General features: G+C 76.4%; 61 protein-coding genes and 1 riboswitch (2 of these 62 cut by a window edge). Of the genes, 20 read left to right on the top strand and 41 right to left on the bottom strand.

The window, feature by feature from the left end; genetic code table 11:
• A protein-coding gene (locus tag BM165_RS09330) for an isochorismate synthase (RefSeq protein WP_075013265.1) crosses the window boundary here: on the top strand, nucleotides 1-974 show its 3' portion. It extends 301 nt beyond the left edge of the window; the window shows 974 of its 1275 coding nt (coding positions 302-1275); its start codon lies off the left edge, out of view; its stop codon occupies nucleotides 972-974.
• A gap of 5 nt (nucleotides 975-979) precedes the next feature.
• Entirely contained in the window at nucleotides 980-1609 is a 630-nt protein-coding gene (locus BM165_RS09325; protein ID WP_208976698.1) for a class I SAM-dependent methyltransferase, read from the top strand.
• Between the two features lie 127 nt (nucleotides 1610-1736).
• Here BM165_RS09325 and BM165_RS09320 read toward each other — a convergent pair whose 3' ends face one another.
• From BM165_RS09320 to BM165_RS09310, 3 genes are all read right to left on the bottom strand, one after another.
• The gene (locus tag BM165_RS09320; protein WP_075013264.1) at nucleotides 1737-2828 is read right to left on the bottom strand and encodes a LysM peptidoglycan-binding domain-containing protein; all 1092 of its coding nucleotides are present in this window, start codon (nucleotides 2826-2828) and stop codon (nucleotides 1737-1739) included.
• Nucleotides 2829-2835: 7 nt separating this feature from the next.
• Nucleotides 2836-3004, bottom strand: a riboswitch (cyclic di-AMP (ydaO/yuaA leader).
• 281 nt (nucleotides 3005-3285) lie between these two features.
• Entirely contained in the window at nucleotides 3286-4965 is a 1680-nt protein-coding gene (menD, locus tag BM165_RS09315) for a 2-succinyl-5-enolpyruvyl-6-hydroxy-3-cyclohexene-1-carboxylic-acid synthase (RefSeq protein ID WP_075013263.1), read from the bottom strand.
• On the bottom strand, nucleotides 4962-5918 hold the full coding sequence (locus tag BM165_RS09310) for an o-succinylbenzoate synthase (RefSeq protein WP_075013262.1): 957 nt from the start codon (nucleotides 5916-5918) through the stop codon (nucleotides 4962-4964). The genes menD and BM165_RS09310 overlap by 4 nt, the downstream gene beginning before the upstream one ends.
• 41 nt (nucleotides 5919-5959) lie before the next feature.
• On the opposite strand from BM165_RS09310, the gene menE reads away from it, so the two are divergent.
• The 3 genes from menE to BM165_RS09295 are packed head-to-tail and all read left to right on the top strand — an operon-like array spanning nucleotide 5960 to nucleotide 8350.
• Nucleotides 5960-7153 carry an o-succinylbenzoate--CoA ligase gene (menE, locus tag BM165_RS09305; protein ID WP_083427206.1) on the top strand — a complete coding sequence of 398 codons (1194 nt, stop codon included), beginning with the start codon at nucleotides 5960-5962 and terminating at the stop codon, nucleotides 7151-7153.
• On the top strand, nucleotides 7153-8025 hold the full coding sequence (locus tag BM165_RS09300) for a 1,4-dihydroxy-2-naphthoate polyprenyltransferase (RefSeq protein ID WP_075013261.1): 873 nt from the start codon (nucleotides 7153-7155) through the stop codon (nucleotides 8023-8025). The genes menE and BM165_RS09300 overlap by 1 nt, the downstream gene beginning before the upstream one ends.
• A gap of 13 nt (nucleotides 8026-8038) precedes the next feature.
• Complete coding sequence (locus tag BM165_RS09295; RefSeq protein WP_075013260.1) at nucleotides 8039-8350, top strand: hypothetical protein; 312 nt, start codon at nucleotides 8039-8041, stop codon at nucleotides 8348-8350.
• A gap of 6 nt (nucleotides 8351-8356) precedes the next feature.
• Here the strand turns inward: BM165_RS09295 and BM165_RS09290 are convergent, their stop codons facing one another.
• Together BM165_RS09290 and BM165_RS09285 are read right to left on the bottom strand one after the other, a co-directional pair.
• Entirely contained in the window at nucleotides 8357-8680 is a 324-nt protein-coding gene (locus BM165_RS09290; RefSeq protein WP_075013259.1) for a DUF4229 domain-containing protein, read from the bottom strand.
• Complete coding sequence (locus BM165_RS09285; RefSeq protein ID WP_177225159.1) at nucleotides 8673-9122, bottom strand: Lrp/AsnC family transcriptional regulator; 450 nt, start codon at nucleotides 9120-9122, stop codon at nucleotides 8673-8675. The genes BM165_RS09290 and BM165_RS09285 overlap by 8 nt, the downstream gene beginning before the upstream one ends.
• Before the next feature lie 94 nt (nucleotides 9123-9216).
• Between BM165_RS09285 and BM165_RS09280 the strand changes: the two genes are divergently transcribed.
• Entirely contained in the window at nucleotides 9217-9429 is a 213-nt protein-coding gene (locus BM165_RS09280) for a hypothetical protein (RefSeq protein ID WP_075013491.1), read from the top strand.
• Between the two features lie 27 nt (nucleotides 9430-9456).
• Here the strand turns inward: BM165_RS09280 and BM165_RS09275 are convergent, their stop codons facing one another.
• Nucleotides 9457-10368 carry an AraC family transcriptional regulator gene (locus BM165_RS09275; RefSeq protein WP_075013490.1) on the bottom strand — a complete coding sequence of 304 codons (912 nt, stop codon included), beginning with the start codon at nucleotides 10366-10368 and terminating at the stop codon, nucleotides 9457-9459.
• Between the two features lie 81 nt (nucleotides 10369-10449).
• Between BM165_RS09275 and BM165_RS09270 the strand changes: the two genes are divergently transcribed.
• Nucleotides 10450-11304, top strand: coding sequence for an NAD(P)H-binding protein (locus BM165_RS09270; protein ID WP_075013258.1), 855 nt, complete (start codon nucleotides 10450-10452; stop codon nucleotides 11302-11304).
• A 19-nt stretch (nucleotides 11305-11323) separates the two neighbouring features.
• Here the strand turns inward: BM165_RS09270 and BM165_RS09265 are convergent, their stop codons facing one another.
• The 15 genes from BM165_RS09265 to BM165_RS09195 all read right to left on the bottom strand — a co-directional run bounded on the left by BM165_RS09265 (nucleotide 11324) and on the right by BM165_RS09195 (nucleotide 26193).
• Entirely contained in the window at nucleotides 11324-11740 is a 417-nt protein-coding gene (locus BM165_RS09265; RefSeq protein ID WP_075013257.1) for a hypothetical protein, read from the bottom strand.
• 132 nt (nucleotides 11741-11872) lie between these two features.
• Entirely contained in the window at nucleotides 11873-12835 is a 963-nt protein-coding gene (gene ccsB, locus BM165_RS09260; protein WP_075013256.1) for a c-type cytochrome biogenesis protein CcsB, read from the bottom strand.
• Complete coding sequence (gene resB / locus BM165_RS09255; protein WP_075013255.1) at nucleotides 12832-14475, bottom strand: cytochrome c biogenesis protein ResB; 1644 nt, start codon at nucleotides 14473-14475, stop codon at nucleotides 12832-12834. Before resB ends, ccsB begins: the two co-directional genes overlap by 4 nt.
• Nucleotides 14472-15290, bottom strand: a complete 819-nt coding sequence (locus tag BM165_RS09250) for a cytochrome c biogenesis CcdA family protein (RefSeq protein ID WP_075013254.1) — start codon at nucleotides 15288-15290, stop codon at nucleotides 14472-14474. Before BM165_RS09250 ends, resB begins: the two co-directional genes overlap by 4 nt.
• 1 nt (nucleotide 15291) lies before the next feature.
• Nucleotides 15292-15867 carry a TlpA family protein disulfide reductase gene (locus tag BM165_RS09245; protein ID WP_075013253.1) on the bottom strand — a complete coding sequence of 192 codons (576 nt, stop codon included), beginning with the start codon at nucleotides 15865-15867 and terminating at the stop codon, nucleotides 15292-15294.
• Entirely contained in the window at nucleotides 15864-16496 is a 633-nt protein-coding gene (locus BM165_RS09240; protein ID WP_075013252.1) for a histidine phosphatase family protein, read from the bottom strand. Before BM165_RS09240 ends, BM165_RS09245 begins: the two co-directional genes overlap by 4 nt.
• Nucleotides 16496-17878, bottom strand: a complete 1383-nt coding sequence (gene hemL / locus BM165_RS09235) for a glutamate-1-semialdehyde 2,1-aminomutase (RefSeq protein WP_075013251.1) — start codon at nucleotides 17876-17878, stop codon at nucleotides 16496-16498. Before hemL ends, BM165_RS09240 begins: the two co-directional genes overlap by 1 nt.
• The gene (locus BM165_RS09230) at nucleotides 17875-18411 is read right to left on the bottom strand and encodes a DUF3093 family protein (protein WP_075013250.1); all 537 of its coding nucleotides are present in this window, start codon (nucleotides 18409-18411) and stop codon (nucleotides 17875-17877) included. Before BM165_RS09230 ends, hemL begins: the two co-directional genes overlap by 4 nt.
• Nucleotides 18408-19406: a porphobilinogen synthase gene (hemB, locus tag BM165_RS09225; RefSeq protein WP_075013249.1), complete on the bottom strand. Its 999-nt coding sequence runs from the start codon at nucleotides 19404-19406 to the stop codon at nucleotides 18408-18410. The genes BM165_RS09230 and hemB overlap by 4 nt, the downstream gene beginning before the upstream one ends.
• Complete coding sequence (locus BM165_RS09220) at nucleotides 19403-20935, bottom strand: uroporphyrinogen-III synthase (protein WP_075013248.1); 1533 nt, start codon at nucleotides 20933-20935, stop codon at nucleotides 19403-19405. Before BM165_RS09220 ends, hemB begins: the two co-directional genes overlap by 4 nt.
• Nucleotides 20936-21038: 103 nt before the next feature.
• Nucleotides 21039-21989 carry a hydroxymethylbilane synthase gene (gene hemC / locus BM165_RS09215; protein WP_208976697.1) on the bottom strand — a complete coding sequence of 317 codons (951 nt, stop codon included), beginning with the start codon at nucleotides 21987-21989 and terminating at the stop codon, nucleotides 21039-21041.
• Entirely contained in the window at nucleotides 21986-23422 is a 1437-nt protein-coding gene (hemA, locus tag BM165_RS09210; protein ID WP_075013247.1) for a glutamyl-tRNA reductase, read from the bottom strand. The genes hemC and hemA overlap by 4 nt, the downstream gene beginning before the upstream one ends.
• Nucleotides 23419-24105, bottom strand: coding sequence for a redox-sensing transcriptional repressor Rex (locus BM165_RS09205; RefSeq protein ID WP_075013488.1), 687 nt, complete (start codon nucleotides 24103-24105; stop codon nucleotides 23419-23421). Before BM165_RS09205 ends, hemA begins: the two co-directional genes overlap by 4 nt.
• A gap of 287 nt (nucleotides 24106-24392) precedes the next feature.
• Nucleotides 24393-24644 (bottom strand): glutaredoxin family protein, encoded by a 252-nt coding sequence (locus tag BM165_RS09200; RefSeq protein WP_075013246.1) that lies wholly within the window; start codon nucleotides 24642-24644, stop codon nucleotides 24393-24395.
• Entirely contained in the window at nucleotides 24637-26193 is a 1557-nt protein-coding gene (locus BM165_RS09195; RefSeq protein ID WP_075013245.1) for an AMP-binding protein, read from the bottom strand. Before BM165_RS09195 ends, BM165_RS09200 begins: the two co-directional genes overlap by 8 nt.
• A 148-nt stretch (nucleotides 26194-26341) precedes the next feature.
• On the opposite strand from BM165_RS09195, the gene BM165_RS09190 reads away from it, so the two are divergent.
• Together BM165_RS09190 and BM165_RS09185 are read left to right on the top strand one after the other, a co-directional pair.
• Nucleotides 26342-27058 (top strand): sigma-70 family RNA polymerase sigma factor, encoded by a 717-nt coding sequence (locus BM165_RS09190; RefSeq protein WP_075013244.1) that lies wholly within the window; start codon nucleotides 26342-26344, stop codon nucleotides 27056-27058.
• Nucleotides 27059-27259: 201 nt separating this feature from the next.
• Entirely contained in the window at nucleotides 27260-28165 is a 906-nt protein-coding gene (locus BM165_RS09185; protein WP_075013487.1) for an HAD family hydrolase, read from the top strand.
• A 79-nt stretch (nucleotides 28166-28244) separates the two neighbouring features.
• On the opposite strand, the gene BM165_RS09180 is transcribed toward BM165_RS09185, so the two are convergent.
• The 5 genes from BM165_RS09180 to proC form a co-directional block, all read right to left on the bottom strand.
• The gene (locus BM165_RS09180; RefSeq protein WP_075013243.1) at nucleotides 28245-29153 is read right to left on the bottom strand and encodes a lysophospholipid acyltransferase family protein; all 909 of its coding nucleotides are present in this window, start codon (nucleotides 29151-29153) and stop codon (nucleotides 28245-28247) included.
• Nucleotides 29146-30264 carry an NAD-dependent epimerase/dehydratase family protein gene (locus BM165_RS09175; RefSeq protein ID WP_075013242.1) on the bottom strand — a complete coding sequence of 373 codons (1119 nt, stop codon included), beginning with the start codon at nucleotides 30262-30264 and terminating at the stop codon, nucleotides 29146-29148. Before BM165_RS09175 ends, BM165_RS09180 begins: the two co-directional genes overlap by 8 nt.
• Nucleotides 30265-30274: 10 nt before the next feature.
• Nucleotides 30275-30373: a 30S ribosomal protein bS22 gene (locus BM165_RS09170; protein ID WP_012854759.1), complete on the bottom strand. Its 99-nt coding sequence runs from the start codon at nucleotides 30371-30373 to the stop codon at nucleotides 30275-30277.
• Between the two features lie 325 nt (nucleotides 30374-30698).
• Nucleotides 30699-31040: a helix-turn-helix domain-containing protein gene (locus tag BM165_RS09165; RefSeq protein WP_244274152.1), complete on the bottom strand. Its 342-nt coding sequence runs from the start codon at nucleotides 31038-31040 to the stop codon at nucleotides 30699-30701.
• A gap of 251 nt (nucleotides 31041-31291) precedes the next feature.
• On the bottom strand, nucleotides 31292-32110 hold the full coding sequence (proC, locus tag BM165_RS09160) for a pyrroline-5-carboxylate reductase (RefSeq protein WP_075013241.1): 819 nt from the start codon (nucleotides 32108-32110) through the stop codon (nucleotides 31292-31294).
• A 97-nt stretch (nucleotides 32111-32207) separates the two neighbouring features.
• Between proC and BM165_RS09155 the strand changes: the two genes are divergently transcribed.
• Nucleotides 32208-32777, top strand: coding sequence for a type 1 glutamine amidotransferase domain-containing protein (locus BM165_RS09155; RefSeq protein ID WP_075013240.1), 570 nt, complete (start codon nucleotides 32208-32210; stop codon nucleotides 32775-32777).
• Between the two features lie 24 nt (nucleotides 32778-32801).
• Here the strand turns inward: BM165_RS09155 and BM165_RS09150 are convergent, their stop codons facing one another.
• Both BM165_RS09150 and BM165_RS09145 read right to left on the bottom strand, forming a co-directional pair.
• Nucleotides 32802-33527, bottom strand: coding sequence for a hypothetical protein (locus BM165_RS09150; RefSeq protein ID WP_075013239.1), 726 nt, complete (start codon nucleotides 33525-33527; stop codon nucleotides 32802-32804).
• Nucleotides 33527-34471, bottom strand: coding sequence for a Ppx/GppA family phosphatase (locus BM165_RS09145; RefSeq protein WP_075013238.1), 945 nt, complete (start codon nucleotides 34469-34471; stop codon nucleotides 33527-33529). Before BM165_RS09145 ends, BM165_RS09150 begins: the two co-directional genes overlap by 1 nt.
• 84 nt (nucleotides 34472-34555) lie before the next feature.
• On the opposite strand from BM165_RS09145, the gene BM165_RS09140 reads away from it, so the two are divergent.
• From BM165_RS09140 to BM165_RS09130, 3 genes are all read left to right on the top strand, one after another.
• Nucleotides 34556-35362, top strand: a complete 807-nt coding sequence (locus BM165_RS09140) for a DUF3109 family protein (RefSeq protein ID WP_075013237.1) — start codon at nucleotides 34556-34558, stop codon at nucleotides 35360-35362.
• A gap of 94 nt (nucleotides 35363-35456) precedes the next feature.
• Nucleotides 35457-37640 carry a bifunctional MFS transporter/dTMP kinase gene (locus BM165_RS09135; protein WP_075013236.1) on the top strand — a complete coding sequence of 728 codons (2184 nt, stop codon included), beginning with the start codon at nucleotides 35457-35459 and terminating at the stop codon, nucleotides 37638-37640.
• Nucleotides 37641-37650: 10 nt separating this feature from the next.
• Nucleotides 37651-38502 (top strand): class I SAM-dependent methyltransferase, encoded by an 852-nt coding sequence (locus BM165_RS09130; protein WP_244274151.1) that lies wholly within the window; start codon nucleotides 37651-37653, stop codon nucleotides 38500-38502.
• On the opposite strand, the gene BM165_RS09125 is transcribed toward BM165_RS09130, so the two are convergent.
• Entirely contained in the window at nucleotides 38499-39500 is a 1002-nt protein-coding gene (locus tag BM165_RS09125) for a helix-turn-helix domain-containing protein (RefSeq protein ID WP_075013235.1), read from the bottom strand. The two genes, BM165_RS09130 and BM165_RS09125, sit on opposite strands and share 4 nt — an antisense overlap.
• Nucleotides 39501-39581: 81 nt before the next feature.
• Between BM165_RS09125 and BM165_RS09120 the strand changes: the two genes are divergently transcribed.
• Both BM165_RS09120 and BM165_RS09115 read left to right on the top strand, forming a co-directional pair.
• Nucleotides 39582-39791 carry a hypothetical protein gene (locus tag BM165_RS09120; RefSeq protein ID WP_075013234.1) on the top strand — a complete coding sequence of 70 codons (210 nt, stop codon included), beginning with the start codon at nucleotides 39582-39584 and terminating at the stop codon, nucleotides 39789-39791.
• A gap of 10 nt (nucleotides 39792-39801) precedes the next feature.
• Nucleotides 39802-40023, top strand: a complete 222-nt coding sequence (locus BM165_RS09115) for a DUF3072 domain-containing protein (RefSeq protein ID WP_075013233.1) — start codon at nucleotides 39802-39804, stop codon at nucleotides 40021-40023.
• 319 nt (nucleotides 40024-40342) lie between these two features.
• On the opposite strand, the gene BM165_RS09110 is transcribed toward BM165_RS09115, so the two are convergent.
• Nucleotides 40343-41023, bottom strand: coding sequence for a response regulator transcription factor (locus BM165_RS09110; RefSeq protein ID WP_075013232.1), 681 nt, complete (start codon nucleotides 41021-41023; stop codon nucleotides 40343-40345).
• Complete coding sequence (locus BM165_RS09105; RefSeq protein ID WP_244274150.1) at nucleotides 41020-42237, bottom strand: sensor histidine kinase; 1218 nt, start codon at nucleotides 42235-42237, stop codon at nucleotides 41020-41022. Before BM165_RS09105 ends, BM165_RS09110 begins: the two co-directional genes overlap by 4 nt.
• 218 nt (nucleotides 42238-42455) lie before the next feature.
• On the opposite strand from BM165_RS09105, the gene phoU reads away from it, so the two are divergent.
• Nucleotides 42456-43115 (top strand): phosphate signaling complex protein PhoU, encoded by a 660-nt coding sequence (gene phoU / locus BM165_RS09100; RefSeq protein WP_075013231.1) that lies wholly within the window; start codon nucleotides 42456-42458, stop codon nucleotides 43113-43115.
• A gap of 64 nt (nucleotides 43116-43179) precedes the next feature.
• Here the strand turns inward: phoU and BM165_RS09095 are convergent, their stop codons facing one another.
• The 5 genes from BM165_RS09095 to mshA are packed head-to-tail and all read right to left on the bottom strand — an operon-like array spanning nucleotide 43180 to nucleotide 47842.
• Nucleotides 43180-43950: a phosphoglyceromutase gene (locus BM165_RS09095; RefSeq protein ID WP_244274149.1), complete on the bottom strand. Its 771-nt coding sequence runs from the start codon at nucleotides 43948-43950 to the stop codon at nucleotides 43180-43182.
• A gap of 50 nt (nucleotides 43951-44000) precedes the next feature.
• Nucleotides 44001-44303 (bottom strand): hypothetical protein, encoded by a 303-nt coding sequence (locus tag BM165_RS09090; RefSeq protein ID WP_143108097.1) that lies wholly within the window; start codon nucleotides 44301-44303, stop codon nucleotides 44001-44003.
• Between the two features lie 10 nt (nucleotides 44304-44313).
• A complete protein-coding gene (locus tag BM165_RS09085; RefSeq protein WP_075013228.1) occupies nucleotides 44314-45912 on the bottom strand; it encodes an MFS transporter in 1599 nt (532 codons plus the stop codon).
• Complete coding sequence (locus BM165_RS09080; protein ID WP_244274148.1) at nucleotides 45909-46520, bottom strand: type III secretion system chaperone family protein; 612 nt, start codon at nucleotides 46518-46520, stop codon at nucleotides 45909-45911. The genes BM165_RS09085 and BM165_RS09080 overlap by 4 nt, the downstream gene beginning before the upstream one ends.
• Nucleotides 46517-47842: a D-inositol-3-phosphate glycosyltransferase gene (mshA, locus tag BM165_RS09075; protein ID WP_075013227.1), complete on the bottom strand. Its 1326-nt coding sequence runs from the start codon at nucleotides 47840-47842 to the stop codon at nucleotides 46517-46519. Before mshA ends, BM165_RS09080 begins: the two co-directional genes overlap by 4 nt.
• An 87-nt stretch (nucleotides 47843-47929) precedes the next feature.
• Here mshA and BM165_RS09070 point away from each other — a divergent pair, with 87 nt between their 5' ends.
• Nucleotides 47930-48715 carry an SDR family oxidoreductase gene (locus BM165_RS09070; protein ID WP_075013226.1) on the top strand — a complete coding sequence of 262 codons (786 nt, stop codon included), beginning with the start codon at nucleotides 47930-47932 and terminating at the stop codon, nucleotides 48713-48715.
• A gap of 116 nt (nucleotides 48716-48831) precedes the next feature.
• On the opposite strand, the gene BM165_RS09065 is transcribed toward BM165_RS09070, so the two are convergent.
• Nucleotides 48832-49833, bottom strand: coding sequence for a UDP-N-acetylmuramate dehydrogenase (locus BM165_RS09065; RefSeq protein WP_075013225.1), 1002 nt, complete (start codon nucleotides 49831-49833; stop codon nucleotides 48832-48834).
• Between the two features lie 74 nt (nucleotides 49834-49907).
• On the opposite strand from BM165_RS09065, the gene BM165_RS09060 reads away from it, so the two are divergent.
• From BM165_RS09060 to BM165_RS09050, 3 genes are read left to right on the top strand one after another with little or no spacing between them, the layout of a single operon-like run.
• Complete coding sequence (locus tag BM165_RS09060; protein WP_075013224.1) at nucleotides 49908-50765, top strand: class I SAM-dependent methyltransferase; 858 nt, start codon at nucleotides 49908-49910, stop codon at nucleotides 50763-50765.
• A gap of 17 nt (nucleotides 50766-50782) precedes the next feature.
• Nucleotides 50783-51619, top strand: coding sequence for a spermidine synthase (locus BM165_RS09055; protein ID WP_244274147.1), 837 nt, complete (start codon nucleotides 50783-50785; stop codon nucleotides 51617-51619).
• Nucleotides 51620-51670: 51 nt separating this feature from the next.
• Complete coding sequence (locus BM165_RS09050; RefSeq protein WP_075013222.1) at nucleotides 51671-51880, top strand: PspC domain-containing protein; 210 nt, start codon at nucleotides 51671-51673, stop codon at nucleotides 51878-51880.
• A gap of 12 nt (nucleotides 51881-51892) precedes the next feature.
• Here the strand turns inward: BM165_RS09050 and BM165_RS09045 are convergent, their stop codons facing one another.
• The 4 genes from BM165_RS09045 to BM165_RS09030 all read right to left on the bottom strand — a co-directional run.
• The gene (locus BM165_RS09045) at nucleotides 51893-52177 is read right to left on the bottom strand and encodes a DUF2516 family protein (protein WP_075013221.1); all 285 of its coding nucleotides are present in this window, start codon (nucleotides 52175-52177) and stop codon (nucleotides 51893-51895) included.
• Between the two features lie 184 nt (nucleotides 52178-52361).
• Nucleotides 52362-53084: a hypothetical protein gene (locus BM165_RS09040; protein ID WP_075013220.1), complete on the bottom strand. Its 723-nt coding sequence runs from the start codon at nucleotides 53082-53084 to the stop codon at nucleotides 52362-52364.
• Complete coding sequence (locus BM165_RS09035) at nucleotides 53081-53620, bottom strand: helix-turn-helix domain-containing protein (RefSeq protein ID WP_075013219.1); 540 nt, start codon at nucleotides 53618-53620, stop codon at nucleotides 53081-53083. The genes BM165_RS09040 and BM165_RS09035 overlap by 4 nt, the downstream gene beginning before the upstream one ends.
• A gap of 111 nt (nucleotides 53621-53731) precedes the next feature.
• A protein-coding gene (locus tag BM165_RS09030) for an asparaginase (RefSeq protein ID WP_083427204.1) crosses the window boundary here: on the bottom strand, nucleotides 53732-54311 show its 3' portion. The gene runs 434 nt beyond the window's last position; only the last 580 of its 1014 coding nucleotides appear in the window; its start codon lies off the right edge, out of view; the stop codon is at nucleotides 53732-53734.

The raw sequence follows: 54311 nt of genomic DNA, 5'->3' as shown, positions 1-54311 counted from the left end.
CCGCGGGGACGTCGGTGTTCGTCGTCCCGGAGGTCGTCGTCGGCCGCCGGGACGGGGTCACCTGGCTGACCGCCGCCGGCGACGCCGACCCGCGCGACCTGCTCGCCGGCGACCCCACCCCGCTGCCGCCGGCGCCCACCCGGCTGCGCTACGCCGACGGCGCCCTCGACCCCGCGTCCTGGTGCGGCGCGGTCGCGGGGGCGGTCCGCCGGATCGGCGACGGCGACCTCGCCAAGGTCGTGCTGGCCCGCGACCTGCTGGTCACCGCCGACGTGCCGCTGGACACCCGGCGGCTGCTGGCCCGACTGGCCGCGCGCTTCCCCGACTGCTGGACCTTCGCCGTCGACGGGCTCCTCGGCGCCACCCCCGAGCTGCTGCTGCGCCGCACCGGCCGGCAGCTGTCCGCGCGGGTGCTCGCCGGCACCGCTCCCCGCGGCGCGGGCGCCGACGACGAGCGGCTGGCCGCCGGGCTGCTGGCGTCGGCCAAGGACCTCTCCGAGCACCGGCTCGCGGTCGACTCGCTGGTCCGGGCACTCGACCCGTTCTGCACCGCGCTCTCGGTGCCCGACGGGCCCTCGCTGCTCACCCTGCCCAACGTGCGCCACCTCGCCTCCGACGTCACCGGCACGCAGCGTCGCTCGGGTCCGGGCGGCCGGGCCGGGCTGCTCGACCTCGTCGACGCCGTCCACCCGACCGCGGCGGTGTGCGGCACGCCGCCGGAGCTCGCCAACGCGCTGATCAGCGAGCTCGAGGACATGGACCGCGGCCGCTACGCCGGCCCGGTCGGCTGGCTCGACGCCCGGGGCGACGGCGAGTTCGGGCTGGCCCTGCGCTGCGCGCAGCTCGACGAGCAGGACCCGCGCACCGCCCGGCTGTTCGCCGGGTGCGGCATCGTCGCCGGATCCGTCCCGGCGGCCGAGCTGGCCGAGACGCAGTCGAAGTTCGCCGCCTTCCAGGCCGCCCTGGAGAGCTGACCGGCGTGGGCCCCGACCTGTCGTGGGACCACAACGCGTACTACTGGCCGCTGCTGCTGCGCGAACTGCCGCGCCCGTGCGACCGGGTGCTCGAGGTCGGCTGCGGCGCCGGTGGGCTGGCCACCGTGCTCGCCGGCCGCGCCTCCCGGGTCGACGCCGTCGACCGGTCCCCGGAGATGGTCGCGCTGGCCCGCGCCCGCGTGCCCGCGAACGTCGCCGTGACCGGGGCCGACGTCCTCGGCCTGGCGCTGCCACCCGGCGGGTACGACGCCGTCGTCAGCGTCTCCGTCCTGCACCACCTGCCGCTGGAGGAGGCGCTGCGCACCCTGTCGGCCGCGGTCCGACCGGGCGGGGTGCTCGCCGCGGTGGCGCTGCCGCGCACCGACCTGCCCCGCGAACTGCCGGTCGAGGCGGCCGCCGGGGTGCTGCACCGCGTGGTCGGGCTGGCCCGGTGGGTGCGGAGGGGGGGGCGACGTCCCGGCACCGGGCATGCCGGTGCGCCGGCCGGAGCTGACCGTGCAGGAGGTCCGCCGCCGGGCGGCGGAGGTCCTGCCCGGTGTGCGGGTCCGCCGCCTGCCGTTCTGGCGGTACCTGCTCGTCTGGCGGCGCCCGGCCGGGTGATCACGCGACGGTGACCCCCGTCCCGACCGTCCACGGCCGGCTGCACCGCTCCCACCTCGCCCACTGGGGGTCGCTCGGCCGACCGACGACGAGGGCCCCGGCCGCCGGTGGCGGCCGGGGCCCTCGGAGGGTCGGTCGGGGTCAGCCGACGTAGTTCACGTGCACGTGGTCGAAGTGGTTCGCCGTGACGCCACCGCGGTCGGCCATCGCCTTCCAGGCACCGTCGGGCGAGGTCAGGATCCGCTGCTCCCAGATGACGTACTCCACGCCGAGCTCGTCCCAGTGGTCGACGTGGTACTGGGCGATCGCGTCGCCGAGCGCGTTGTCGGACATGACCATGTAGTCCAGGGCCTTGCCCGACGGGTGGCCGTCCGGGTCGACGGCGCTGGCCCGGGTGCCGCCGAGGGTGATGTCACCGGCGCCGGGGACGTTCGAGACGACGGTGTTCGCCGCCGCCTGCACCGCGGCGTGGATCGGGCCGGCGGTGTTGGTGATGACCGCGGTCGCCGAGGCGACCTGCGGGGCGGCCGCGGCGATCGGCGCGACCGCGGCGGCGGGCGCGGAGTCGCCGGCCGCCGCGGTGCTCTCGGCGGGGGCAGCGGCCGGAGCGGACCCGTTGACGACCAGGAGCTGGCCCGGGCGGATCAGGTGCGGGTTGCTGCCGATGACGCCGGTGTTGCGCTCGTACAGCTCGCGCCAGCTCTGCTCGTGCGCGGCGGCGATCTTCTTCACGGTGTCGCCCCAGCGCACCGTGTACTCCTCGGCCGAGCCCTGCTCGGCCGGGGCCGCCGCGGGGGCGGCCTGCTCGGCGGCGGGGGCCGGGGCCGGCGTGGCGGCGGCCGACCCGGCGGCGGCCGGGGTGGTGCCCTCGGTCAGGTGGCGGCCGCAGCCGACCCAGGCGCCGGCGCCCTGGCCCTCCAGGACGCGCTCGGCGACCTCGACCTGCTGGGCCGGGGTGGCGAGGTCGGCCCGCGGCGCGAACTCGGTGCCGCCGTAGCCGGACCAGGTGGACTGCTTGAACTGGAGGCCGCCGTACTGGCCGTTGCCGGTGTTGATGTCCCAGTCGCCGCTGGACATGCACTCGGCGACGCCGGTCCAGTCGTGACCGGTCGAGGCGGAGGCGGCGGGCGTGCTCAGGACGCCGAGGCCGACGACGGTGGCGCCGGCGGCCACGGGGGCCTTGGCGATGACCTTCTTGGTGCGGACGTAGCGGGGTGCGCGGTGCTTGGGCATGAGTGAGTGATCTCCCGATCACCGCCGGCGAGGTGAGCTGTCGGGTTCGGGCGATCGGTGCCCGGCCGCGTGTCGCGGCTTCACCCCGAGGCGCGCTCAGGTCAGGCCCCCCGTGGGCCGTCGCGCGCCGGAAGTGGGTCCCCCACCCCTGCCCTGGGAGTTGACGTGGGCGACCGGTGGGCAGGGTTTGGCGGGACCGGCGCCGCGCTCTTCTGCTGAGCGCAGCCAAAACGTTACACATCGTCATGTCAGGAGTCGCCGTGACGCCGGTCACTATGCGTTTGAGATGGGACACGTGGGGTGACGCGCGATCTCCCCGTGACCCTCGTGGGACGGCGCGGGACGGCCCCGGACCCGCTGGTCACCGCACCACCGGCGACCGTGACCGGGGCTGCCGCGACCGCCCGTCCGGCGGCTCCCGGACCCCTGCACTGTGGCGCAGTGCACAGCCGGCCGGTCAGGCGAGGACGCGGGCCGCGGCGTCCCGCAGGGCGACGGCGAGGTCGGCCTCGGCGCGCTGGTCGGTGCGGACCACGACCACCCGGGGTCCGCCCCCGGCCAGCGCGGCCGGCAGCTCGTCGGCGGCGGTCACCCGCGTCGCCGCCCAGCCCAGCCCCTCGGCGACGGCGACCAGGTCGCGCCCGTGCGGGGTGCCGAAGACGCGCCGGTAGTCGCGGGCGTACGCCGGCCGCCCCGGCTCGAGCTGGGCGAAGATCCCGCCGCCGTCGTTGTCGGGGACGACGACCGTGAGGTCCGGCCGCGGCTCGCCGTCGCCGGTGAGCAGCCCCTGCAGGTCGTGCAGGAACGTCAGGTCGCCCATCAGCGCCACCGCCGGGCCGCCGTGCACGAGCGCGGCCCCGATCGCGGTCGAGACGGTGCCGTCGATGCCCGCCACGCCGCGGTTGGCCAGCACGGTGAGGTCACCGCGCGGCACCGCGAGCCGGTCGACGTCGCGCACGGGCGTCGAGGAGCCGAGCACCAGCAGCGCCCCGGCCGGGAGCGCCGCGACGACGTCGCGGGCCAGCCGCGCGGCGGTGAGGCCGGGAGCGCCCTCGAGGAGCGCGTCGACGGCGTCCCCGACGCGGCCGGCGGCGCCGGACCACGCCGCCCCCCAGGCGGCGTCCGAGGGCGGGCCCACCGGGGGCGCGGCGCGGGTGACGAGGGCGCTCGCGCGGCCGGCGTCGGGCCAGCGCGGGGTCGCCGTCACCGTCTCCACCCGCACCCGCGGGTCGGCGAGCAGCGCCGACACCGGTCGCGACAGGGTGGGCCGGCCGACCACCACGACGCGTTCGGGCCGGTGGGCGTCCACCCAGTCCGGCACGCCGAGCAGCAGTGCCCCACCGCGGACGGCGTCGGCGCTCCACGCGCCGCCGCTGGGCTCGGCGACCACCGGCCAGCCCGCGGCGGCGGCCCCGGCCGCCCAGGCGCGGCCGGTCGCGGTGGCACCGTCCCCGGCGACGACGAGCGTGCGTGGGCCCTCGGGCAGCGGGTCGACCGGGGTGCCGGGCGCCGAGGCCGCCGTCCACGGACCGCCGTCGTCCCGGCCGGTCCACGGCCCGGCCAGGGGCGCGACCTCACCGTCGGGGAGCAGGGGGTCGCGGAAGGGGAGGTTCAGCTGCACCGGGCCGGGGTCACCGGACAGCGCGCCGGTGGCGGCGAGCAGCGCACGGGACACCACCGAGCGCCAGTAGCGGTTCTGCGCGGCCTCCCGCCCGGCCTCGGGCACGCCGACGTCGGCCGCCCAGCGCACCGCGCCGCCGTAGAGGCCGGGCTGCTCGATCGTCTGGTTGGCCCCGGTGGACCGCAGCTCCGGCGGCCGGTCGGCGGTGAGCGCGAGCAGCGGCACACCGCTGACGTCGGCCTCGAGGACGGCCGCGTGCAGGTGGGCGGTCGCCGTCCCGGAGGTGGTGAGCACGGGCACCGGGCGGCCGGAGGCCCGCGCCAGGCCGAGGGCGAGGAAGGACGCCGTCCGCTCGTCGATGCGCACGTGCAGCCGCAGCACGCCGGCCCGCTCGGCGGCGGCGAACGCGAGGGCCACCGGCGCCGACCGCGACCCGGGCGCCACGACGGCGTCGCGGACCCCGCCGCGGACCAGCTCGTCGACCAGCACGCGGGCCAGCGCGGTGGAGGGGTTCACGCGGCCAGCACCGCCGTCAGGCGCTCGCCCCACCGGGCGCCCACGTCGCCGGGCGCGGCGGCGTCGGCCAGCCGGTCGGGGACCACCGTCCGCACCGGCAGCGCGCCGTCGACCGGCAGCAGCGGCTCGCCGGTCACGTCCCCGGCCAGCAGCGCGACCGTGGCCAGCCCGCAGGCGAAGGGCAGCTCCGGCAGGGCGGCGGCCAGCGCGACGCCCGCCGCGATCCCCACCGAGGACTCCAGCGCCGAGGACACGACGCACGGCAGCCCGTGCGCCTCGGCCACCCCCAGCGCCGCCCGCACCCCGCCCAGCGGCTGCACCTTCAGGACGACGACGTCGCAGGCCTCCCGCAGGTCGACGGTGAGCGGGTCGCCGGCGCGGCGCACGACCTCGTCGGCAGCCACGCGGACGTCGACGCGCCGGCGCAGGGCGCGCAGCTCGTCGAGCGTCGGGCAGGGCTGCTCGACGTACTCCAGCCCGACCCGGTCGAGCTGCCGGATCCGGGCGACGGCGGTGTCGACGTCCCAGGCGGCGTTGGCGTCGACGCGGACGGCACCGGAGGGGCCGAGCGCGTCGCGGACGGCCTCCACGCGGGCGAGGTCGTCGGCCGCGCTCTGCCCCGGCTCGGCCACCTTCACCTTCGCCGTCCGGCAGCCAGAGGCCGCCACGACCGCGTGCGCCCGGTCCGCGTCGACCGCGGGCACCGTGACGTTGACCGGCACCGAGTCCCGCACCGGCGCGGGCCAGCCGTCGAGAGCGGCCTCGGCGGCGGCGGCCCACCAGCGGCGGCTCTCGGCGACGCCGTAGTCCCAGAACGGGGAGAACTCGCCCCAGCCGGCCGGGCCGCGGACCAGGACGCCGTCGCGGACGTCGATCCCGCGGAAGCGGGTGCGCATCGGGACCGACCACACCGCCGCCTCCGCGATGCCGGGCGGGAGCGCGGCGGTGATCACGTCCGCCAGCGTAGGACGGCCGCGCCGTAGTCTCGTTCGACGTGCCCCGGCAGCTGCGCGTCCTCCCCGCGCCGGAGACCCCCGACGCGGTCCTCGGCACCGTGCTGCCCGCCGTCGCCGCCGCGCTCGACGGGGCCGCGCCGCTCGCCGTCCTGCCGGCCGGCCCCGCCGCCGTCGCCGCGCGGGAGGTGCTCGCGCCCGACGAGCCGCTGGAGGACGGCGCCGACCTCGTCGTCGTCACCTCCGGGTCCACCGGCGGCGGCCGCGGCGTGCTCCTGCCCGCACCGGCCCTGCGGGCCTCCGCAGCGGCGACCCTCGACCGGCTCGGCGGGCCCGGCACCTGGCTGCTCGCGCTGCCGGTCCCGGCGGTCGCCGGGCTGCAGGTCCTGGTGCGCTCGGTGCTGGCCGGCACGCGGCCCACGGTGCTCGTCCCCGGCGAGCCGCTGTCGGCCGCCGTCGCGCGCACCACCGGGGAGCGCCGCTACACCGCCCTCGTGCCCACCCAGCTGCGCCGGTACCTCGACGCCGAGCCGGACGCGCTGCGCGCGTTCGACGCCGTCCTCGTCGGCGGCGCGGCCACCGACCCCGCCCTGCTGTCCCGGGCGCGCGGGGCGGGCGTCGCCGTGGTGACCACCTACGGATCGACCGAGACCTCCGGCGGCTGCGTGTACGACGGCGTCCCGCTCGACGGCGTGCGCGTCCGGGCCGACGACGAGGGGGTCGCGGTCGCCGGCCCGGTGCTGGCGCTCGGCTACCGCCGCGCCCCCGCCGCGACGGCGGAGGCCTTCGCGGAGGGCTGGTTCCGCACCCGCGACGCGGGGTCGATCGGCCCCGACGGGCGGCTCACGGTCACCGGCCGGCTCGACGACGTCGTGGTGACCGGCGGTGTGAACGTCGCGCCGCAGGCGGTCGAGGGCGCGCTGCGCGAGCACCCCGACGTCGCCGACGCCGTGGTGTTCGGCCGCCCCGACGACGAGTGGGGCCAGCGCGTGGTCGCCGCCGTCGTGCCGCGGGACGGCGCCGTCCCCGACCTGGCCGCGCTGCGGGCGTGGGTGGCCGGGCGGCTCGGCGCGCCGAGCGCCCCGCGGGAGCTGCACCTGGTCGACGCGGTGCCCGTGCTGCACACCGGCAAGCCCGACCGCCGCGGGCTCGCGGAGGTGACGTGCTGGAACGGCCCCCCTGCAGGGTCCCGCCGCGAGCCTGCGAGTGGTGGGGGGCAGGGGGGTCCTCCGTGATGGCCACGCCCGCGCAGTGGGTGGCCGGGGCCCGGCCGCGCACCCTGCCCGCCGCCCTGGCGCCGGTGCTCGTGGGCACCGGCGCGGCCGCCGCGCTCGACGGCTTCCGGCCGGTGCCGGCGCTGCTGGCGCTGCTGGTCGCCCTCGCGCTGCAGGTGGCGGTCAACTACGCCAACGACTACTCCGACGGCAGGCGCGGCACCGACGCCGACCGGGTCGGGCCGATGCGGCTGGTCGGCTCGGGCGCCGCTCCTGCGCGGCAGGTGCTGGTCGCGGCCCTGCTGGCCTTCGGCGTCGCCGGGGTCGCGGGGCTAGTGCTGGCGGCGCTGTCGAGCTGGTGGCTGCTCGCCGTCGGGGCGGTGTGCATCGCGGCGGCCTGGACCTACACCGGCGGCCCGCTCCCCTACGGCTACCGGGCGCTGGGCGAGGTGTTCGTCTTCGTGTTCTTCGGCCTGGTGGCGGTCGCCGGGACGACGTTCGCGCAGACCGGCCGGGTGGAGGGGCTGGCGCTGGCGGCGGCGGTGCCGGTGGGGCTGCTGTCGGTGGCGCTGCTGGTGGTCAACAACCTGCGCGACATCGCCGGGGACGCCGTCGTCGGCAAGCGCACCCTCGCCGTCCTGCTGGGCGACCGCGCGACGCGGCTGACCTACGTCGGCCTGTTCGCGGTCGCGTTCGGCGTCGTCGTGGCCATCGGCGTCGTGCGGCCGGAGGCGCTGCTCGCGCTGCTCGCCGTGCCGCTGGCGGTACGGCCGTCGTGGATCGTGCTCGCCGGTGGGCGCGGGCCCGCGCTGATCGCGGCGCTGCAGGCCACCGGCCTGCTGACGCTGGTCACCGGCGTGCTGCTGGCGGCCGGGCTGGCGCTGTCGGGCTGACACACTGCCCGTCGTGCCCGGTCAGCGGTCCCGCTCCCCCCTCCGGCGGGTCGCCGTCCACGCCGCCGTCGTCGCGGGCCTCCTCGTGCTCTTCGCGGTCGCGAGGCTGAGCAGCGGCGCCGCGGACGGCGCCGACATCGGGGCGGGGCTGGTGGGCCTGCCGCTGCTCGCGCTGGGGTTCCCGTGGACCCTGCTGCTGTTCGTCGACCCCGCCCGGCTCTACGACCTGCCGACGGCGCTCTGGTACCTGGTGACGCTCGGGCCGGCGGTGCTCAACGTCGCCCTGCACGCGCTCCTCGTGCGCCGCCGCCCAGCGCGGGGCTGACCCGGGTCAGGCGGCGGCCTCGCCCGACAGGCGGGCGCGGAGCTGCTCCTTGGCGCGCCGCTTCTCCTCGGCGCGCAACACCAGCGCGACGCTGAGCTGCTCGCGGGAGCGGCGGAGCGCGAAGTAGGCCACCGGCATCGACAGCAGCAGGCCGAACAGCAGGCCCGACCACAGGTCCAGGCCGGCCATCCACAGCACCACGGTGAGCAGCGCGAAGATGCCCAGCCGCCCCACGGTGTGGATCACCAGCCAGGGCAGCACCCTCGGCCGCACCGCGGGCTGCCCGTCGGGGCCCACCGGGGTGACGTGCGTCCGCTCCTGCTCAGCCATGACGGCCCTCCCACTTCGTCGACAGCACCACGGTGGTGCGGGTCCGGGCGACGCCCTCGATCCTGTTCAACGCGTTGATCGCCGCCTCCAGTGCCGGGATGTCGGTCACCCGCACCTTGAGCACGTAGCCCTCGCTGCCGGCCACCCGCCAGCAGTCCTCGACCTCCGGCATCTCGCGCAGCGCCGCCTCGACGCCGGTGTCGTCGACGGAGTCGCTCTCGATCACACCGACCAGCGCGGTGACGTCCAGGCCGACGGCGGTGGGGTCGATGTCGGCGCGGTAGCCGGTGATGACGCCCGCGGACTCCAGCTTGCCGACCCGCTCGTGGACGGCGGGTGCCGACAGCCCGACCTGGCGGGCGAGCTCGGCGTAGCTGGCGCGGCCGTTGGCGCGCAGCAGGTCGATCAGCTGGCGGTCGACGGCGTCGATGTCGCGCTCCATCCCGAGGGGTCCGCAGGGGCGCGTCCGGCGCCACCCCCGAGTATCCCAGCGGTCGTACAGTGACGGTGAGGCCCGAGACGAGGGGGTGCGCCAGATGGCGTTCGTGGTGCTTCTGGTGGTCGCCGTGGCCGTGGTCGTCCTGGTCGTGCGGGCGACCGCTGCTGCCGGTGGTGCGCTGCGCCCGCCCCGGCCGGCGCAGCGTCCCCGCCCCCCGCGCGACTCCCGCCCGATGGCCCCCGACGACGACCCGGAGTTCCTGCGCGAGCTCGGACGGCGCGTGCGCCGCGACGACGGCTCCCCCGCCTGACCCTCCCGGCCGGCGTCGCCGGCCGGTTCAGCCCGACGCCGCCACCGGCTGCTGGGCGCGCCGCCACCGCCCGGGCGCGGTGCCGACCTCCCGCGTGAACGCCGCGGCGAAGGCGTACTCGGTCGCGTAGCCGACCTGCCGGGCGACCTGTGCCAGCGTGGCGCCCTCCAGCAGCGCCTCGCGGGCCAGCCGCATCCGCCACCAGGTCAGGTACGTGAGCGGCGGGCTCCCCACCTCGGCGGCGAACCGGCGGGCCAGCGCCGCGCGGCTGACGTTCGCCACCCGGGCCAGCCCGGCGACCGTCCACGGGTGCGCCGGGTCGCCGTGCACCGCACGCAGCGCCGCGGCCACGGCCCGGTCCTGCGGGGCGCCGGCCCACACCGGCGGGCGCAGCTGGTCGGCCCACAGCACCCGCAGCAGTGCGACGAGCAGCACGTCGAGCACCCGGTCGAGCACCGTCTGCTGGCCCGCGTGCTCGGCCCCCACCTCGGCGGTCAGCAGCGTCAGCGCCGCGGCGACCGTCGGGTCGCCGGCCGGCACGACGGAGGTGGGCGGCAGGGCGGCCAGGAGGTCCTCGCACAGCACCCCGCGGAAGCTGTAGCTGCCGCACAGCAGCTCGGTGGCCGGGCCCTCGCCCGGCAGCTCGAGCGGGGAGGGCCCGTGCGCGGCGAGCACCTGCTCGAGGGGGACGGCGTCCGCGTCGGGCGCGGCGAGCAGATCGTAGGGCCCGGCGGTGCGCAGCAGCAGCACGTGCCCGACGGGTACGTGCACCGGCGGCTGCCCGTCGGGCCGGCACCACAGCTCGCCGGACACGACCGCGTGCACCGACAGCCGGGCCTCCTCCGTGATGCGCAGCCCCCACGACCCGCGCAGCCGCGAGTGGGCGAACAGCGAGCCGTGCGCCGCGGCGCGGCCGAGCAGGTCGGCGAGGGCGTCCACGGACACCAGGCTAGACGATCTCGTAAGGAGGAGCGCCTCTCACGCATCCCGTCGTCGCACGGGAGGCGCTTGGCTGGCGGCATGGCCACCTACCTCGTCCTCGGCGGCACCGGCAAGACCGGCCGCCGCCTCGCCCGACAGCTGTCCTCCGCGGGGCACTCCGTCCGCGCCGGCGCCCGCACGCCCGGCAGCGGCGCACCCGGCGTCGAACCCGTCCGCTTCGACTGGGACGACGACGCCACCTGGGGCCCGGCTCTCACGGGGGCCGACGGCGCCTACCTGGTCCCGCCGGCACTGCGCACCGACCACCCACCGCTGCTCGGCCGCCTCGCCGCGCAGGCCGCGGACGCCGGCCTCGGGCGCCTGGTCCTGCTGTCGGCGCGCGGCGTCGACCAGGGCCCGGCCAACCCGCTGATCGAGGTCGAGCGCGCGGTCACCGCCGCGGCCGGCGACCGGCTCGCGGTCACCGTCGTGCGGCCCTCCTGGTTCGCGCAGAACGCGACCGAGTCCTTCTTCCGCCCCGGCATCGAGCAGGGCGCGCTCGTCGCGCCCACCGGCGACGGCGCGGTGCCGTGGATCGACGCCGAGGACATCGCCGCCGTCGCCGCGGCCGCGCTCACCGGCGACGGGCACGCGGGCCGGGTCTACGAGCTGAGCGGACCTCGGGCACTGACCCTGACCGAGACCGCCGCCGTCCTGGCGCCGTACGCCGGGCGCGCGGTGCGCCACGTGGACCTGCCGGTCGAGCAGTGGGTCGAGGACGCGGCCGGCAACGGGCTGCCACGGGAGTACGCGCAGCTGCTCGGCGGGCTGTTCGAGGTCATCCGCGCCGGGCACGAGGCCGCGCTCAGCGACGGCGTGCAGCAGGCGCTGGGCCGCGCGCCCACCTCCTACGAGGAGTGGGCGGCGCGGGAGGCCGGCCGGCTGGCCGCCTGACCCGCGGGTGCCCGGTCCGTCAGGCGGCGGTGCCGCCGAACATCCGTCGCCAGCCGCGGCGGGCCGGCGGACCGGGCAGCTCGCCGTCGGCGGTCCCGTCGTCGGCGAGCCCGTCCTCGGTGCTCTCCCGCGGCCCGGGGACGGCCGGCACGGCGTCCATGCGGGTCGTCTCGTGCCCGGCGTCGCCGGGGACGCCGTCGGGAGCGGCGTCGCCGGCGGTGTCGAGGGAGCCGGGCCAGCCGAGCCCGCCGCCGGTCGTGGTGTCCCCCGGCCAGCCCAGGCCGCTCTCGGTGCCCGCGTCGGCGGTGGCGGTGGCGATGGCGCCCGAGTCGGCCGTGGCGTGGCGCAGCGCGGCCGCGCCGCCGTCCTGCTGCGCGAGTGCGGCGGCGACGATCGGGTCGGTGCCGGCGCCGTCCGCGGCGGCGTGCCTACCCATCACGGCTCTCCCGACGTGCGCCCCCCGTGCGTGCGGTCATGGCCACAAGTGGAGCACGCGGCGGGCGCGCCGGGCGCTCATCCCCCTCGGGCGAGGGACGGGAGGCGTCTGCTGGGACGGGCGGGGCGGGATTCAGTCGACCCCGCCGTAACTGTGCAGCCCGGCGGAGACCATGTTGACGTAGGTCAGGTTGAACACCATGACCGCCAGGCCGACGACGTTGACCCAGGCCGCCGGGCGGCCGCGCCAGCCGGCGGTGGTCCGCGCGTGCAGGTAGGCGGCGTAGACGACCCAGGCGATGAACGCCCACGTCTCCTTGGGGTCCCAGCCCCAGAACCGGCCCCAGGCGCTCTCGGCCCAGATGGCGCCGGCGATGACCGCGAAGGTCCAGATGGGGAAGCCGAAGACGGCGGTGCGGTGGGCGACCCGGTCCAGGGTGGCCGCGGAGGGCATCCGGGCGACGATGCCGGAGCCGGCGTCCGCGCCGCGGGCCTCGTACCGCGAGCGCACGAGGTAGAGCACGCTCGCGATGCCGCTGACGAAGAAGACGCCGAAGCCGAGGATCGCCGTCGACACGTGCACGGCCAGCCAGCTCGACCGCAGCGCCGCCACCAGCGGGCCGCCCTCGACGTAGAGGAAGAGCCCGATCGCCACCATGCTGACGACGACCGGCGCGAGGACGAACAGGCCCAGGTGCCGCAGCCCCGGCGAGCGGAGCGCGAGGACGAGGAACGCCACGACGGCGACCAGCACGACCGCGGTGGCGAACTCGTACATGTTGCCCCAGGGCAGCCGCTCGGTGGCCATCCCGCGGGCGACGAGCACGCCGGTGTGGGTGAGCGCCCCGGCGGCGGTGAGGAGCATCGCGGCCCGGCCCCAGCGGCGCACCGGCGCCGGCTCGCCGGGCAGCGCGCGGGCCCCGGCCGGGGGCAGGGAGGCGCCGGCACCGGCGGAGGCGCCGACGAGGTCGCGCTCCCGCGCCGGCCGGCGGCCGAAGGCCAGCTGGGCGCAGAAGGCGACGACGGCCAGCGAGTAGAGGCCGACGCTGGTGGAGAAGAGGGTGTCCGACAGGGTGGACAGCTGGTCGGCGGTCACGCGGGTGCGCCTCCGGTCTCGGGTGCGGCCCCGGACGGGGCGCGGGTGGTGCGGGAGTCGGCCCGGGTCGCGAGGACCGCCCGCAGGTCGTCGGTGAGGGCCGCGAACCGCGGTGCGCCGTCGCCGCTGCCACGGGTCAGCGCACCGACGTCCAGCACGGTACCGCCGTCGCCGGGGGCCGGTGCGGCCCGGAGGAAGACCCGCTCACGGCGCAGCAGCAGCATCCCGAGCAGGCCGGCCAGGACCGCGACGGCGGCGCCGAGCACCCACAGCTGGCCCGGGTCGTGCGAGAACTGCATCGCGGCGAACTCCGAGACGCCGTTGAAGGTGACGGTCGTGCCGTCGGGCAGCGTCATCGTCTCCCCGGCCGACAGGTTGGCCCGGCCGACCTCGGTCAGCCGGTCGCGCTCGATCTGCGAGGCGTCCAGCGAGTACACCGACTGCGGCAGACCGGAGTCCAGGCCGAGGTAACCCCGGTAGGCCACGAGCGCGACCTGGGGCGCGAGCGGGCGGGGGTCGATCGAGGTGAGGATGCCGCCCTGCACCAGGCCGGTGGGGGCGAGGAAGCCCTGCAGTGCGAGCTGGTCCTCCGCGCCGGCGCCCAGGTCGGGCAGCTTGAGCGCGCCCTCGCTGGCCATCGTCGACTGCTCGGTGGGCAGGAAGGGCGCGGAGACGTCGTCGAACGTGGTGCCGTCGGGCAGCGTCACGGTGAACCGCGGGACGAACCCGTGACCGGTCACGTAGACGCGGTCGCCGTCGACGCGCAGCGGGTCGTTGACGCCGATCGTCGTCGACTCGCCCTCCTCGCCGGGGCCGCCGTGGGTGATGTCGGCGGTGAAGGAGGCGGCGGTGAGGTCCTCCTCGTACGTGGCGCGGAAGTCCTCGAGGCCGACGCACAGCGGCGTGAGGTCACCGCTGTCGACCATCGCCCCGGCGGAGTGGGTGTCGTACTGCTGGAAGGAGTTGCAGAACCGCTGCCCCTCGGGGACGAGGATGCTGCCCTCGTAGCCCCACAGCTTGCCGCCGGCCAGGCCCAGGAGCAGCGCGACCAGGGCCAGGTGGAAGACCAGGTTGCCGGTCTCCTTGAGCACGCCCTTCTCGGCAGACAGCTCGGCGCTGCCCTCCCGGTCGCGGCGCACCACCCGGTAGCGGCGGACCCGCAGCTCCTCCTCGACGGCGTCGAGGGCGGCGGCGGGCGGCAGCGTCGTGGCCAGCCGGGTGGAGTCGGGCAGCTGGGTCAGGCGGCGCGGCGCCGGCGGCGGCGGGGTCCGCAGCGCCCGGGCGTGCTCGAGGGCGCGCGGGAGCACGCAGCCGATCAGCGAGACGAACAGCAGCAGGTACACCGCGGCGAACCACGGCGAGCTGAAGACGTCGAACAGGTAGAGCCGGTCCAGCAGCGGCGCGAGCGTCGGGTTGTCGGCGAAGTACCGGCTGACGGCGCTCTGCGACAGCGAGCGCTGCGGCAGCAGGGAGCCGGGGATGGCGGCGAGCGCGAGGAGGAACAGCAGCACGATCGCCGTGCGCATGGCGGTGAGGCGCCGCCACTGGCGCAGCAGGAGCCCGCCGAGCCGACGGGCGGCCGGCGGGCCGGCGGGCGGCGGCGGGGTCGCGGCCTCCCGCGGCGGGGCGGTGATGGTCACAGCGCCGACTCCCCGAGACCGGTGACGGCCAGCCAGGAGCGCAGCCAGGCCATCATCTCGCCCCACGCGCCGGTGACCAGCAGCAGCCCGACGACGACGAGCACCGCGCCGCCGACGCGGGTCACCGTGCGGGCGTGCCGGCGCAGGAGCGTCGTCGTCCCGACCGCCCAGCGGGCACCCAGCGCCACCAGCACGAACGGGACGCCGAGGCCCAGGCAGTAGGCCACCGACAGCAGCGCGCCGCGGGCGGCGGTCGCCTCGACGTAGGCCAGCGAGAGCACCGCCGACAGCGTCGGGCCCAGGCACGGCGTCCAGCCCAGCCCGAAGACGATCCCGAGCAGGGGCGCGCCGGCCAGCCCGGCGGCCGGGCGCACGGACAGCCGCGCGGTGCGCTGCAGGAACGGCAGCCGGCCGAGGAAGGCGAGCCCGACGACGATGACGACGACGCCCATGACGCGGGTGATGACGTCGTCGTACTGCACGAGCAGCCGGCCCAGGCCGCCGAACGCGGTGCCGGCGGCGACGAAGACGACGGTGAAGCCGAGGACGAACAGCAGCGCGCCGAGCACCATCCGGCCGCGCGGGGTGCGCTCGTCGGTGCGCACGGCGGTGGCCGTGGCGCCTCCGCCGTCGCCGGCGGGCGCGGGTGCCGACCGGGCGCCGCTGCCGACCAGCCCGGTGACGTAGGACAGGTAGCCGGGCACCAGCGGCAGCACGCACGGCGAGGCGAAGCTGACCAGCCCGACGAGCGCGGCGACGGCGACGGCGACCAGCAGCGGGCCGTCGGTCACCAGCGCGGCGAACTCGGCACCCACGTCAGCCCTCCCCGAGCAGCAGGTCGAGCACGGCGCGCAGGTCGTCCTGCGCGACCGCGCCGGTGTAGACGGCGGCGACCCGGCCGTCCCGGTCCAGCACGATCGTGGACGGGATCGCCGTGGCGGGGTAGTCCCGGAACACCAGCGCGACCTCGCCGGCGGGGTCGTAGAGCGAGGGGAACTCGATGCCCTGGCTGTCGACGAAGGCCTGCGCGAACTGCTCGTCGGCCTCCTTGACGTTGAGCCCCAGGAAGGTCACGCCCTCGTCGCGGACCTCGGCGTAGACCTCCTGGAACTCCGGCGTCTCCACCCGGCATGGCGGGCACCACGAGCCCCAGAAGTTGAGGACGGCGATGTCCCCGTCCAGCTCGGCGGAGGTCCAGTCGCCGCCACCGAGCAGCGTGCCGCCGAAGTCGGGTGCCGGCGCGCGCTCGGCCTCGGGGATGACCTCCCCGCTCGGGGTGCCCTCGACGAAGCGGAACTCGCCGCCGTTGGTGACGTCGGCCCGCCCCTCGGCGGCGGTGCAGCCGCTGAGGGTGACCAGTGCCGCGGCGGCGGCGAGGACGGAGCGCCTCATGCGCCGGGTACCGCGTCGGGGTCGGTGGCCCCGGCCGGCTCGGCGTAGGCGATGCCGGCCACCCGGTCGCCCTCGTAGGTCACCGAGGTGACGCTGGCCAGCCCGCACTGCCGGCGGCGCGGGTCGTGCACGTAGCGGCGGCCCTCCAGGTGCAGGCGCAGCACCCAGATCGGCAGCTGGTGGCTGACGCAGACGGCGGCGCTCCCGCGGGCGGCGTCGCGGGCGGCCTCGACGGCGAGCACCATCCGCGTGGCGATCTCCACGTACGGCTCGCCCCACGAGGGCCGCACGGGGTTGCGCAGCTTCCACCAGTTCGCCGGGCGCCGGAACACGCCGGAACCGCCGGCGACCCGCCGTCCCTCGAAGGCGTTGCCGGCCTCGACGAGCCGCTCGTCGACCGTGACCGGCAGGTCCAGGGCGTCGGCGACCGGCCCGGCGGTCTGCCGCGCGCGCTCGAGCGGGCTGGACACCAGGTGGGTGACGCCCCGGCCGGTGAGCCACCCGGCGGCGCGGTGCGCCATGGCCTCCCCCGCCTCCGACAGCCGGAAGCCCGGCAGCCGGCCGTAGAGGATCCCCTCGGGGTTGTGCACCTCCCCGTGCCGGAGCAGGTGCACGACGGTCGTCTCCATCAGGGCTGCAGCTCCTGGGCGTCCTTGGAGTCCGCATCGGAGGGCGCGTCGGCGGGGTCGGCGGCCGCGGCGGCGCGGGCGGCGGCCGGAAGCGCGTCGAGCACCCGCTCCACGGCCTCGTCGTCGAGCGCGGCGCTGACGAACCAGGACTCGAACGCCGACGGCGGCAGGTACACCCCGCGGGCGAGCATCTCGTGGAAGAACGCGCGGTGCGCCGCGGTGTCCTGGGTGCGGGCGTCGTCGTAGTCGCGCACCTGGCGCTCGTCGGGCACGAAGAAGACGGAGAACATCGAGCCGGCCTGCTGCACGCGGTGCGGGACGCCGGCGGAGAACAGCGCCGCGCTGGTGGCCCCGCGCAAGGTGACCGCGACCTGGTCGCAGCGGGCGTAGACCTCGTCGGTGCAGTGCCGCAACGTGGTCAGCCCGGCGGCGACGGCGACCGGGTTCCCCGACAGCGTGCCGGCCTGGTAGACGGGCCCGACCGGGGCGAGCTGCTCCATGAGGTCGGCGCGGCCGCCGAACGCCGCGGCCGGCAGTCCGCCGCCCATGACCTTGCCGAAGGTGAACAGGTCGGCGTCGACGGGGTCGAGGCCGTACCAGCCGGAGCGGGACACCCGGAAGCCGGTCATGACCTCGTCGAGCAGCAGCAGCGCACCGTGCTCGGCGGTGATCCGGCGCAGGTGGGCGTTGAACCCGTCCAGCGGCGGGACGACGCCCATGTTGCCGGGCGCGGCCTCGGAGACGACGACGGCGATGTCGGACCCGCGCTCGGCGAACACGGCCTCGACGGCGGCGACGTCGTTGTAGGGCAGCACGATCGTGTCGGCGGCCGCGCCGGTGGTCACGCCGGGGGTGTCGGGCAGGCCCAGGGTCGCGACGCCGGAGCCGGCCGAGGCCAGCAGCGCGTCGACGTGGCCGTGGTAGCAGCCGGCGAACTTGACCACGAGCGGGCGGCCGGTGGCGCCGCGGGCCAGCCGCAGCGCCGAGAGCACGGCCTCGGTGCCGGAGTTGACCAGGCGCACCCGCTCGACGGGCTCCACCCGGGCGGCGATCTCCTCGGCCAGGTCCAGCTCGCCCTCGGTGGGCGTGCCGAAGGAGAACCCGCGGCGGGCCGCGGCGGTCACCGCCTCGACGACGGCCGGGTGGGCGTGGCCGAGGATCATCGGCCCCCACGAGGCGACGAGGTCCACGTAGCGGCGGCCGTCGGCGTCGGTGAGCCACGCACCCCGTCCCTGCGCCATGAACCGCGGGGTGCCGCCGACGGCGCGGAAGGCGCGGACCGGTGAGTTCACGCCACCGGGCGTCACGCGCTGCGCGCGGTCGAACAGGCCGGCGGAGACGGGCGCCGCGTAGTCGTACCGGGTCGTGTCCAGCGAGGTCACCGCCCCAGTGTCCTCCTCCCGCGCGGCTCCCCGTCGGGGGCGTGGGGGCCGGGCGCCTGTGACGTGCCCCTCCCCGGCAGGGCGGCGAGGAGAGCGGAGCCGAGGGCGGCGGGGTCGCGGGTGGGCACCAGCACGGTGCGGCCGTCGGTCAGCCGCAGCGGCAGGCCGGTGCGGCCGCGCGGCACCGACCACCCGCCGCCGAGCACCGGGGCGCCGGCATCGACGCCCGCCGTCCCGGCGCGGACGGCGCGCAGGTGGGCGGCGTCGACGTCGGTGAGCGGCACCCGCTCCCGGCCCGCCGTCAGCGCGGCGTCGTCCACCCGCACCGTCCGGGTCCGCCGGACCATCACCGTGTGACCGAGGGCGCCCCCGAGGGCCCCCGCGGCCAGCGCCCAGGCCAGGGCCGGGACCCGCGGCCCCGGCAGCGCCAGCTCCCCGGCCACCAGGACGGCGAGGAGGCCGGCGACGAGCCACGGCGGCCGCCGGGAGCCCCCGGGCTCGACGTAGCCCGTGCTGCCCGTGGCGGGGCTCACCGCAGCAGGCGCGCGGCCTCGACCGCCCAGTACGTCAGCACCTGACCGGCGCCGGCCCGCCGGATGGCGGTGAGCGTCTCCAGGATGGCCCGCTCGCGGTCCAGCCAGCCGTTGGCGGCGGCGGCCTCGACCATCGCGTACTCGCCGCTGACCTGGTAAGCGCTGACCGGGACGTCGACGGCGTCGGCGACGCGCCGCACGATGTCGAGGTAGGGCAGCGCCGGCTTGACCATGACGGCGTCGGCGCCCTCGGCGAGGTCCTGGCGCACCTCGCGCAGCGCCTCGTCGGCGTTGGGCGGGTCCATCTGGTAGGTCGAGCGGTCACCGAACCGCGGTGCGCCCTCGGCCGCCTCGCGGAACGGGCCGTAGAAGCCGGAGGCGTACTTCGCGGCGTAGGCCAGGACCGGCGTCTCGGTGTACGCGGCGCTGTCCAGGGCCTTCCGGATGGCCGCGACCTGGCCGTCCATCATCCCGCTGGGGGCGATGACGTGGGCGCCGGCCTGCGCCTGCGCGATCGCCACGGCGGCGTAGCGGTCCAGCGTGGGGTCGTTGTCGACGACGCCCGCCGGGGTGACCAGCCCGCAGTGCCCGTGGTCGGTGTACTCGCACAGGCACAGGTCGGCCATCAGCACGAGCTCGTCGCCGAGGTCGGACCGCAGCGCCCGCAGCGCGGCGTTGACGACCCCGTCCGCGGCGTCGGCCTGGGAGCCGACCGCGTCCTTCTCCGCCGGGATGCCGAACAGGACGAGCCCGCCGACGCCGGCCTCGGCCGCCTCGTGGGCGGCCTTCCGCAGCGAGTCGGTCGTGTGCTGGACGACGCCGGGCATCGATCCGATGGGCACCGGCTCGTCGATGCCCTCCTTGACGAACACGGGCAGCACCAGGTCGGCCGGGGCCACCCGGGTCTGGGCGGTGAGCCGGCGCAGGGCGGGCGTCGACCGCAGCCGGCGCCCCCGCGCGAAGCCCGGGTTCGACCCGCCCTGCGCCGGGCTCACTGCCCGGCCTCGGCGCGCCTGGCCTCGGCGTACTCGGCGAGTGCGTCGACCAGCGGGCCGACGGCGGCGGTCTCGGGCTGCACGTCGACGCGCAGGCCGAACTCCTGCGCCGTGGCGGCGGTGGCCGGGCCGATCACCGCGACGACGGTCTTGGCGTGCGGCTTGCCGGCGATGCCGACCAGGTTGCGCACCGTGCTCGAGGAGGTGAAGCACACCGCGTCGAACCCGCCGCCCTTGATCGCCTCGCGCACCGGCGCCGGCGGCGGGGCGGCCCGCACGGTCCGGTAGGCGGTGACGTCGTCGATCTCCCAGCCGCGCTCCTGCAGGCCCGCGGCGAGGGTCTCGGTGGCGATGTCGGCGCGGGGCAGCAGCACCCGGTTGATCGGGTCGAGCACGTCGTCGTACTCGGGGAAGTCGGCCAGCAGGCCCTCGCTGGACTGCGCGCCGGTGGGCACGAGCTCGGGCACGATGCCGAAGGCGCGCACCGACTCGGCGGTCTGCTCGCCCACGCAGGCGACCTTCACGCCGGCGAAGGCGCGGGCGTCGAGGCCGAGCTCGGTGAACTTCTCCCGGACGGCCTTCACCGCGTTCGCCGAGGTGAACACGATCCAGCCGTAGCGGCCGGTGACCAGGCCCTTGATCGCGCGGTCCATCTGCGCGGCGCTGCGCGGCGGCTCGACGGCGATGGTCGGCACCTCGACCGGCACCGCGCCGTAGGCCCGCAGCCGCTCGCTCATCTCGCCGGCCTGGTCCTTGGTGCGCGGCACCAGCACCCGCCAGCCGAACAGCGGCCGGCTCTCCCACCAGGAGAGCTTGCCGCGCTTGTCGACGACGGCGCCCACGGTGGCCACCACCGGGCCGGTGAGGGCGTCGAGCCCGGCGGTCTTCTCGGCGACCGCGGCCAGCTTGGCGACGACGCTCTTCTGCCCGGTGCCCGACCCGCCCGCGGTCACCACGACCGCGGTGCTGCCGGACAGGCCGCCCTCGACCAGCCGCGCTGCGGCGTCGGGGAGCTGCTCGGCGCCGGCCTGCAGCACCACCGGGGCGCCGAGCGCCGCGGCCGCGCCGGCCAGCGCGGGCAGGTCGACGGCGCCGTCGCGCAGGTCGGCGGTGAGCGAGGTGCCGCCGAGGGCGACGCCGGCGAAGGCCGGCACGGCGGTGGCCGGGGCGACGCCGGGGACGACGTCGAAGGGGACCGAGGTGCGGGCGACGGCGAGCACCTCCTTGACCGCGGTCTCGGAGGTGTAGGGGTCGCCGGCGACCAGCCGGACGACGACGTCGCCGTTCTTCGCCGCGGTGACGGCGGCCTTGGCGACCTCGGCCGGCTCACCGCTGACCGGCGCCGGCTCGAGGCCGGGGCGGACGGCAGCGGCGACGGCCTCGAGGAGCGGGGCCGGCACGTCGGGGTCGACGAGCACGACCGTGGCCTCGGCCAGTGCGGCCGTGGCTCGGGCGGTCAGCATGCCGGGGTCGCCGGGGCCGGCGCCGACGAAGACGACGCGGCCTGGGGTCTTGCGGAAGCGCGTCATCGCGAGCTCCTGGTCCTTGGTGGTGTCGAGGCCCTCGGGAGGGCGTGTGCGGGGTTCGTGGTGGCCGGGCGGCTCTGCCCGGGAGGGAGGTGCGTCCCGGCGGTCACCGGGAGGCCGCCATGAGCGCGGCGGCGCCGCGGTCGAGGAGGTCGGCGGCGAGCTCGCGGCCCAGCCGCTCGGCGTCGCCGACGGCGCCGGTGAGCGAGCCGCGGACGCCGTCGCTGCCGTCGATCGCGGTGACCGACGCGCGCAGGTACAGCTCCAGGCCGTCGTCACCCTCGGCCAGCTCGGCGTGGGCGGCGACGGGGGCGCTGCACCCGGCCTCGAGCGCGGCGAGCGTGGTGCGCTCGGCGAGCACGGCCGCGCGGGTGCCGGGGTCGTCGAGGGCGGCCAGCAGCTGCAGCGTGCGCTCGTCGTCGGCCCGGCACTCCACGGCCAGCGCTCCCTGCGCCGGCGCGGGGAGCACCTGCAGCGGGTCGAGCACCTCGGTGATCGCCCCGAGCCGGCCCAGCCGGGCCAGCCCGGCCCGGGCGAGCACGACGGCGTCGAGGTCACCCGGGACGACGCGGGCCATGCGGGTGTCGACGTTGCCGCGGATCGGCACGACCTCCAGGCCCAGGCCCAGGGCGCGCAGCTGTGCCATCCGGCGCGGCGCCCCGGTGCCGACGCGGGCGCCGGCCGGCAGCTCGCCGAGGGTCAGCCGGTCGCGTGCGACCAGCGCGTCGCGCGGGTCCTCCCGCGGCGGGACCGCGGCGATGACCAGCCCGGGCTCCGGCGCGGTGGGCAGGTCCTTGTAGCTGTGCACGGCGACGTCGACGGTGCCCTCGAGGAGCGCCTGGCGGATCGCGGTCACGAAGACGCCGGTGCCACCGAGCTGGGTGATCGCGGCGGCCGAGCGGTCGCCCTCGGTGCTGATGTGCACCAGCTCGACGGGCACGCCGCTGGCGGCGGTGAGGGCGTCGGCGACGGCCTGGGACTGGGTGCGGGCGAGCTGGCTGGCGCGGGTGCCCAGGCGCAGCGTCGCGGTGGAGGTCGTGCTGGAGGGCCCGGTCACGCGGCACCGCCGGGACGCAGGTCGTCGGGGTCGACGCCGACCGCCTGGGCCAGGCGCGGGCCGTCGGCGGGCACCTCGGCGTCCAGACCGAGACCGAACAGCGCGCGCAGGGCGTCGGCGTAGTCGACCCCACCGGGGGTGCTGGCCAGCTCCTTCACCCGCACGGTCGGCTCGTGCAGCAGCTTGTCGACGACGCGGCGCACGGTGCGGGCGATCTCGCTGCGGGCGCGGGCGTCGAGGTCGGGCAGCCGGGCGGCCAGCCGCAGCAGCTCGGCGTCGACCACCTCGGCGGCCTGGCTGCGCAGCGCGGAGACGGTCGGTGCGACGGCGGCCGCCTGCCGCTCGGCGCGCAGCAGCGCGGTCTCGGCCTCGATGAGCGCGTGTGCGGCGGAGACGTCGTCGGCGGCCACCGGGCCGGGCACGCCGGCCGACGAGCGCCCGCCCTGCAGGAGGGCCGCGTTCCGCCCGCCCTGCAGCAGGGCCGCGCTCCTCTCGCCCTGCAGGAGGGCCGCGCTCCTCTCGCCCTGCAGGAGGGCCAGGTCGACGACGTGCACGCCGGGCAGCGACGCGACGCCGGGGTCGACGTCGCGGGGCAGCGCCAGGTCGACGACGGCCAGCGGCCGGCCGGACCGGGCGGTCATCGCGGCGGCGACGACGTCGGTGCCGATGACCAGGCCGGAGGCGCCGGTGCAGGTGACCACCACGTCGGCGTCGGCGATGGCCGCGCGCAGGTCGGTCAGCTCCGCGGTGCCGCCGTCGACGGCGGCGGCCAGCCGTGCGGCCGACTCCGGCGAACGGCTGGCGACGGTGACCAGCGCGCCGCGGCGCGACAGGGTGGTGGCCGCCAGCGCCCCCATGGACCCCGCGCCGACGACGAGGGCCGGGCGGCCGACCAGCGGGCCGACGCGCTGCTCGGCGTGGTCGAGGGAGACGGTGACCAGGTTGGCCCCGGCACGGTCGATGCCGGTCTCGGAGTGGACGCGCTTGCCCACCCGCAGGGCGTGCTGGGCGACCGGGTGCAGCGACCGGCCGACCGTGCCCTCCTCCTGGGCGAGGGCGTAGGCGGCGCGCAACTGGCCGAGCACCTGGGTCTCGCCGACGACCATCGAGTCCAGCCCCGCGGCCACGGTGAACAGGTGGGCGACGGCCTGGTCCTCGTAGTGGACGGTGACGTAAGGCGAGAGCTCCTCGACGTTCGCGCCGGCCTGGCGGGCCAGCACGCGGCTGACCTCGGCGACGCCGCCGTGGAAGCGGTCGACCTCGGCGAAGACCTCGACCCGGTTGCAGGTGGCCAGGACCAGCGCCTCGCTGACGTGGTCGCTGCCGACCAGCTCGTGCAGCGCCTTGACCTTGTCGTCGGTGGTCATGGCGACCTGCTCGAGCAGGGCGACCGGCGCGGTCCGGTGGCTGATGCCGACGGCGAGGAGGCTCATGCCATCCCCCCGGCCGGCGCGAGGGGGGTGTCCAGCGGTACACCGGGCACGGCGCCGCGCTGCTTGTCGAGGAACGCGAGGACCTGCAGCTCGACGGAGAGGTCGACCTGGCGGACGTCGACGCCCCGGGGCGCGGTGAGCGTGACCGGCGCGAAGTTCAAGATGCTCCTCACCCCGGCCGCGGCGAGCCGGTCGCACACCGGCTGCGCCACCTCGGCCGGTGTCGCGATGACCCCGATCGTCGCGCCCGTGGCGGCCACGACCTCCTCCAGCTCGGCCACGGGCCGCACCGGCAGGCCGCCGACGTGCTGACCCACCCGTGCCGGGGAGGCGTCGAAGAGGCCGACGAACTCGAAGCCGCGGCTGCCGAAGCCGCCGTAGCCGGCCAGCGCGGCGCCGAGGTTGCCGATGCCGACGAGCACGCACGCGTGCGCCGTCTCCATGCCCAGCACGGTGGCGATGCGGTCGCGCAGGGTGGCCACCTCGTAGCCGACGCCGCGCGTGCCGCAGGGCCCGAGGTGGGAGAGGTCTTTGCGCAGGCCCGCGGGGTTCACGCCGGCCGCCGAGGCCAGCTCTCCGGAGGAGACGGTGCCGCGACCGTCGTCGGCGAGGCCGCTGAGCACCCGCAGGTACACGGCCAGCCGGGCGACGGTGGCCTCCGGGATCCGGGGCCGCGACTGCATCACGGGCCAACTCCACAGTGGTCGCGCCCGGGCGACGGCGGGAGCCGAGGAGGGCGGACGGCATCGGGGATCCGGGCGGTCGACCGCCCGGCGACTCCCACGGTAACCGCTTGTGAACGCAGGAACAAAGTCCCGGAGGCCGCGACGGGCCCCGGGCCTGCGCGGATGCGCGGCGCTGTGTCCGACACCATACCCGGCCGGTGGACCGCGGCCCCACTCCCCGCGCGCCGGGCGCGGGCCGCTGGCGCGCGGCCGTTCCCGCGCGTCACCGGATCCGGCCCGTGGGGTCAGCCGATGCCGAGGTCGCGGCGCAGCCGCGGCACGTCGACGGTGAAGTAGGAGTGCTCCCGGCCGTCGAGCAGGACCACCGGCACGCGGTCGCCGTACTCGGCCCGCAGCTCCGGGTCGGTGTCGACGTCGACCTCGCGGCTGCCGACGCCTGCTTCCCCGGCGATCCGCGCCAGCGTCTCGGCCGCCGTCAGGCACAGGTGACAGCCCGCCCGGGTGAGCAGCTGCAGCCGCGGCGCCGGCTCAGTCACCGGGCACCCCCACCGGCTCGGGCGCGCCGCCGCCGGCCGCGTCGTCGCGGTCGAGCCCGAGCTCGCGCAGCCGCGCGCGGCTGATCTTGCCGGTCAGCGAGTGCGGCAGCGCCGGCAGCACCACGACCGCGGTGGGCACTTTGTACCGGGCCAGCGACGCGGCCGCGTGCGCCCGCAGCTCGTCGGCGTCGACCACCGCCCCCGGCGCGGGCGCCACGACGGCGAGGACGGCGGCGCCGGTGCGCGGGTCGGGCACGCCGATCACCGCGCTCTCGGCGACGGTGGGGTGGGCGTCGAGCACGCGCTCGACCTCCGCCGGGTAGACGTTGAAGCCGCTCACCAGGACCAGGTCGCTGCGCCGGTTCAGCAGGTGCAGGTCGCCGTCGGCGTCGCGGTGGGCGAGGTCGCCGGTGGCCAGCCAGCCGTCGTCGTCGGGACCGTCGGCCCCGTCGGGCCAGAACCCGGCGAAGAGGTTGGGGCCGCGCACCCACAGCTCCCCCGGCCCGTCGCCGGCGTCCCCGGCGTCACCGCCACCGGGCTCCCGCAGGGCGACCTCCACGCCGGGCAGCGGACCGCCGATGCAGGCGGGCTTGGCCCGCCCGGTCGCCAGCGTGCTGGCCACGACGGGACAGGCCTCGGTGAGGCCGTAGCCCTCCCACACCTGCACGGCGGTGCGCTCGCGCATGGCCGTCCAGGTCGCCGCGGGCAGCGGTGCGGCGCCGGAGGAGGCCGTGCGCACGGCGGCCAGGGCCCGCCGCAGGCGCGCGTCGGAGCCCTCGGCGTCGGCCACGGCCAGCCACGCCTGGTACAGCGGCGGCGCACCCGGGACGGCGGTGACCTGCTCGCGCTCCATCACCTCGAGCGTGGCGCGGGGGTCGAACGCCGGCACCAGGACGGCGCACGCGCCGGTGGCGGCGACCAGGCCGAAGCCGGCGTTGAGGCCGTAGACGTGGAACAGCGGCAGGACCAGCAGCACCCGGTCGTCGGGCCGCACCGGCGGCGGGTCCATCGCCAGGCACTGCCGCTGGTTGGCGCGCAGCGCGCCGGCGGTGAGCATCGCGCCGCGCGGCCGGCCGGTGGTGCCGCTGGTGTAGGCGAGGAAGGACACCGCGGCGGGGTCGTCGTCGTCGGCGGGTGGCGGCCCGTCGGCCTCGGGCGGCCCGGAGAGGACCGGCACGCCGGCCACCGGCTCCCGCCCGGCCGCCGTGACGAGCAGCGCGGCGCCGGAGTCGCGCAGGACGTGCTCGACCTCCGGGCCGGTGTAGGCGGTGTTCACCGGGACCACGACCAGGCCGGCGCGCAGCGCACCGAGGACGGCCCGAAGCCACGCCAGCCCGTTGGGCAACTGGACGGCGACCCGGTCGCCGCGCGCCAGCCCCCGGGCGGCGAGCCCGGCGGCGGCCCGGTCGACGAGGGCGTCGAGCTCGCCCCAGGTCACCCGGTCGGCGCCGTCGACGACCGCCGGGGCCTCCGGCCGGCGGGCGGCCGCGGCCCGCACCAGGGCGGACAGACCCGTCGGGTCCGCGGACGGCGGGGCGGGCGCGGTCACGGGACACCTCCTGCGCGGGCGCCGGTCCCCCGCGGGAGGTACCGGCGGGTACTCCAGGGCCGCCCGGCGTGGACGGGCCGCAGTGATGTTGTCACCATGGGACAGGACCCGCAGCACCGCGGGACGCCGACGAGGGGGGTCGTCGCGCATGCCGCAGTCGCGCCCGGTGGACGAGCTGTCCGCCGCCGGACCGCGCCCCCGCCCGGCACCGCACCCGCGCAGCAGTGCCGAAGCCGTTCCCGGGTCCCCCTCCGGGGATCCCGGCGACGACGTCCTCGCCGCGGCGGCCGCCGTCCCCGGGGAGGTCCCGCCCGGCGACCGGGCCGACGTCTGGGACCTCGTGCACCGCGCCCAGCACGGGGACGCCGAGGCGTTCGGGCGGCTCTACGACCACTACGTGACGCTGGTCTTCCGCTACGTGCTGCACCGGGTGGGCGACTGGGCCCAGGCCGAGGACTTCACCAGCGAGACCTTCGTCCGCGCGCTGCGCCGGATCGACTCGCTGTCCTTCCAGGGCCGCGACGTCGGCGCGTGGCTGGTGACCATCGCCCGCAACATCGTCCGCGACCACGTGAAGAGCAGCCGGTTCCGGCTGGAGGTCGCCACCGCCGACATGCGCGACGCCGACCGGGCCACCGACGGCCCGGAGGACGCCGTCGTCGCGCGGCTGACCAACGAGCAGCTCCTGTCGTGCATCCGCCGGCTCGGGAGCGAGCAGCGGGAGTGCATCTCGCTGCGCTTCCTGCACGGGCTGTCGGTGGCGGAGACCGCCGCGGTCATGGGCAAGAAGGACGGCGCGGTGAAGGCACTGCAGCACCGGGCCGTGCGGCGGCTGGGCGCGCTGCTGCCGGAGGGTCTGCGCTGACCCTGCGCACACCACCGGGTCGCCCTCCGCCGGCCCGCGTGACCGACCCCGACCGGGCTCGTCGCTCCGGCCGGCCGCGGGGCGGGCTCCCGGCCGCTCGCCCCATGAGGCCCGGCGGCGGCGCCCCGCGCCCCCGATAGGGTCGACCGGGGCCGCCCGGAGGCAGGCGGTCCGCGGAGTCAGGGGGTGCCGGTGCGGGGGATGCCGTTCCGCGACCGCCGCGCCGCCCGCCACCGGCCGGACGGGTCGCCGTCGGAGGAGGAGATCCGCGCGCACGTCGCCGGACTGGCGTCCGCGGCCGCCGCGGAGGTCGAGCCGGTCCCGACCGTGGTCGCCGACCGCACCGCCGCCGCCTTCTTCGACGTCGACAACACGATGATGATGGGCGCCTCGCTGTTCTGGTTCGCCCGCGGCCTGGCCTCCCGCAAGTACCTGAGCTCCCGCGACCTCGCCCGGTTCGCCTGGCAGCAGGCGAAGTTCCGGGTCGCCGGCAACGAGAGCGCCGGCGACATGCTCAACATCCGCGAGAGCGCCCTGGCCTTCGTCGCCGGCCGCGAGGTCTCGGAGATCACTCGGGCCGGCGAGGAGATCTACGACGAGCTCATGGCCGACCGCATCTGGTCGGGCACCCGCAACCTCGCCCAGCAGCACATCGACGCCGGCCAGCGGGTGTGGCTGGTCACCGCGACCCCGGTGGAGTTGGCGAGCATCATCGCCCACCGGCTGGGCCTGACCGGCGCGCTGGGCACCGTGTCCGAGGTGGTCGACGGCCGCTACACCGGGCGGCTGGTCGGTGAGCTCATGCACGGGGAGGCGAAGGCCGAGGCGGTGCGGGCGCTCGCCGACCGGGAGGACCTCGACCTGTCCCGCTGCACCGCCTACAGCGACTCGGCCAACGACCTGCCGATGCTCTCCCTGACCGGGACGTCGGTCGCGGTCAACCCCGACACCGAGCTGCGCGCCGTCGCCCGCTCGCGCGGGTGGACCGTCCGCGACTTCCGCACCGGCCGCAAGGCGGCGCGGATCGGCGTCCCGACGGTCGCCGCGGCGGCGCTCACCGGCGGCGTCGTCGGCGGCGCGGTCGCCCTCCGCCGCAAGCGGGCCTGACCTGGTGACGGGCTGGAACGGCCCTCGTCAGGAGCCCTCCGCCTGAGCGTGCGAGGCGTGGGGGGACGAGGGTCCTCCGTCAGGAGAAGACCGAGCTGCGCTGCAGGAGCAACTGGTAGATGGACTGCTGGATCGTCTCGCGGACCTGGTCGGTCAGGTTGAACACCAGCATCGGGTCCTCCGCGGCCGCGGGGCCGTAGGACGCCGTCTCGATCGGCTCGCCGAACGCGATGAGCCACTTCGACGGCAGCGGCACCAGGCCGAGCGGGCCGAGCGCGGGGAACGTCGGCGTCACCGGGAAGTAGGGCAGGCCCAGGAGGCGGGCCACCGTCCGCGCGTTGCCGATCATCGGGTAGATCTCCTCGGCGCCGACGATGGCGCAGGGGATGATCGGCTTGCCCGTGCGCAGTGCCGCTGTGACGAAACCGCCACGGCCGAACCGCTGCAGGGTGTACCGGTCGCGGAACGGCTTGCCGATCCCCTTGAACCCCTCGGGGAAGACGCCGACCAGCTCACCGCCGCAGAGCAGCCGCTCGGCGTCCTCGCTGCAGGCCAGCGTGGCGCCGAACTTGCGGGCCAGGGACCCGACGGCGGGCAGGTCGAACACCAGGTCGGCGCCGAGCAGCCGGAAGCGGCGCTGCGCGGGGTGGTCGTCGTGCAGGGCCACCGTGGCCATCAGCGCGTCGACCGGGACCGTGCCCGAGTGGTTGGCGACGACCAGCGCCCCGCCGGTGCTCGGCACGTTCTCGACGCCGTGGGTCTCGACCCGGAACCAGCGGGAGAACAGCGGCCGCAGGAGCGGCAGCAGCACGTGGTCGGTGAGGTCGGGGTCGAAGCCGAACTCGTCGGTCTCGTACTCGCCGGTCACCCGGCGGCGCAGGAACTCCAGCCCGCCGGCGACCTGCTCGTCCCAGCTCGGGTCGGACGGGGGCGGGACGTGCGACTGCTCGTCGTCGGGACGCAGCCGGATGACGCGCGCCTCAGGCATCGCGCACCGCCCTCAGCCCGGGCGACGCCGGAGCAGGCCGCAGCCGACCGTGGACGGTGGTGCCCACCGTGGAGGCCACCGAGCCGGCCCGCGCGACCAGCCCCTGCGCGCGGGCGGCCACGTCACCGACGAGGTCGGGCGGCACCACGGGAGGGACGGTGTGCGCGTAGTCGGCCAGCGCCTCGGCGGTGCTGTAGCGCGGCGTGTAGCCGAACTCCGTGCGCAGCACGGTGGTGTCGACGACCCGGCCGAAGTTGAGGAAGCGCATCTGCTCGGGTGAGTAGTCGACGTAGCCGAACCGGCGGGTGAGCCGGCCGAGGGAGCCCAGCGCCGGCGAGGGCACCGGCAGCTGCAGCCGGCCCAGCCTGCGGATGACCTGCGACAACAGCAACGTGCCCTCTCCCCCGGCGTTCACCGTGCCGGTGAACTCGCCCGTGGTGGCCCGGGTCAGCACGCCCAGCGCGTCGTCCTCGTGGAGCAGCTGGACGCGGGCGTCGTAGCCCAGCGCCGTCGGGACGACCGGCATCCGGAGGAACCCGGACAGCACCGAGTCGATCCGCGGGCCGATGAAGTTGGTGAAGCGCAGGACGGCGACCCCGACGTCGGGACGGCGCCGGGAGAAGGCCCGCACGTAGCCCTCGATGTCGAGGCTGTCCTTCGCGAAGCCGCCCGAGGGGACGCGGCGGGCCTGCATCGCCTCGGTGAAGACGGCCGGGTCGCGCGGTGAGGCGCCGTAGACGGCGCTGGTCGACTTGAGCACCAGTCGGCGCACCGACGGCGCGCGCTGGCAGGCAGCGAGGAGCTGCATCGTCCCGATGACGTTGAGCTCCTTCATCGCCCCGCGCCCGCCGGCTCCGGCGGGGGTGGAGCTGATGTTCATGTGCACGACCGTGTCGACGGCCGCGGTGCTGATGACCTTGCCGATCAGCGGGTTGCGGATGTCGGCGCGGACGAACTCGGTGCGGCCGAGACGGCGGAGCAGCTCCGCCGACGGGGGGACGGTGTCGACCCCGATGACCCGGTCGATGGCCGGGTCGCGAGCGAGCTCGGCCGCCAGCGCACCGCCGAGCCACCGGCTCACGCCGGTGACCAGGACGACCGCGGGCGGCACGAGCCTCAGCTCACTTCTTGTTGCGACGCTGCACGCGGGTCTTCTTCAGCAGCTTGCGGTGCTTCTTCTTCGCCATCCGCTTGCGGCGCTTCTTGATGACCGAACCCATGTCCTGCTCCCGACGTCGTGGCCGCGGGCGCCCGCCGGCGACCACGGGGGTCGGGACCGGGCGCCACGCGAGTGGTGATCAGCTCGTGTGCGACGGTTCCGGCCGGACCGGGGTCGTCGCTCGGCGACCGAGCCTACCCGGCGCCCCCGCGGCGACGCTGCCGCGGGAACCGGGCCGGCCCCTCGTGGGGGGAGTGCTGCGTCCGGTGCCGTGCCGAGCAGGCCCCGGAGGGGTCCGCGCAGGCGCGGCGAGCGAGGTGCTGGAACGGCCACCTCGCAGGGGCTCACCCCGAGCTCGCGTGCGGTGGGGGCGAGGTGGTCCTTCCTCAGGCGATGTCGGTGTAGGCGTCGCGCAGGTAGTCCTGGACGGCGCGCTCGGGCACGCGGAAGGAGCGGCCGACGCGGACGGCGGAGAGCTCGCCGCCGTGGACGAGGCGGTACACGGTCATCTTGGAGACGCGCATCATGCTCGCGACCTCGGCGACGGTCAGGAAGGTGACGGCGGCGCGCGGCTGCGGGACGGAGGGGCGGCCGACCGGGACGGCGGCGGGGTGCTGCGGGCCCACGGGGCGCGCCATCGCGGCGGCCGGGATCGGACGGGCCATCGGGCGCGGGCCGGGGACGGCCGGGCGGACGTAGGCGGCGTTGGTGCGCTGGGGCATGGTCATCTCAGTTCTCCGGACCTAGCACGAGTCGGGCGCCGGCTTCCCCACCGGCTACGGGACACGCACGTGCTGATACAGAGAGTAGGGGGACCCGCGTGACAGAAGCGATGGAAGAAACGAACATGCGGAACGGTCCGTCCTGGGCAGAACTACACCTATGCAACTCGCTTCCCACCCGTATCGGCGCGTCCATGTGGAGATGTGTCGACACGGTGACGCAGCGTCCACCCGTCGACGGCTGAGCCGGGCTAGGTTCACCGGTTCCCGTCGGCTCGGCCGAGCTCGACCGAGCGCCGCGCGGCCGCCTCGATGGCGGAGATGAGCGCCGAGCGCACCGAGTGCCGCTCCAGCTCGCGGATGCCGGCGATCGTCGTCCCCCCGGGGCTGCTGACCGCGTCGCGCAGCTGGGCCGGGTGCTCGCCGGACTCGCGGAGCATCACCGCCGACCCCAGCGCCGTCTGCACCACCAGCTCGGTGGTCAGCGCCCGCGGCAGGCCCAGCAGCACGCCGGCGTCGACCATCGCCTCCACGAGGTAGAAGAAGTAGGCCGGCCCGCTGCCCGACAGCGCGGTGACCGCGTCCTGCTGGTGCTCCGGCACCCGCGCGACCCGGCCGACCGCCGACAGCAGCGCCTCGGCCTCGTCGAGGTCGGCCTCGCCGGCCGACGCCCCCGCCGACAGCACGCTCATCCCCTCGTCGACCAGCGCCGGGGTGTTGGGCATGACCCGCACCACCGGCACGCCGGCCGGCAGCGCCGCCTCGATCGTCGCGGTCGAGATGCCGGCGGCGATGCTCACCACCAGGTGCCCGGGCTCGACCTCGGGCGCGAGCAGGTCCAGCAGCCCCGGCAGGTCCTGTGGCTTGACCGCCAGCAGCAGGACGCGCGCCCGGGCGGCGGCCTCGGCCACCCCCACGACCTCGACGCCGTAGCGCGCGGCGAGCTCCACCCCCCGCTCCGGGTGCCGCTCGCTGACGAGGACGTCGCCAGCACCGGACCGCTTCACCAGCCCCGCCAGGAGCGCCTCGCCCATCTTGCCGCCGCCCAGGACGGCCAGACCCCGCCGTTGCCCCATCGCCCGCTCCCGCCTGTCGAGTCGTCCGGTCGGACCTCCGGTCGGACCGTAGTGCGCGCGCGTGTGCTGGCCTGCGGGCCCGGGTAGCCGCGCCCGCATGGCAGGAGAACTGGACGGGATGAAGGTGGCCGTGCTCGCGACCGACGGGGTCGAGCAGGTCGAGCTCGAGCGGCCGTGGCAGGCGCTGGAGGAGGCCGGCGCCGAGCCGGAGCTGGTGTCCCTGGAGAGCAGCTCGATCACCATGTACCAGCACATCGACAAGGGCGACGAGAGGAAGGTCGACACGACCGTCGCCCTCGCCGACCCCGAGGAGTACGCGGCACTGGTCCTGCCCGGCGGCGTCATCAACGGTGACCTCGTGCGGGCCGACGCCGACGCCGTCGCGTTCGTGAAGGCGTTCTTCGAGGCCGACAAGCCGGTCGCGGCCATCTGCCACGCGCCGTGGGTGCTCGCCGAGGCCGGCGTCGTGCGGGGGCGGCGGATGACCTCCTGGCCGTCGCTGCAGACCGACCTGCGCAACGCCGGGGCCACGTGGGTGGACGAGGAGGTCGTCGTCGACGGCAACCTGACCACCAGCCGGAACCCGGACGACCTGGACGCCTTCTCGGCCGCGATCGTCGAGCAGTTCGCGCAGTCGCCCGGCGGGGACGCCGACGACGAGGAGTGAGCGCGGCGGGCTGCCCGCCCCGGCTCAGGTGGCGGCGAGCAGCCCGGCGGCCGGGGCGATGGTGAGCAGCGTCCCGGCGAAGACCAGGACGGCGATCAGCACCGGGCCCACCGGCTCGCGCCCGGTGCGCCGCCGCCAGGCGGCCACGCCGGCGACCAGGCCGGTCACCGCGAGCGGGGCGAGGACCACCGCGACCTGGGGGACCTGCTCCCAGACGACGGTGGACAGGAAGTAGATGCCGACGCCGGCGGCCAGCGCCAGCACGAGCTCGCCGGCGAAGCGCAGCCAGGCCAGCGCGCCCTCGCGGGCACCGAGCGGCTCGTCGAGGACGTCGGTCTCGCGGGCGCGGGTCACCGGGATGGGTCCGGTGGCGGGAGCGGGGTCGGCGCCGGGGACGCCGGGCTTGCGGGTGGGACGGATGCCGGGGATGGCCGCCGTGGTCGGGCCGTCCGGTCCCCGCCCGGTCTTCTCCGCCGTCACCCGGCCGGTGTCCCGGGAGACCTCCCGGGCCGGGCGCACCGCCTCGCGGGCCACCCGGCCGGTGTCGCTGGCCCGGCGCCCGGGGTTGGGGCCGGTGTCGGTGTCGGTGTCGGGTTCGCGCTGCCGCTGCTTGACCGGGATGTCACCGGTGTCGCCGCGACGCCGCCGGGCGCCGCGCGGCGCCTCGATGCCGGCCTCGCGGAGGATGTCGGCCAGCGGCCGCCCGCCGGTCTCCGGCCCCGGTTCGGGTTCCCTGCGGGGCTGTGCCATCACGCGCCTCCCAAGGTGTCGAGCCGCCGGAGGATGACACCCTCGCGCAGGGCCCACGGGCAGATCCGGGCAGAGGGTAGATCCAGGGCCTGCATCGCCGCCTGCGCCACGACGGCGCCGGCCGGGACCTGGTGCGCGCGGTCCGGCGACACGCCGCGCAGCTCGGCCAGCGCGCGGGACTCGATGCGGGACACGAAGCCGAGGAGCTGGTCCAGCCCGTCGCTGCTGAGCTCCCGCGGCACCCGCAGGCCCGCGGAGTAGGGCGCGGCACCGGTCAGCCGGGCGAGCGTCCGGAAGGTCTTGCTGGTGGCCGCCACGAGGTCCGGCGCGCCGGCGGCGTGCAGCTTCTTCACCGCCGGCCGCAGCACGTCGGCGGCGTGCTCCCGCAGGGCGTTGAGCGCGGCGAGGTCCGGCCGGCCCCCGGTCGCGGCGTCCGGCAGGAAGCGGCGGGTCATCCGGCCGGCGCCGAGCGGGAGCGACAGCGCCACCTCCGGGTCCTCGTCGGTGCCGGTGGCCAGCTCCAGCGACCCGCCGCCGATGTCGAGGACCAGCAGGCGGCCCGCACTCCAGCCGTACCACCGGCGCACCGCGAGGAAGGTCAGCCGGGCCTCCTCCTCCCCGCTGGTCACCTGGAGGTCGACGCCGGTCCGCTGGCGGACCCGGGCCAGGACCTCCATGCCGTTGCGCGCCTCGCGGATGGCGGAGGTGACCAGGGCGAGGACCTCGTCGCACTTCTCCTTCTCCGCCTGGTCGCACGCCTTGTGCACGGCCTTGACCAGGGCCTTCTCCCCCTCCTTGGAGAGGACGTCGTCGGCGCCGACGTGCTCGGCCAGCCGCAGCAGCCAGCGGTCGTCGTGCTGGGCGGTGGGCTCGGCGCCGCGGTGGGCGTCGACCACGAGCAGGTGGACCGTGTTCGAGCCGATGTCCAGCACCCCTAGCCGCATGGGCCCAGTCTGCCTGGCCCCGATCCGGAGGCTCGTGCCGAGCGGGACCAGGCGTGGGGCGGGTCCCCTCACTAGCCTGGGCCGGTGCAGGACGCGCCCTCGGAGGTCGACCCGGACTTCGCCCGCGAGTGGGTGGAGTTCTCCGACCCGGCCGATCCGCGGCACCGCGTGCGCGCCGACCTGACCTGGCTGGCCTCGGCCTGGACCTGCGTCTTCGGCCGCGGGTGCGCGGGCGTCGTCCCCGGCCGGGCCGACGACGGCTGCTGCAGCCACGGCGCCTTCTTCAGCGACGAGGACGACCTCGCGCGGGTCACCGCCGCCGTCGCCGACCTCGCCGACGAGGACTGGCAGCTCGCACCCGTCGGGCGTGGCGCCTGGACCGAGGAGGACGCGGCCGACGACGAGGGCGGCGTCCGGTCGCTGCGCACCCGGCTCGTCGACGGCGCCTGTGTCTTCCTCAACCGGCCGGGCTTCCCCGGTGGCACCGGCTGCGCCCTGCACCGGATGGCGGTGCGCGAGGACCTGCACCCGCTGCTGACCAAGCCCGACGTCTGCTGGCAGCTGCCGGTGCGCCGGGAGCAGGAGGAGGTCGAGCGGGCCGACGGCAGCACGGTGCTGGTCAGCACGATCGGCGAGTTCGACCGCCGTGGCTGGGGACCCGGCGGCGCCGACCTGCACTGGTGGTGCACCGGCTCCCCGGCCGCGCACGTCTCCCCCGAGCCGCTCGTGCTCACCTACGCCGCGGAGCTCACCGCCCTGGTGGGCCCCGCCGCCTACGCCGAGCTGCGCCGGCTGACCGAGGCTCGCCTGGACCAGGGGCTCGTCGCGCCGCACCCGGCGAGTCCCGCGCCGGTGCCCCTGACCCTGCAGCGCCGGCGGCCGGACGCCTGAGCACCGCTCGTCCCTCCGGGTACGGCGGCCCCCGATCGTCCGCCCGCGCCACTACCCTTCGCAGGACGACCGCATCGACCGGACGGCGAGGACTGTGATCGACGGACAGGCGGCGGGCTCGGGCGCGCGCGGGTCGGGGTCGTCGCCGAGCGGGCAGCGCAGCGACAACGCGCTGGTCGCACTCGTGCGGATCCCGGTGTTCCGGCGGCTGTGGGCGGCGATCACCGTCTCCAGCCTCGGCGACTGGCTGGGCCTGCTCGCCACCACCGCGATGGCTCAGCAGCTCACCCGCGACGAGTCGACGGCGATCCAGGGCGCGGCCATCTCCGGCGTCATCCTCACCCGCCTGCTGCCCGACCTGCTGCTCGGCCCGCTCGCCGGCGCGCTGGCCGACCGGCTGGACCGGCGCGTCACGGTCGTCGTCGGGGAGCTGCTGGCGTGCGGCCTGTACCTCTCGATCGCGGTCAGCTACGAGCTGACCTGGCTCTACGTCGCGCAGTTCCTCGTCGAGGCGGTCGGGCTGTTCACCAACCCGGCCAAGCAGGCGATCTGGGTCGCCATCGTGCCGAGGGAACGGCTCGCGGTGGCCAACCAGGTCTCGCTGTTCAGCGTCTACGGCGCGGTCCCGGTCGCCGCGCTGCTGTTCGCCCTGCTGTCCACGGCCGCCCGCGTGTTCCCCGGCACCGGCGAGGCCGACCCCGCGCGGACGGCGATCGTCGTCGCGCTGCTGTTCAACTCCGTCAGCTTCGCGCTCTCGGCGACCGTCTTCTTCCTGTCCCGCCGGCTGATCCCGCCGACGGCCACCGACCGGCAGGCGCCGGGCAACGTGTTCTCCCTCGTCGTCGAGGGCGTCTCGTTCCTGCGGGGCCAGCCGCTGATGCGCGCCCTCTACGTCGGCGTCATCGGCGCGTTCGGCGCCGGCGGTCTGATCATCGGCGTCGCGCAGCTCTACATCGCCACCCTCGACGCCGGCGCGGCCGGCTACGGCGTGGTGTTCGGCATCGTCTTCACCGGCCTGGCCCTGGGCATGCTCGCCGGGCCGCGGATCCTGCCGACCGTGCCGCGGCGCACGCTGTTCGCGCGGTCGATCGGCCTGGCCGGCGTCGCGCTGCTGGCGATGTCGGTGCTGCAGAACTTCGTCCTGGCCACGGCCGCGGCCTTCCTCGTCGGCCTGTTCGCCGGGGTCAGCTGGATCATCGGCTACACGCTCATCGGGTTCGAGGTCGAGGACCGCCTGCGCGGGCGCGTCTTCGCCTTCGTCATCTCGTCGGTGCGCATCGTGCTGCTGCTCGCGGTCGCCGTCGGTCCCGGGCTCGCCGGGCTGCTCGGCACGCACGACCTGCGCGTCGGGGAGCTGGTGCTCACCCTCACCGGCCCGGGCCTGACGCTGATGCTGGGCGGGGTCCTCGCGCTCGTCGTCAGCGCCTACGCCGTCCGGCAGGTGGCCCCCCGCGGGCGGTCGGGCACCCGCCCGCGCGACATGCTGCGCCTGCTCTGGGGTAGCTCGGACATCCTGTCGGCGTCGGCCAGCGGCGTCGGGCTGTTCGTCGTCGTGGAGGGCGCCGACCGCGACCTCACCCGCCGCTACACCGCCGACCTCGCCCGCGTCCTGCGCGGGTCCGGCCGCCCCGTCGTGACCACCCACGAGCCCAGCGACACCGCCCTGGGCCGCCAGGTGCGCCAGCTGCTGTACCCGGCGACGCCGGAGGCCACCCCGGGCAAGCCGCTCACCGACGGCGAGGGCCGCCCGGTGGCCGCCTACACCGCGGCGCTGCTGGCCGCCGCCGACCGGGCCGAGCACGTGGCGACGGTCATCCGGCCGGCCCTGCAGCGGCGCGAGATCGTGGTCTGCAACCACTACGTGGACACCTCGCTCGCCTTCCACGGCGCCGGCCAGGGCCTCGACGCCGACCGCATCTTCCGCACGTCGCTGTGGGCCACCCGCGGCCTGCTGCCCGACCTCACCGTCGTCGTCGACTCGCCGGTCACCGCGGGCCCGGCCGACGCCGACGCCGAGGCGGTGCGCGCGGGCTTCCTCGCCCGCGCCGACGCGGCTCCCGACCGCTACGTCGTCGTCCCCGGTGAGCTGCTCGACCTCGCCGCCCCGGCCGACGGCGACGGACTGGTGTCCGCCGCCGTCAGGACGCGGCTGACCACCCTGCTGGCCCAGCGCTACCCCGAGGCCGACGGCGAGCGGTCCGACGGCGCCGCCGGCGCGGCCGACCCGCCGGTCGGCGCGGCGCGGACCGGTACCGGGGGGACCGCGAGCGCTCCGTAGTCTGGCGCACGTGACTGCCCCGGTGACCCCCTCCCCGGTGCCCCGCTCCCCGGGGGCATGGACCGCCGAGGACACCGAGGAGGTCGTCTGCTGCCTCTGCGGCGTGCGCGGGCGGCCCGTCCACGACCTCCCGCCGTTCGGCGTCGTCCGCTGCCCGTCGTGCTCCCTGGTGTTCATCAGCCCCCGGCTGCGGCCGGAGGCCCTCCAGCGCCTCTACGACGACGTCGGCTACTTCGAGGGCGGCGTGTACGGGGACGCCGCACAGGAGCCGCGCCGGTTCGACCCGGCGATGCTGCTGCAGCGCACCTGGACCGCCGGCCGGCTGGCCCTGCTCGACCGGGTCCGCGGTCGCGTGCCCGGCGGCCGGCTGCTCGAGGTCGGCGCCGGCTACGGCCTGTTCCTCGACGCCGCCCGGACGGCGGGCTGGGACACCGCCGGCGTGGAGCTCTCCCGCACCGGCGCCCGGCACGCCGTCGAGACCCTCGGCCTGGACGTCTCCTGCGGCCAGCTCGCCGACGCGCCGCTGACCCCCGGCTTCGACGTCGTGTGCGCGTGGGACACCGTCGAGCACGTGCCCGACCCGCTCGACTTCTGGCGGACGGCGCGGTCGCTGGTGGCCGACGACGGCGTGGTGCTGTTCTCGACGCCCTACGTCTCGTCGCTGCCGGCCCGGCTGCTCGGCACCCGGTGGTGGACCCTCAAGCCCGCCGAGCACATCTGGCACTTCAGCCCGCGCACGCACGCGATGGTGCTGGCGCGGGCCGGGTTCGCCCTCACGCGCGTGGTGCGCAGCCCGCTGGCGCCGGGCAACGCCGGGCGCCTGGACTCCCTGGTCGGCGTCGCCCGGCCGATCCCCCTCTAGGCCGCCGAGCCCTCCGCGGCCGGCACCGCCGTGGCCGTGCGGAACGTCTGCCGGTAGGCCCGCGGGGAGACGCCCCGGCGGCGGGCGAACTGCTCGCGGAACCCGGCGGCCGTGCCGAACCCCACCAAGCGCGCGATCTCCTCGACCGGGGCGTCGCTCTCCTCGAGCAGGGTCTCGGCGGCGGCCAGCCGCTGCGCCAGCAGCCAGGCGTGCGGCGTCGTGCCGGTGGTGGCCTTGAAGCGGCGGGCGAAGCTGCGCGGGCTCATGAGCGCGCGCCGGGCGAGCACCTCGACGCTGATCTCCTCCGCCAGGTGCGCCCGGGCCCAGTCGAGGACGAGACCCAGCAGGTCGTCCTCGCAGCGGGCCACCGGGGTGTCGATGAACTGCGCCTGCCCGCCGTCGCGGTGCGGGGGGACGACCATCTCGCGGGCCAGCGCGTTCGCGGCGGCGGAGCCCCACTCGCGGCGGACGAGGTGCAGCAGGGCGTCGACGCCGCTCGCCGTCCCGGCGCCGGTGATGATCGTGCCCTCGTCGACGTAGAGCACGCGGGGGTCGACGTCGACCTGCGGGTAGCGGGCGGCCAGCTCACCGGCGTAGCGCCAGTGGGTGGTGGCCCGCCGCCCGTCGAGCAGGCCGGCCGCCGCGACGACGAAGGCACCGGTGCAGTGGCTGACGATCTGGGCGCCGCGGGCGTGCACGGCGCGCAGCGCGTCGAGGACCACCGCCGGGACGGGCGCCGAGAGCTTCTCCCAGGCGGTGACCAGGACGATGTCGGACACCGCCAGGCGCTCGAGACCGTGCTCGACGTAGAGGGCCAGGCCGGTGTCGGTGCGCACGACCCCCGGCCGTTGGGAGACGACCGCGAAGTCGAAGCGCGGCATGCCCACGCGGGTGTAGTCGTAGCCGAAGACCTCGGCGGCGACGCCGAGGCCGAAGGCGCCGAAGACGCCGTCCCCGGCGAGCAGGCTGACGACGAGCGGGCGGTCGGATCCGGTCACCGCGTCATCATGGCAGGAATGACGCGGTCCATGTCACCCCTGCCACTCGTCGGGTCCCGGGAGCCGGAGCAGGCTCATCGCATGTTGCTGATCACCTGCCCCGTGACCCGGACCGACGAGCTGGTCGCCGACCGGCGGATCCGGTCGGTCGCCAACCACCCGACCCACCTCGCACTGTCGGTGGAGTGCCCCGCCTGCGGCAGCGTGCACGTCTACCGGACCGGCCGTCGCTGGGAGTCCCGCCCGGCCGCGGCGCCCGCTCGGCCTGCGGCGGAGCTCGCGCGCGCCTAGCATCGAACACATGAGCGAATCGAACGTGAACACCGGACAGGCCGGCGACCCGAGCGCCGAGAAGGACCCGTCGGACTGGGTGACCGGTGACGAGCCCGCCACCGGCGCGCAGAAGAGCTACCTGCACACGCTGGCCCGCCAGGCCGGCGAGGACGTGCCGGACGACATCACGAAGGCCGACGCGTCCATCAAGATCGACGAGCTGCAGGAGGAGACCGGGCGGGGTCAGTGACCCCGCCCGGCCCCCGGGCCCGGTGACGAGTCGGAACGGGCCTCCTGCAGTTCCCACCGCGGGCAGGTGACGTGCTGGAACGGCCCCTTCGCAGGCAGAAGGACCGTCCTCCTCACCGCTCGCGAGCTCGCGGCGAGCCTCGGGACGGGGCCCGGCCCGAGCGTGCGAGCGGTGGGGGCAGGTGACGTGCTGGAACGGCCCCTTCGCAGGGCCCCGCCCCGAGCGTGCGAGCGGTGGGGGCAGGTGACGTGTTGGAACGGCCCCTTCGCAGGGCCCCGCCGCGAGCGTGCGAGCGGTGGGGGGCGAAGGGGTCCTTCGACTACTGCTCGAACTTGTAGCCCAGGCCGCGCACCGTCACCAGGTGCTTGGGGTTGGCGGGGTCGGGCTCGATCTTGGCCCGCAGCCGCTTGACGTGGACGTCGAGCGTCTTGGTGTCCCCGACGTAGTCCGAGCCCCACACCCGGTCGATGAGTTGCCCGCGGGTGAGCACGCGGCCGGCGTTGCGCAGCAGCAGCTCGAGCAGGTCGAACTCCTTGAGCGGCAGGGACACCGGCTCGCCGTCGACGGCGACCACGTGCCGCTCGACGTCCATCCGCACCGGGCCGGCCTCCAGCGCGCCGTCGGCGGGCGCCTCGACGTCGCCGCGGCGGCGCAGCACCGCGCGGATGCGGGCGACCAGCTCGCGGGCGGAGTAGGGCTTGGTGACGTAGTCGTCGGCGCCGAGCTCGAGGCCGACGACCTTGTCGACCTCGGAGTCCTTGGCCGTGAGCATGATGATCGGCACGTTGCTCCGTGAGCGCAGCGCCCGGCAGACCTCGGTGCCCGGCAGGCCGGGGAGCATGAGGTCGAGCAGGACGATGTCGGCCCCCGCGCGGTCGAACTCGGCGAGCGCGTCGGGTCCGGTGGCGGCGACGACCGCCTCGAACCCCTCGCGGCCGAGCATGTAGGACAGCGCGTCGGAGAAGGACTCCTCGTCCTCCACCACGAGCACTCGGGTCATGACCGTCCTTCCTGGAGGACCCCGGCAGCGGCGTCGGGCGCCGCACCGGTGGGATCGGGGCGGTCGGAGGGGTCCTCGACCGCCAGGGGGATGCGGAGGGTGAACGTGGAGCCGAGCCCCTCCTCACTCCACACGCTCACCGAGCCACCGTGGTTGCTGGCCACGTGCTTGACGATGGCCAGGCCCAGCCCGGTTCCCCCGGTGCTGCTCGCCCGGGACTGGTCGACGCGGTAGAAGCGCTCGAAGACCCGCTCGCGGTCGGCACGCGGGATGCCGATCCCGCTGTCGGTCACCGCGATCTCGGCCGCCCCGCCGCGCGCCCGCGCCCCGACGGCGATCCTCGTGTTCTCGGGGCTGTAGGCGACGGCGTTGGCCAGCAGGTTGGTCACCGCGGTGGTGAGCTGGGACTCGACACCGCGCACCACCAGCCCGCGCCGGCCGCCGACGGCGATGCTGATCCCCTTCGCGGCGGCGGCGAGGCCGGTGCGGTCCACGGCCTCGGCGAGCACCGTGTCGACGTCGACGGGCACGAGCTCCGGCAGCGGCTCGGCGCCCTGCAGCCGCGAGAGGTCGATCAGCTCGCGCACCAGCTTGGCCAGCCGGTCGGCCTCGTGTGCCATCCGGGCGGCGAAGCGCTGGACGGTCTCGGGGTCGTCGGCGGCACCCTGCATGGCCTCGGCGAGCAGGCCCAGCGCACCGACGGGCGTCTTGAGCTCGTGTCCCACGTTGGCGACGAAGTCGCGGCGGACGGCCTCGACCCGGCGGGCCTCGGTGACGTCCTGCAGCACGAGCGCGACCGGGCCCGGGACGACGGTGGGGACGGCGTCGAGCGGGATGCCGTGCACGCCGACCAGCCGCGACCCGCCCCCGACGACCTCGCCGGGCAGCGACACGTCGGCCCGCCGACTCCCCGAGGCGTGCACCTCGCGGACCAGGCCCTGCAGCGCCGGGACCAGCAGCCGCCGCTCGCGGACGATGCCGAGCGCGCGCGCCGCCGGGTTGGCGACCACCACCGCGTCGTCCTTGTCGAGGATGACCACGGCGGGGTCCATCAGGTCGAGCAACCGGCGGGCGTGCGCGGCCTCGCGCTCGGCGTCCCCGGGGTCGGCGTCGGCCTGCTCGGCCGCGGCGGAGCGCCGCGAGGCCAGCAGGACTGCGACGGCCCCCAGGACCACGCCGACGACGAGACCGCACAGGGCGGCCAGCAGGCTCACGGCGCCGATGCTAGGCCGCACGACGACGTGGTCATCCCCCGTGTGGGTGGCGCCGGAACCGGGTACAGAGTTTGTTCACGCTCGGGTGTCCCCGCGTTCATCGCCCTGCGACTCGCAGCCGCCATCCAGCACCTACCCTCGTGTACAGGCGACGGCGCACCGAGCAGGAGGTGTCCGGACGGCGGTGCCCGGCGTGCGCCGGCCGACGAGGAGGACCCGTGCGCGAGCACTACCGTGAAGAACTCGAGGACATCAACACCTGCCTGGTGGAGATGTCGAACTCGGTCGGCTCGGCCATGAACAAGGCGACCACCGCCCTGCTCGACGCCGACGTCGCGCTCGCCGACCTGGTCATCGCCGGGGACCAGCACGTCGACGCGGTGCGCGAGAGCATCGAGGAGCGCTGCTTCACCCTGTTGGCCCGCCAGCAGCCGGTGGCCACCGACCTGCGCACCGTCACCACCGCGATGCGGATCGTCGCCGACCTCGAGCGCATGGGCGACCTTGCGGTGCACGTGGCCAAGCTGGCGCGGATGCGCTTCCCCGAGTCCGCCGTCCCGGCCGAGGTGCGGCCGATCTTCCTCGAGGCCGGCCACGTCGCGCAGAGCCTGGTCAGCAAGACCGGCGCGGTCATCGCCAAGCTCGACGTGCAGGCCGCCGCCGAGCTCGAGCGCGAGGACGACCTCATGGACCAGCTGCACCGTCAGCTGTTCACCGAGCTGCTCAGCCCCGGCTGGCCGCACGGCATGGAGTCGGCGATCGACATCACGCTGCTCGGGCGCTACTACGAGCGCTTCGCTGACCACGCCGTCAGCGTCGCCCGCCGCGTGGTCTTCCTCGTCACCGGTGAGCGCGAGATGACCGCCATCCCGGGCTGAGACCCGCGCACGACGAGGGGCTCCCGCCCACCCGGTCGGGAGCCCCTGGTCGTGCGGTCGTCCGCTACTTCTTGCCCTGGTTCCTGACCGCCTCGATCGCGGCGGCGGCGGCCTCCGGGTCGAGGTACTCACCACCGGGCTTCACCGGCCTGAGGTCGGCGTCGAGCTCGTAGCGCAGCGGGACGCCGGTGGGGATGTTGAGTCCCACGACCTCGTCCTCGCCCATGCCGTCGAGGTGCTTGACCAGCGCGCGCAGGCTGTTGCCGTGCGCGGCGACCAGCACGGTGGCGCCGCTGCGGAGGTCGGGGACGATCGCGTCGTACCAGTACGGCAGCATCCGCACGACGACGTCGGCGAGGCACTCGGTGGCGGGGCGCACCTCGGGGGGCAGGAACGCGTACCGCGGGTCGCCGTCCTGGGAGTACTCGCTGCCGGGCTCGATGGGCGGCGGCGGGGTGCTGTAGGAGCGGCGCCAGACCATGAACTGCTCCTCGCCGTACTCGGCGAGAGTGGCGGCCTTGTCCTTGCCCTGGAGTGCGCCGTAGTGCCGCTCGTTGAGCCGCCAGGAGCGGCGCACCGGGATCCACTGCCGGTCCGCGGCGGCCAGCGCCAGCTCGGCGGTGGTGATCGCGCGCCGGAGCAGCGAGGTGTGCAGGACGTCGGGCAGCAGGCCGTGCTCGGTGAGGAGCTGCCCACCGCGGGCGGCCTCGGTGCGGCCCTTCTCCGACAGCTCGACGTCGACCCAGCCGGTGAACAGGTTGGCCCTGTTCCACTCGCTCTCGCCGTGGCGGAGGAGCACGAGGGTCCCGGGGCCGTTCACCGCAGACTGCGTCACGCCGTCCATCCTGCCCGACCCGGCCGGGACCCTGCGCCCCGAGACCCGCGTCACCGGGTCAGCAGCGGCCAGAGCACCCAGACCTCGTAGAGGACCGGCGGCACCAGGCCGAGCAGCAGCCACGGGCTGCGCACCCGCCGGGCCGCGCCCCAGCGCACCGCCGCCACCAGCGCCACGCTGCAGGCGAGGGAGACGCCCAGCCACAGCACGGTCGCGCCGACGTCCACGACGAACAGCTGGGCGAGCGCCAGCTGCACCGCGCACAGCAGCAGCGGGTACACCAGGCCGGTCGCGGCCACGACGCCCATCAGCGCGCGCCCCGTCCGCTCCTGCTGCACCGGTGGGTCCTGCACGCGCCCCACGCTAGGCGGAGGGCGACGCCCGCGCGCCCGGCCGGCGGCCGGGCAGCCAGACGAGGACCACGACGGCGGCGACCGCCGAGGCGGCGGCCGTGCCGACGGCGGTCACGTGCATCGCCGAGACGAAGGCGTCGCGGGCGGTGTCCTCCAGCTGCACGGCCGCGGCGAGGGCGGCCTCGTCGCCGGCCGCGCGTGCCTGCGTCCCCGCCGTCCGGGCCGCCTCCAGGGTCGCTGCGATGGAGGTGCTGGCCTCCGCGCGGGAATCCGCGGGCAGCACGTCGACGGCCCGGCCCACGCCGGCCGCGTACGCGGTGGCCAGCACCGAGCCGAGGATGGCCACCCCGAGCGCGCCGCCCACCTGGCGGACGGTGTTGTTCACCGCGGCCCCGGCCCCGGCCTTCTCCCGCGGCACGACGGACATGATCGACTCGGTGGCCGGCGCCATGACCGCCCCCATCCCCAGGCCCTGCACGCTCAGCGCGGTGAGCAGCAGCCACAGCGGTGCGGCCTCGTCGAGCAGCTGGAACGCCAGGAACGACAGCGTGATGAGCACGAAGCCCGCGGCGCAGACGGCCTTCGCGCCGAACCGCTCGGCCAGCCGGGAGCTCTGCGGCGCCATGACCGCCATGCCCAGCGCGACCGGGATGAGCGCTGCACCGGACTGCAGCGGGTCGTAGCCGCGCGCGCCCTGCAGGTAGTAGACGAGGTAGAAGGTGGCACCCATCAGGGCGAAGAAGTTGAGCGCCAGCGCCGCGGCGGCGGCGGAGAACGCCGGGTCGCGGAACAGCGAGACGTCGAGCGCCGGGTGCGCCGACCGCCGCTGCAACCACACGAACAGCACCATGAGCAGCGCGCCGCCGACCAGCGGCACCAGGACGCCGGGCGTGCCCCAGCCCACCCCGGAGCCGCCGTGGATGATCCCGTAGACCAGCCCGGCCAGCGCCGCGATCGACAGCAGGACGCCGGGGACGTCGAGCCGCCCCGGCGACGGGTCGCGGGACTCCGGGACGAACGCCAGGGTGCCGGCGATGCCGAGCACGGCCACCGGGACGCCGATGAGGAAGATCGCGCCCCACCAGAAGTGCGTGAGGACCGCGCCGCTCGCCAGCGGGCCGCCGGCGACGGCGAGACCGGCAGTGGCCGCCCAGATGCCGATCGCCCGGCCGCGCTCGCGGGCCGGGAAGACGTTGGTGATGACCGCGAGGGTGGTCGGCTGCACGGCCGCGCCGCCGACGCCCATGACCGCGCGCCAGGCGATGAGCTCCAGCGGGCTGCCGGAGAAGGCCGCGGCCACCGACCCGGCGGCGAACACGCCCAGGCCGATCAGGAGCACGCGACGGCGGCCGATCCGGTCGCCGACGACGCCCCAGGAGAACAGCAGCCCGGCGAAGACGACGATGTAGGCGTCGACGGCCCACTGCAGCTCGCCCTGGGTGGCGCCGAGCTCCCGCTGCAGGGTCGGGATCGCGACGTTGAGCGTGGTGTTGCCCGTGATCACCACGAGCAGGCAGACGGTCATCGTGGCGAGCACCCACCAGCGCCGCGGGTGGCCGGGGTCCTCCTCGGCGTCCCCGGCGGCCCGGTCGCGCTCGGTCGCGGTCACACCCCGCCGTCCGGGGTGGCGCCTCCCCCACCGTCCCGCCGGCCGGACCCGGCGTCGGCCGTGCCGCCGGACCCGCGACCGGCCTGCGCGAAGGCGGCGAAGGCCTCGAGATTGCGCAGTGACTCCCCGCGCTTGACCCGCCACTCCCACTCGCGGCGGATGGAGCTGCCGAACCCGATCTCCAGCAGCGTGTTGAACGAGTCGTCGGCGTAGCTGAGCACCGCGCCGAGCACCCGGTCGAGCTCCTCGGGCGTGACGGCGGCGTGCGGCAGCCGGCCGGTCAGGTAGACGTCGCCGACCCGGTCGACCGACCACGCGACGCCGTACATGCGGGCGTTGCGCTGCAGCAGGTGCGTCCACAGCTGCTCGCGGTTCTCGTCGGGCTGGCGGCAGACGAACGCCTCGACCCGCAGCGCGTGCTCGCCGACGACCAGCCCGCACACCGTCTTGAGCTTGTGGGTGCCGGGCAGGTCGACCAGCCAGCGGCCGGGCGCGGGGTGCTCGTGCACCAGCTCCGCGTCGCGCAGCGTCCGGTCGATCACCGCGTCCAGCCCCGCCACGACGTCGTCGCGGGCCATCCGGGCTCCGTCGTCGCCGTCGGCGCTCACCAGGCCACCTGCGTGCCGAGGGGGACGCCGATGACCGGCCGCAGCGCGCGCCGGACGGCACCGGCCCGCTCGGCCGCCGCGGCGGTGTAGGCGTCGACGAGCGCGTCGGCGGTGCGGTCCCACGAGAAGGCAGCGGCGTGCCGGCGGGCGCCGGCGGCCAGCAGCGGGCGGCGGGCCAGCACCGCGCGGATCGCCGCGGCGTAGGCGGCGGGGTCACGGCCGGCGACGAGCACGCCCGAGACGCCGTCGCGGACGGCGGTGGGCAGGCCCCCGACCGCGGCGGCCACCACCGGCGTGCCGCACGCCTGCGCCTCGAGGGCCACCAGCCCGAAGGACTCGTTGTGGCTGGGGACGACGGCGACGTCGGCGGCCCGGTAGTGCAGCGCGAGCCGGTCGGGCGCCTGCGGCGGGAGGAACCGGACGAGGTCGGCGATGCCCAGGTGCGCGGCGAGCTCCTCGAGCTGGCGCGGTGCCTCCAGGCCCGAGCCGCTGGGCGCGCCCACCACGTGCACCCGCAGCCGGTCGCGCAGCGCGGGGTCGTCGGCGAGCATCCGGGCGGCCGCGGCCAGCAGCAGGTCGGGTGCCTTGAGCGGCTGGATGCGCCCGACGAAGGTCAGCACGACGGCGTCGGCGGGCACGCCGAGGGCGCGGCGGGCGGCGAGCCGGTCGCCGGGGGTGAACCGGTCGAGGTCGACACCCGGCGGCACGACGAGTGTGCGCCGCGGGTCGGCCCCGTAGTGGTCGACGAGCTGGCGGGCCTCGTCGGCGGTGTTGGCGACCAGCCGGTCGGCCTCCACGACCACCTGCTCCTCGCCGATCACGCGCAGCCGCGGCTCGGGCCGGTCGCCGTCGGCCAGGGCGGCGTTCTTGACCTTGGCGAGGGTGTGCGCGGTGTGGACGAGCGGCACGTTCCACCGGTCGCGCGCGAGCCAGCCGACCTGGCCGGAGAGCCAGTAGTGCGAGTGGACGACGTCGTAGTGCCCCGGCTCGTGCTGGGCCTCCTCGCGCAGCACCCCGGCGGTGAAGGCGCACAGCTGCGCCGGCAGCTCCTCCTTGCCCAGGCCCTCGAACGGCCCGGCGCTGACGTGCCGCACCGTCACGCCGGGGGTCATCTCGACCACCGGGGGCAGGTCGCTGGAGGTGGCGCGGGTGAAGACGTCGACGGCGATGCCCCGGGCGGCCAGCCGGCGGGAGACCTCGACGACGTAGACGTTCATGCCCCCGGCGTCGCCGGCGCCGGGCTGGTCGAGGGGGCTGGTGTGCACCGAGATGGTGGCGACCCGGCGCGGCGTGCGGTGCGGGAGGAGGCGGCGAGCAGCCACTCCGACCTCCCGCCCTGGTCCCCGTCGCGGGCGCCGTCCCAGCACCCCTGTCGACTCTCCATCCTGCAACAGCGTCAGGATGGCTCTATGCCCGGTGTCGCAGATGTCTCACCGTCCGGTCCGCGCGTCCTGCCGGGGTCGGGACGCACCGCCGTCGTCACCGGCGCCTCCAGCGGCATCGGCGCCGCCACGGCCGAGCGGCTGGCCGCCGAGGGCTTCGACGTCGTCCTGGGCGCCCGGCGGCTGGACCGGCTGACCGCGCTGGCGGAGAGGATCGGCGCCCGCGCGCTGCCGCTCGACGTCACCGACCCGGCCTCCGTCGAGGGGTTCGCGGCCGCGGTGGCGCAGGTCGACGTCCTGGTCAACAACGCCGGCGGGGCGTTCGACACCAACCCGGTGGCCGAGGCCGACCTCGACTCGTGGGCGCGCACCTACGACGTCAACGTGCTCGGCACCGTCCGGCTCACGAAGGCGCTGCTGCCGGCGCTGCGCGCCTCGGGCGCCGGCGACGTGCTGTTCGTCGGCTCGACCGCGGGGATGGTCAGCTACGAGGGCGGGGCGTCCTACACGGCGGCCAAGCACGGCGTGCACACGCTGGCCGAGACGCTGCGCCTGGAGCTGGTGGGCGAGCCCGTGCGGGTGGTCGTCGTCGCGCCCGGGATGGTCCGCACCGAGGAGTTCTCGCTCAACCGCACCGGCAGCCGGGAGGCCGCCGACGCCGTCTACCGCGGCGTGCGGGAGCCGCTGGTGGCCGAGGACGTCGCCGACTGCATCGCCTGGGCGCTCACCCGGCCGCACCACGTCAATGTCGACCTGCTCGTCGTCCGCCCGCGCGCCCAGGCCGCGCAGCACCGGGTGCACCGCGAGGGGTGAGCCGCCCCGTCGAGATCACGTGATCTCGACCGTTACGGCCCGCGTGGACGTCGAGATCGCGCGATCTCGACCGCGATAGACGGCAGGGAGCGCCGAGATCACGTGATCTCGGCGCGCTACAGCCGCTGGGGCTCGGGGACCAGGGTGACGCCGAAGCGCTCGCGGACGGCGTCGACCACGCGGTCGGCGAAGGCCATCAGCTCGGCCGCTGTCGCCCCGGGCTCGGTGGTGAGCGCCAGGCTGTGCCGCGAGGACGTCCCGACCCGGCCCTGCCGGGTGCCCCGGGCGAACCCGGCCGACTGCACCAGCCAGGCGGCGCTGAGCTTGACCCGCCCGTCGCCGGCCGGCCAGCTCGGGCACCCGGGCACCGCCTGGGCGGCCGGGACCACCGGGTTGGTGAAGAACGAGCCGGCGCTGCGGGTGTCGGGGTCCGCCGGGTCGACGACCATGCCCTTGCCGCGCCGCAGGTCCAGCACCGCGGCGCGGACGTCGGCCAGTGGCGCCCGCCCGCCGAGCTCCACACCCAGCCGCTTCGCCAGCTCGGCGTAGCCCACCGGGCGCGACAGCGGACCGGGGTCGAGGGCGAAGTCCACCCGCAGGACGACGAAGCGGCCGGGCTCCCGCTTGAGCCGGCTGTCGCGGTAGCCGAAGGCGCAGTCCCCGGGGGTCAGCGTGCGCTCGCTCTTCTCCGCGCGGTCGTAGACGTGCACCGCGCTGATCGTCTGGGCGACCTCCTGGCCGTAGGCGCCGACGTTCTGCACCGGCGTCGCGCCGGTCGAGCCGGGGATGCCCGAGAGTGCCTCCATGCCGGCCAGCTGCTGCTCCACGGTGAGGGCGACCAGGTCGTCCCAGTCCTCCCCGGCCTGCACCTCGAGGACGTCGCCGCGCCGCTCGACGCCGCGGGTGCGCACCGCGACGACGTCGCCGGCCCACCCCTCGTCGGGCGCGACCACGTTGGAGCCGCCGCCGAGGACCAGCAGGGGCCGGCCCGCCTCGTCGGCCTCCCGGACCGCCGCCACCAGGTCGGCGGCGTCGGTGACCTCGACCAGCCGCTCGACGGGGCCGCCGACCCCCAGCGTGGTCAGGTCGGCGAGACGGGCGTCGGAGCGGACCAGCACTCCCCCACGGTAGCCATGCCCCGCCAACGGCTCGGCCCGTCACGGACCAGCGGCGCGGACTACCCTCGGCACCGGTGAGCGACGGCGGCAGCGAGCACAAGCGCCGGGCGAGCCTCACCCCGCGCAAGGCCGTCCCGCGCCTGGCCGCGGGGCGGGCGCGGGCGCTGGGCCTGCCGACGCGCGGCACCACCAACGCCAACCGGCTGCGCCGGGTCGACCGCTGGCTCCTCGCCACGCAGGTCCCGCGGCTGCGCGACGCCGCCCGCCCGCTCGTCGTCGACCTGGGCTACGGCTCGTCGGCGGTGACCACGCTGGAGCTGGCCGACCGGCTCGGCCCCGAGGTGCCCGGGCTGGAGGTCGTCGGGCTGGAGATCGACCCCGCCCGCGTCGCCGCCGTCGCCGAGGACCGCGACCCGCCGCGCGTCGACTTCCGCGTCGGCGGCTTCGAGCTCGCCGGGCTGCGGCCGGTCCTCGTGCGCGCGTTCAACGTGCTGCGCCAGTACGACGAGGAGTCGGCCGCCCGCGCGTGGGAGACCATGTGCGCGGCCCTCGGCCCCGGTGGCCTGCTGGTCGAGGGCACCTGCGACGAGTGGGGACGGCGGGCGACCTGGGTGGCGCTGGACGCCGACGGCCCGCTGACCCTCACCCTCGCCGCCCGCGTCGCCGACCTCGACCGGCCCTCCGACCTCGCCGAGCGGCTGCCGAAGGCGCTGATCCACCACAACGTCCCGGGGCAGCCCGTGCACGAGCTGCTGCGGGCCCTCGACGCCGCCTGGGCGGCCGCGGCGGGGCTGTCGGCGTTCGGGCCCCGGCAGCGGTGGGTGGCCGCCGTCGAGGCCCTGGCCGACGACGGCTGGCCGCTGGTCGGGTCCACCCGCCGCTGGCGGCACGGGGAGCTGACCGTCCGCTGGTCGGCGGTGGCGCCCCGGTGAGGAGGGACCGGCCGGAGGTGGTCCCACCCGGCCCCACCGAGGTCGACGGCGGTACCGCGGAGCTGCTCGGCGACGCCGACCGCGACGGCTCGTGGGTGCTCGTGGTCGCCGGGACGCCGCAGTCGCACGTCGACCTCGACGACCCCGCCCACCTGGAGTTCGAGTACGTCCGCCGGATGGGCCACGTGCTCGACCTTGCTGCGCCCGAGGGCCGGCCGGTCGACGCCGTGCACCTGGGGGGCGGGGCGCTGACCCTGGCCCGGTACCTCGCGGTCACCCGGCCGGGCTCGCGGCAGCGGGTGGTCGAGGTCGACCAGCGGCTGACCGACCTGGTCCGCAGCCACCTGCCCCTGCCCCGGGGGGCGCGGGTCCGGGTGCGCGCCGCCGACGCCCGCGCGGGGCTGGCGGCACTGCCCACCGGCAGCGCCGACGTCGTCGTCAGCGACGTCTTCGCCGGGGCCCGTACGCCCGCGCACCTGACCACCGTCGAGTACGCCGCCGAGGCCCGCCGGGTGCTGCGGCCCGGCGGCGTCCTGACCACCAACGTCGCCGACGGCCCGCCGCTGCGCTTCGCCCGCGGCCAGGTGGCCACGCTGCAGGCGGTGTTCGGCTCGGTCTGCCTGCTCGCCGAGCCCGGCACGCTGCGGGGACGGCGCTTCGGCAACCTGGTCGCCGTCGCCTCCGACGCCCCGCTGCCCGTGGCCGACCTGACCCGGCGCTGCGCGGGCGACCCGATGCCGGCACGGGTGGTGGCCGGGGAGGACCTGGCACGGTTCGCCGGTGACGCGCGGCCGGTGACCGACGCCGGGGCGGTCGCCTCCCCGGAGCCACCTCCGGGCGTGTTCAACCGCTGACCAGGGTCTTCCCCGATGCCCCGGGGCCGCGGCCGCGCCTAGGGTCGGGACATGACCTATCCCGCACCGGCTCCGCGCGGCCTCGCCCGCGACACCCGCAACAAGATGATCGCCGGCGTGTGCGCCGGCATCGCCCGCCGCTACGGGATCTCGACCGGAGGTCTGCGGCTGGCCTTCGTGATCTCGTGCATCCTGCCCGGGCCGCAGTTCATCGCCTACCTGGTGCTGTGGGCGTTCATGCCCCGCGACGACCGGTACTGACCGGCCGGCGGCTCACCAGTTGCCGTTGCCCCGCTGCACGCCGCGGACCGCGGGACGCACGTCGACCAGGTAGACGACGGCGGCGATGACCGCGGGGAGGCCGAGGAACGTCATCGGCCCCTGGGTGAAGATGACCACCCCGGCCAGCGCGGTGATGGCGGCCCAGGCCGGCTTGCTGAGCTTCCCGGCCGCCACGTAGCCGGCCGCGGGACGCACGACCGCGTCGGCGAAGGCCCAGACGGTCAGCGCCAGGGTGGCGTAGTACAGCGCCAGCAGCACGATCCCGTCGAAGGACATGACCGGCAGGGTACCCGCCGGAGAAGGCGAGGGGGCTCTCCGCGAGGGGAAGTCACCCCACGACGCGACAGGGCCCCGGAGCGCTCGAGGCAGCTCCGGGGCCCTGGCTCGTGACCCTGGGTCGTGGCCCTCCTGCAGGGCCCCGCCGCGGACTCGCGGGCGGTGGGTGCAGGAGGGTCCTTCCTCAGTCGGTGGTCTTGGTGGTGCGGGCGCGGCTCACGCGGGCGGAGGTGCCCGTCGTGGCCTTGCCGCGCGCGGCGGTCGTGCGCTTGGCCGGCTTGCGGGCGGCCTTGGCGGTCGCCTCGTCGGCGGCGTCGGCGGTGTCCTCGATGGCGGCCTTGGCCTGGTCGGCGACCTGGTCGACGGCGGCCTCGGCGCGCTCGGCGGCCTTGGTGGTGCGGGCGGCGGTCTTCTGCACCAGCGAGGTCACCTCGTCGGAGGCCTCGGTGACGGCCTCGGCGGCCTCCTCGATGACCTCCTCGACGGCGTCCTCGACGGTGTCGACGACGGCCTCGGCCTTGGCGGCGAAGCGGCGGAAGCCCGGCTGACGACGCAGCTCCTGCAGGACGTCGGCGCCGCGCTCGGCGAGGGCCTCGACGGTGCCGGCGGCCTGGGTGCGGGCCTGCTCGACCAGCCCGGTGACGGTGTTCACGACCGCGTCGGGGCGGACGACGGTGACCAGACCGCGGGCGCGGTCGGCGGCCAGCTCGGCGCGGGTGCGGGCCTCCTTGGTGGCCAGGTCGACCTGGACCTGGGCCTCACCGGGGAGGGCCTCGGCGCGCGAGCGCAGCGTGGCGAGGACGGTGCGGGCCTGCTCGACGGCGAGGTCACCGGCGCCGACGGCGACCAGCAGCGGGGTGCGGCCGCGCTCGGCGACCTGCTCGAGGAGGGTGGTGGCGGTGGTCATGCTGTCTCCTTGGAGGGGGTCGTGTCGTCCCCGGGCTCGCCGTCCTGCGGGGTGTGGTCCCGGGGAGGGCGGACGGGCACGGGGGAGGTCGTGGCGTGCTCGCGGACGTAGGTCTCGTACAGCTCGAGCAGGACGGCCTTGTGCCGCTCGGACAGGTGGTCGTCGGACCGGATGGCCGCGACCGTGTCGGGGTTGCCGGCGCGCCGGTCGAGGATGCCCGCCTGCTCGTAGAGCGTCTCGGCGGAGATCTCCAGGCCCTTGGCGATGGCGGCGAGGATCTCCGCCGACGGCTTGCGCAGCCCCCGCTCCACCTGCGACAGGTAGGGGTTGCTCACCCCGGCGGTGCGGGCGAGCTCGCGCAGGGACACCCGGGCAGCGCTGCGCTGCTCCCGGATGAACTCCCCGACCTGCGAGCGCACGGTCGAGACCTGCTGGGCCTCGGCCGCGACCGTGTCCGCGACGCTGCCGGCGAGCTGGTCCACCTTCTCGCGGACCGACCTCACCTGACCGCTCACGAACTCGCCGGGGGTCTGCACGTACTCGACGGTAACCAGGAGTGCTAGCAACTGCAAGCGCTCGGGCAGGCACTGCCCCGTGAGTCGCCTCACACGCGGCGGGTCGGCTGGACGGCGGGCCGCCCGGGCCGCTCAGCCGGTCAGGACCGCCGAGGGACGGACCACGCCCACCACGCCGTCGCCGCCGGTCACGGGCGTGGACGCCCAGCGGGACAGCGCGCCGGCGTCGACGCCGAGGCGGCCCAGGGCGGCGGCGAGCACCGGCGTCCGCCCGCGGTCCCCGCCGTCGTCGAGCTTGAGGGCCACGGCACCGAGGCCGGGCAGCGCGGCGACGTGCACGCCGTCGGCACCGCCCTTGACCAGCAGTCCGGGCACCGCGGCCATGAGGTCGGTGTCCTCCCGGCCGGTGCCGGCGACGTACCAGGGGTGCGCCCGCATCGCGTCGGCCACCGACCGCTCGGGGGTGCCCTCCGGGGCGGCGACCAGCGAGCCCACGCCGCGGGCGAGCCCGGTCAGCGACAGGCCGTGCTGGGGCGCGCCGCACCCGTCGACGACGACGGCGGCCACCGGCTCCCCGGCCGCGGCCGCCAGACGCGCCTCGATCGCCTGCTGCAGCGGGTGCTGCGGGTCCAGGTAGCCCTCGGTCGGCCAGCCCGCGGCGACGCACGTGGCGAGCATCGCGGCGTGCTTGCCCGAGCAGTTGAAGGCCAGC

The sequence above is a fragment of the Geodermatophilus obscurus genome, assembly GCF_900115395.1.
GTDB classification, from domain to species: domain Bacteria; phylum Actinomycetota; class Actinomycetes; order Mycobacteriales; family Geodermatophilaceae; genus Geodermatophilus; species Geodermatophilus obscurus_B.
The sequence above is the reverse complement of the archived record's forward strand: the minus strand, read 5'-3'. Positions and strand labels throughout refer to the sequence as shown.

What these genes read in the sequence shown, in the direction of transcription:
- proC (WP_075013241.1), bottom strand. Translation starts at nt 32,110, where the DNA reads ATGGGGCAACGGCGGGGTCTGGCCGTCCTGGGCGGCGGCAAGATGGGC.
- BM165_RS09245 (WP_075013253.1), bottom strand. Translation starts at nt 15,867, where the DNA reads ATGAGGCGCTCCGTCCTCGCCGCCGCCGCGGCACTGGTCACCCTCAGC.
- BM165_RS09320 (WP_075013264.1), bottom strand. Translation starts at nt 2,828, where the DNA reads ATGCCCAAGCACCGCGCACCCCGCTACGTCCGCACCAAGAAGGTCATC.
- BM165_RS09170 (WP_012854759.1), bottom strand. Translation starts at nt 30,373, where the DNA reads ATGGGTTCGGTCATCAAGAAGCGCCGCAAGCGGATGGCGAAGAAGAAG.
- BM165_RS09190 (WP_075013244.1), top strand. Translation starts at nt 26,342, where the DNA reads ATGCCGCAGTCGCGCCCGGTGGACGAGCTGTCCGCCGCCGGACCGCGC.
- BM165_RS09265 (WP_075013257.1), bottom strand. Translation starts at nt 11,740, where the DNA reads ATGGGTAGGCACGCCGCCGCGGACGGCGCCGGCACCGACCCGATCGTC.
- BM165_RS09070 (WP_075013226.1), top strand. Translation starts at nt 47,930, where the DNA reads ATGCCCGGTGTCGCAGATGTCTCACCGTCCGGTCCGCGCGTCCTGCCG.
- BM165_RS09120 (WP_075013234.1), top strand. Translation starts at nt 39,582, where the DNA reads ATGTTGCTGATCACCTGCCCCGTGACCCGGACCGACGAGCTGGTCGCC.
- BM165_RS09300 (WP_075013261.1), top strand. Translation starts at nt 7,153, where the DNA reads ATGGCCACGCCCGCGCAGTGGGTGGCCGGGGCCCGGCCGCGCACCCTG.
- BM165_RS09285 (WP_177225159.1), bottom strand. Translation starts at nt 9,122, where the DNA reads ATGGAGCGCGACATCGACGCCGTCGACCGCCAGCTGATCGACCTGCTG.
- BM165_RS09115 (WP_075013233.1), top strand. Translation starts at nt 39,802, where the DNA reads ATGAGCGAATCGAACGTGAACACCGGACAGGCCGGCGACCCGAGCGCC.
- BM165_RS09165 (WP_244274152.1), bottom strand. Translation starts at nt 31,040, where the DNA reads ATGACCATGCCCCAGCGCACCAACGCCGCCTACGTCCGCCCGGCCGTC.
- BM165_RS09110 (WP_075013232.1), bottom strand. Translation starts at nt 41,023, where the DNA reads ATGACCCGAGTGCTCGTGGTGGAGGACGAGGAGTCCTTCTCCGACGCG.
- BM165_RS09145 (WP_075013238.1), bottom strand. Translation starts at nt 34,471, where the DNA reads ATGCGGCTAGGGGTGCTGGACATCGGCTCGAACACGGTCCACCTGCTC.
- BM165_RS09050 (WP_075013222.1), top strand. Translation starts at nt 51,671, where the DNA reads ATGACCTATCCCGCACCGGCTCCGCGCGGCCTCGCCCGCGACACCCGC.
- BM165_RS09220 (WP_075013248.1), bottom strand. Translation starts at nt 20,935, where the DNA reads ATGACGCGCTTCCGCAAGACCCCAGGCCGCGTCGTCTTCGTCGGCGCC.
- BM165_RS09155 (WP_075013240.1), top strand. Translation starts at nt 32,208, where the DNA reads ATGGCAGGAGAACTGGACGGGATGAAGGTGGCCGTGCTCGCGACCGAC.
- BM165_RS09205 (WP_075013488.1), bottom strand. Translation starts at nt 24,105, where the DNA reads ATGCAGTCGCGGCCCCGGATCCCGGAGGCCACCGTCGCCCGGCTGGCC.
- BM165_RS09280 (WP_075013491.1), top strand. Translation starts at nt 9,217, where the DNA reads ATGGCGTTCGTGGTGCTTCTGGTGGTCGCCGTGGCCGTGGTCGTCCTG.
- BM165_RS09180 (WP_075013243.1), bottom strand. Translation starts at nt 29,153, where the DNA reads ATGCCTGAGGCGCGCGTCATCCGGCTGCGTCCCGACGACGAGCAGTCG.
- BM165_RS09185 (WP_075013487.1), top strand. Translation starts at nt 27,260, where the DNA reads ATGCCGTTCCGCGACCGCCGCGCCGCCCGCCACCGGCCGGACGGGTCG.
- BM165_RS09240 (WP_075013252.1), bottom strand. Translation starts at nt 16,496, where the DNA reads ATGGAGACGACCGTCGTGCACCTGCTCCGGCACGGGGAGGTGCACAAC.
- BM165_RS09040 (WP_075013220.1), bottom strand. Translation starts at nt 53,084, where the DNA reads ATGACCACCGCCACCACCCTCCTCGAGCAGGTCGCCGAGCGCGGCCGC.
- BM165_RS09150 (WP_075013239.1), bottom strand. Translation starts at nt 33,527, where the DNA reads ATGGCACAGCCCCGCAGGGAACCCGAACCGGGGCCGGAGACCGGCGGG.
- BM165_RS09290 (WP_075013259.1), bottom strand. Translation starts at nt 8,680, where the DNA reads ATGGCTGAGCAGGAGCGGACGCACGTCACCCCGGTGGGCCCCGACGGG.
- BM165_RS09270 (WP_075013258.1), top strand. Translation starts at nt 10,450, where the DNA reads ATGGCCACCTACCTCGTCCTCGGCGGCACCGGCAAGACCGGCCGCCGC.
- BM165_RS09045 (WP_075013221.1), bottom strand. Translation starts at nt 52,177, where the DNA reads ATGTCCTTCGACGGGATCGTGCTGCTGGCGCTGTACTACGCCACCCTG.
- hemA (WP_075013247.1), bottom strand. Translation starts at nt 23,422, where the DNA reads ATGAGCCTCCTCGCCGTCGGCATCAGCCACCGGACCGCGCCGGTCGCC.